The organism is Ruegeria sp. BE10 (assembly GCF_056538905.1).
In genome coordinates this window covers 1-57,671 of the sequence record NZ_JBQFTX010000010.1, presented here as the reverse complement: position 1 = coordinate 57,671, position 57,671 = coordinate 1, and the positions used below count along the sequence as shown (strand labels likewise).

At 55.8% G+C, this 57,671-nt stretch carries 44 protein-coding genes, 1 pseudogene and 1 riboswitch (1 of these 46 running past the window's edge); of the genes and pseudogenes, 16 read left to right on the top strand and 29 right to left on the bottom strand.

The genetic code is table 11. From position 1 onward, the window contains the following. The 4 genes from ACR0M2_RS18585 to ACR0M2_RS18570 all read right to left on the bottom strand — a co-directional run. Positions 1-410 carry the 5' portion of a nucleoside/nucleotide kinase family protein gene (locus tag ACR0M2_RS18585; protein WP_480706509.1) on the bottom strand. The gene continues 79 nt to the left of window position 1, outside the view, so only the first 410 of its 489 coding nucleotides appear in the window; the start codon lies at positions 408-410; its stop codon lies beyond the left edge, outside the window. 179 nt (positions 411-589) lie between these two features. Beyond that, entirely contained in the window at positions 590-1,372 is a 783-nt protein-coding gene (locus ACR0M2_RS18580; protein WP_170351257.1) for an ATP-binding cassette domain-containing protein, read from the bottom strand. Beyond that, complete coding sequence (locus ACR0M2_RS18575) at positions 1,372-2,442, bottom strand: ABC transporter permease (protein WP_480664055.1); 1,071 nt, start codon at positions 2,440-2,442, stop codon at positions 1,372-1,374. The genes ACR0M2_RS18580 and ACR0M2_RS18575 overlap by 1 nt, the downstream gene beginning before the upstream one ends. A 118-nt stretch (positions 2,443-2,560) precedes the next feature. After that, positions 2,561-3,535, bottom strand: coding sequence for a substrate-binding domain-containing protein (locus tag ACR0M2_RS18570; RefSeq protein ID WP_480706657.1), 975 nt, complete (start codon positions 3,533-3,535; stop codon positions 2,561-2,563). Positions 3,536-3,766: 231 nt separating this feature from the next. On the opposite strand from ACR0M2_RS18570, the gene ACR0M2_RS18565 reads away from it, so the two are divergent. Next, entirely contained in the window at positions 3,767-4,966 is a 1,200-nt protein-coding gene (locus tag ACR0M2_RS18565; RefSeq protein ID WP_480664057.1) for an ROK family transcriptional regulator, read from the top strand. Between the two features lie 316 nt (positions 4,967-5,282). On the opposite strand, the gene ACR0M2_RS18560 is transcribed toward ACR0M2_RS18565, so the two are convergent. From ACR0M2_RS18560 to ACR0M2_RS18535, 6 genes are all read right to left on the bottom strand, one after another. Beyond that, positions 5,283-6,428 (bottom strand): ABC transporter permease, encoded by a 1,146-nt coding sequence (locus ACR0M2_RS18560; RefSeq protein ID WP_170379707.1) that lies wholly within the window; start codon positions 6,426-6,428, stop codon positions 5,283-5,285. Continuing rightward, positions 6,425-7,351, bottom strand: a complete 927-nt coding sequence (locus ACR0M2_RS18555; protein WP_480706507.1) for an ABC transporter ATP-binding protein — start codon at positions 7,349-7,351, stop codon at positions 6,425-6,427. Before ACR0M2_RS18555 ends, ACR0M2_RS18560 begins: the two co-directional genes overlap by 4 nt. Beyond that, positions 7,348-8,310, bottom strand: coding sequence for an HlyD family secretion protein (locus tag ACR0M2_RS18550; protein ID WP_480706505.1), 963 nt, complete (start codon positions 8,308-8,310; stop codon positions 7,348-7,350). The genes ACR0M2_RS18555 and ACR0M2_RS18550 overlap by 4 nt, the downstream gene beginning before the upstream one ends. Positions 8,311-8,657: 347 nt before the next feature. Continuing rightward, entirely contained in the window at positions 8,658-9,122 is a 465-nt protein-coding gene (locus ACR0M2_RS18545; RefSeq protein ID WP_480706655.1) for an NAD(P)H-dependent flavin oxidoreductase, read from the bottom strand. A gap of 209 nt (positions 9,123-9,331) precedes the next feature. Further along, positions 9,332-9,958, bottom strand: coding sequence for a dioxygenase family protein (locus ACR0M2_RS18540; RefSeq protein WP_480706504.1), 627 nt, complete (start codon positions 9,956-9,958; stop codon positions 9,332-9,334). Positions 9,959-10,004: 46 nt separating this feature from the next. Further along, a complete protein-coding gene (locus tag ACR0M2_RS18535; protein ID WP_480706502.1) occupies positions 10,005-10,841 on the bottom strand; it encodes a nuclear transport factor 2 family protein in 837 nt (278 codons plus the stop codon). Between the two features lie 216 nt (positions 10,842-11,057). On the opposite strand from ACR0M2_RS18535, the gene ACR0M2_RS18530 reads away from it, so the two are divergent. Next, positions 11,058-11,951, top strand: a complete 894-nt coding sequence (locus ACR0M2_RS18530) for a LysR family transcriptional regulator (protein WP_480659113.1) — start codon at positions 11,058-11,060, stop codon at positions 11,949-11,951. Between the two features lie 185 nt (positions 11,952-12,136). Here the strand turns inward: ACR0M2_RS18530 and ACR0M2_RS18525 are convergent, their stop codons facing one another. Then, entirely contained in the window at positions 12,137-13,012 is an 876-nt protein-coding gene (locus tag ACR0M2_RS18525; protein ID WP_170414829.1) for an aminotransferase class IV, read from the bottom strand. Positions 13,013-13,023: 11 nt separating this feature from the next. Then, entirely contained in the window at positions 13,024-14,499 is a 1,476-nt protein-coding gene (locus ACR0M2_RS18520) for an N-acyl-D-amino-acid deacylase family protein (protein ID WP_480706500.1), read from the bottom strand. A gap of 251 nt (positions 14,500-14,750) precedes the next feature. Between ACR0M2_RS18520 and ACR0M2_RS18515 the strand changes: the two genes are divergently transcribed. Beyond that, positions 14,751-15,251 (top strand): methyltransferase family protein, encoded by a 501-nt coding sequence (locus tag ACR0M2_RS18515; RefSeq protein ID WP_480706498.1) that lies wholly within the window; start codon positions 14,751-14,753, stop codon positions 15,249-15,251. Between the two features lie 134 nt (positions 15,252-15,385). On the opposite strand, the gene ACR0M2_RS18510 is transcribed toward ACR0M2_RS18515, so the two are convergent. From ACR0M2_RS18510 to ACR0M2_RS18500, 3 genes are all read right to left on the bottom strand, one after another. Beyond that, positions 15,386-16,294, bottom strand: coding sequence for a sigma-70 family RNA polymerase sigma factor (locus tag ACR0M2_RS18510; RefSeq protein ID WP_480706496.1), 909 nt, complete (start codon positions 16,292-16,294; stop codon positions 15,386-15,388). After that, positions 16,291-16,752 (bottom strand): carboxymuconolactone decarboxylase family protein, encoded by a 462-nt coding sequence (locus tag ACR0M2_RS18505; RefSeq protein WP_480706494.1) that lies wholly within the window; start codon positions 16,750-16,752, stop codon positions 16,291-16,293. Before ACR0M2_RS18505 ends, ACR0M2_RS18510 begins: the two co-directional genes overlap by 4 nt. A 296-nt stretch (positions 16,753-17,048) precedes the next feature. After that, complete coding sequence (locus tag ACR0M2_RS18500) at positions 17,049-17,834, bottom strand: helix-turn-helix domain-containing protein (protein WP_480706492.1); 786 nt, start codon at positions 17,832-17,834, stop codon at positions 17,049-17,051. A gap of 105 nt (positions 17,835-17,939) precedes the next feature. Here ACR0M2_RS18500 and ACR0M2_RS18495 point away from each other — a divergent pair, with 105 nt between their 5' ends. Next, complete coding sequence (locus ACR0M2_RS18495; RefSeq protein ID WP_170550933.1) at positions 17,940-18,347, top strand: hypothetical protein; 408 nt, start codon at positions 17,940-17,942, stop codon at positions 18,345-18,347. A 78-nt stretch (positions 18,348-18,425) separates the two neighbouring features. Here ACR0M2_RS18495 and ACR0M2_RS18490 read toward each other — a convergent pair whose 3' ends face one another. From ACR0M2_RS18490 to ACR0M2_RS18480, 3 genes are read right to left on the bottom strand one after another with little or no spacing between them, the layout of a single operon-like run. Further along, positions 18,426-18,803 (bottom strand): nuclear transport factor 2 family protein, encoded by a 378-nt coding sequence (locus ACR0M2_RS18490; protein WP_170550930.1) that lies wholly within the window; start codon positions 18,801-18,803, stop codon positions 18,426-18,428. Beyond that, positions 18,787-19,779 carry a DMT family transporter gene (locus tag ACR0M2_RS18485; protein WP_480706490.1) on the bottom strand — a complete coding sequence of 331 codons (993 nt, stop codon included), beginning with the start codon at positions 19,777-19,779 and terminating at the stop codon, positions 18,787-18,789. The genes ACR0M2_RS18490 and ACR0M2_RS18485 overlap by 17 nt, the downstream gene beginning before the upstream one ends. Beyond that, the gene (locus ACR0M2_RS18480; protein ID WP_480706488.1) at positions 19,779-20,729 is read right to left on the bottom strand and encodes a glutathione S-transferase family protein; all 951 of its coding nucleotides are present in this window, start codon (positions 20,727-20,729) and stop codon (positions 19,779-19,781) included. The genes ACR0M2_RS18485 and ACR0M2_RS18480 overlap by 1 nt, the downstream gene beginning before the upstream one ends. 112 nt (positions 20,730-20,841) lie before the next feature. On the opposite strand from ACR0M2_RS18480, the gene ACR0M2_RS18475 reads away from it, so the two are divergent. Both ACR0M2_RS18475 and ACR0M2_RS18470 read left to right on the top strand, forming a co-directional pair. After that, positions 20,842-21,765, top strand: coding sequence for a LysR family transcriptional regulator (locus ACR0M2_RS18475; RefSeq protein WP_480706486.1), 924 nt, complete (start codon positions 20,842-20,844; stop codon positions 21,763-21,765). Positions 21,766-22,131: 366 nt separating this feature from the next. Beyond that, complete coding sequence (locus tag ACR0M2_RS18470; protein ID WP_480706653.1) at positions 22,132-22,887, top strand: SDR family oxidoreductase; 756 nt, start codon at positions 22,132-22,134, stop codon at positions 22,885-22,887. A gap of 281 nt (positions 22,888-23,168) precedes the next feature. Here ACR0M2_RS18470 and ACR0M2_RS18465 read toward each other — a convergent pair whose 3' ends face one another. Beyond that, entirely contained in the window at positions 23,169-23,576 is a 408-nt protein-coding gene (locus ACR0M2_RS18465; protein WP_480706484.1) for a helix-turn-helix domain-containing protein, read from the bottom strand. Positions 23,577-23,756: 180 nt separating this feature from the next. On the opposite strand from ACR0M2_RS18465, the gene ACR0M2_RS18460 reads away from it, so the two are divergent. After that, positions 23,757-24,167 (top strand): hypothetical protein, encoded by a 411-nt coding sequence (locus ACR0M2_RS18460; RefSeq protein ID WP_480706482.1) that lies wholly within the window; start codon positions 23,757-23,759, stop codon positions 24,165-24,167. Positions 24,168-24,484: 317 nt separating this feature from the next. Then, positions 24,485-25,315 carry an inositol monophosphatase family protein gene (locus tag ACR0M2_RS18455; protein ID WP_480706480.1) on the top strand — a complete coding sequence of 277 codons (831 nt, stop codon included), beginning with the start codon at positions 24,485-24,487 and terminating at the stop codon, positions 25,313-25,315. Here ACR0M2_RS18455 and ACR0M2_RS18450 read toward each other — a convergent pair. The 4 genes from ACR0M2_RS18450 to ACR0M2_RS18435 all read right to left on the bottom strand — a co-directional run bounded on the left by ACR0M2_RS18450 (position 25,281) and on the right by ACR0M2_RS18435 (position 30,157). Beyond that, entirely contained in the window at positions 25,281-25,775 is a 495-nt protein-coding gene (locus ACR0M2_RS18450; RefSeq protein WP_480706478.1) for a histidine phosphatase family protein, read from the bottom strand. The two genes, ACR0M2_RS18455 and ACR0M2_RS18450, sit on opposite strands and share 35 nt — an antisense overlap. Before the next feature lie 72 nt (positions 25,776-25,847). Beyond that, entirely contained in the window at positions 25,848-26,918 is a 1,071-nt protein-coding gene (locus ACR0M2_RS18445; protein ID WP_170507832.1) for an ABC transporter ATP-binding protein, read from the bottom strand. After that, a complete protein-coding gene (locus tag ACR0M2_RS18440; protein WP_170352084.1) occupies positions 26,915-29,131 on the bottom strand; it encodes an ABC transporter permease in 2,217 nt (738 codons plus the stop codon). Before ACR0M2_RS18440 ends, ACR0M2_RS18445 begins: the two co-directional genes overlap by 4 nt. Further along, positions 29,132-30,157 carry an ABC transporter substrate-binding protein gene (locus ACR0M2_RS18435; protein ID WP_170352083.1) on the bottom strand — a complete coding sequence of 342 codons (1,026 nt, stop codon included), beginning with the start codon at positions 30,155-30,157 and terminating at the stop codon, positions 29,132-29,134. A 351-nt stretch (positions 30,158-30,508) separates the two neighbouring features. Here ACR0M2_RS18435 and ACR0M2_RS18430 point away from each other — a divergent pair, with 351 nt between their 5' ends. Genes ACR0M2_RS18430 through ACR0M2_RS18405 form a run of 6 tightly spaced genes read left to right on the top strand, consistent with a single transcriptional unit; the run spans position 30,509 to position 35,736 of the window. Further along, positions 30,509-31,318, top strand: a complete 810-nt coding sequence (locus ACR0M2_RS18430; RefSeq protein WP_480706476.1) for a DeoR/GlpR family DNA-binding transcription regulator — start codon at positions 30,509-30,511, stop codon at positions 31,316-31,318. A 59-nt stretch (positions 31,319-31,377) separates the two neighbouring features. Further along, positions 31,378-32,352, top strand: coding sequence for a phosphate/phosphite/phosphonate ABC transporter substrate-binding protein (phnD, locus tag ACR0M2_RS18425; RefSeq protein WP_480706474.1), 975 nt, complete (start codon positions 31,378-31,380; stop codon positions 32,350-32,352). A 60-nt stretch (positions 32,353-32,412) separates the two neighbouring features. After that, the gene (phnC, locus tag ACR0M2_RS18420; RefSeq protein WP_480706472.1) at positions 32,413-33,207 is read left to right on the top strand and encodes a phosphonate ABC transporter ATP-binding protein; all 795 of its coding nucleotides are present in this window, start codon (positions 32,413-32,415) and stop codon (positions 33,205-33,207) included. Further along, the gene (gene phnE, locus ACR0M2_RS18415; protein WP_170352079.1) at positions 33,204-34,019 is read left to right on the top strand and encodes a phosphonate ABC transporter, permease protein PhnE; all 816 of its coding nucleotides are present in this window, start codon (positions 33,204-33,206) and stop codon (positions 34,017-34,019) included. The genes phnC and phnE (ACR0M2_RS18415) overlap by 4 nt, the downstream gene beginning before the upstream one ends. Then, the gene (gene phnE / locus ACR0M2_RS18410; RefSeq protein ID WP_170352078.1) at positions 34,019-34,834 is read left to right on the top strand and encodes a phosphonate ABC transporter, permease protein PhnE; all 816 of its coding nucleotides are present in this window, start codon (positions 34,019-34,021) and stop codon (positions 34,832-34,834) included. The genes phnE (ACR0M2_RS18415) and phnE (ACR0M2_RS18410) overlap by 1 nt, the downstream gene beginning before the upstream one ends. Then, on the top strand, positions 34,798-35,736 hold the full coding sequence (locus ACR0M2_RS18405; RefSeq protein WP_480639121.1) for an HAD-IIA family hydrolase: 939 nt from the start codon (positions 34,798-34,800) through the stop codon (positions 35,734-35,736). Before phnE (ACR0M2_RS18410) ends, ACR0M2_RS18405 begins: the two co-directional genes overlap by 37 nt. A gap of 177 nt (positions 35,737-35,913) precedes the next feature. On the opposite strand, the gene ACR0M2_RS18400 is transcribed toward ACR0M2_RS18405, so the two are convergent. Next, on the bottom strand, positions 35,914-36,549 hold the full coding sequence (locus ACR0M2_RS18400) for a glutathione S-transferase (protein WP_480706470.1): 636 nt from the start codon (positions 36,547-36,549) through the stop codon (positions 35,914-35,916). Between the two features lie 413 nt (positions 36,550-36,962). Here ACR0M2_RS18400 and ACR0M2_RS18395 point away from each other — a divergent pair, with 413 nt between their 5' ends. Then, the gene (locus ACR0M2_RS18395; protein ID WP_480706468.1) at positions 36,963-37,919 is read left to right on the top strand and encodes an isopenicillin N synthase family dioxygenase; all 957 of its coding nucleotides are present in this window, start codon (positions 36,963-36,965) and stop codon (positions 37,917-37,919) included. Positions 37,920-38,135: 216 nt separating this feature from the next. Here the strand turns inward: ACR0M2_RS18395 and ACR0M2_RS18390 are convergent, their stop codons facing one another. Beyond that, positions 38,136-39,257, bottom strand: coding sequence for an aminotransferase class V-fold PLP-dependent enzyme (locus ACR0M2_RS18390; RefSeq protein WP_480706467.1), 1,122 nt, complete (start codon positions 39,255-39,257; stop codon positions 38,136-38,138). Positions 39,258-39,935: 678 nt separating this feature from the next. Further along, a riboswitch (TPP riboswitch) is annotated at positions 39,936-40,055 on the top strand. A gap of 108 nt (positions 40,056-40,163) precedes the next feature. Here ACR0M2_RS18390 and thiC point away from each other — a divergent pair. Beyond that, positions 40,164-41,954, top strand: coding sequence for a phosphomethylpyrimidine synthase ThiC (gene thiC / locus ACR0M2_RS18385; protein WP_480706465.1), 1,791 nt, complete (start codon positions 40,164-40,166; stop codon positions 41,952-41,954). 61 nt (positions 41,955-42,015) lie between these two features. Here the strand turns inward: thiC and ACR0M2_RS18380 are convergent, their stop codons facing one another. The 4 genes and pseudogenes from ACR0M2_RS18380 to ACR0M2_RS18365 form a co-directional block, all read right to left on the bottom strand. Continuing rightward, the gene (locus ACR0M2_RS18380) at positions 42,016-42,495 is read right to left on the bottom strand and encodes an invasion associated locus B family protein (RefSeq protein WP_170352065.1); all 480 of its coding nucleotides are present in this window, start codon (positions 42,493-42,495) and stop codon (positions 42,016-42,018) included. An 18-nt stretch (positions 42,496-42,513) separates the two neighbouring features. Next, positions 42,514-55,833: a hypothetical protein gene (locus ACR0M2_RS18375; RefSeq protein WP_480706463.1), complete on the bottom strand. Its 13,320-nt coding sequence runs from the start codon at positions 55,831-55,833 to the stop codon at positions 42,514-42,516. 261 nt (positions 55,834-56,094) lie between these two features. After that, positions 56,095-56,607: an RNA 2',3'-cyclic phosphodiesterase gene (gene thpR, locus ACR0M2_RS18370; RefSeq protein ID WP_480706462.1), complete on the bottom strand. Its 513-nt coding sequence runs from the start codon at positions 56,605-56,607 to the stop codon at positions 56,095-56,097. A 123-nt stretch (positions 56,608-56,730) separates the two neighbouring features. Next, positions 56,731-57,327 (bottom strand): annotated as a pseudogene (locus tag ACR0M2_RS18365) (response regulator transcription factor). Between the last annotated feature and the right edge of the window lie 344 nt (positions 57,328-57,671).

Below are 57,671 nucleotides of genomic sequence, written 5' to 3'. Positions count from 1 at the left end.
AGTTCAGCATTGGGCAGATCATTCGTTGTGGCGCGTTGCAGCGCGGATTTTGGGTCAAAGCCATGCATAATCCAGCGGCGTTGCAGCCTGCTTTTAAGCTCCTCTAAAGTTGGGCTGACAAATACTGTTGCGGCATAGACATCTGCCAATGTTCTCCACGGGTCGCTATCCATTAGAAGGTAGTTTCCCTCAACGACGATAGTCGGAGTTTCTGGGTGAACAGCAATCGCGCCTGCAATGGCCAGATCCATTTGGCGGTCGAATTTGGGGTGAAAGGACTCATGTCGCGCGGACTGCAGTCCTCTGATTGCCTTGCAAAACCCAATTCCGTCGAAGGTTTCTGGTGTCCCTTTTTTATCCAACAAACTACGCGTCTCAAGTACCCGATTGTCCAGATGATAGCCGTCCATGGGTACCAGCGTGGCTAACGGAACCGCAGAACTCTGATGTGCGTTCAGAGATTGCACAACGTTATCTGCCAGCGTCGACTTACCGGATGCAGGGGGGCCGGCGATTGCGACAATCGTCCGAACCCCAACTTGCCTCCGGGACGAGATCAGGTCGCAAACGCGCATTATGTCCTGCCCGATCACGCGGCGTCCTCTTTCGGGGGCTCTTTGGCACCAGTCATGAAGGCCACGGCATCGGACATTGTGTAGTCCTTGGGATCGATTGTGCAGAGCCTTTTGCCCAACCGGTGCACATGGATGCGATCGGCGACTTCGAAGACATGCGGCATGTTGTGGCTGATAAGTATGATCGGAATGCCACGCGCGCGCACATCCTGGATTAGTTCGAGAACTTTCCGACTCTCTTTCACCCCCAGTGCAGCCGTTGGTTCGTCCATGATGATGAACTTGGTCGCAAAGGCTGCGGCGCGCGCAACGGCAACACCTTGGCGCTGACCGCCTGACAGTGTCTCAACCGCTTGATTGATCGACTGAACGGTCATGAGGCCAAGCTCGGTCAGTTTTTCACGGGCGAACTTTTCCATGGCGGGTCGATCAAGTTGACGCAGATATTGCCCCATGAAGCCCTGTTTGCGGATCTCACGACCCATGAACATATTGTCCGCGATTGACAGAGCGGGCGACATGGCAAGTTGTTGATAGACGATCTCGATCCCCATGTTCCGGGCGTCGATCGGAGAGGTAAAGTTAACCTTCTTGCCTTCGATGAGGATTTCGCCCTCATCCGGGATCGTGGCTCCGCAGATCGCTTTGACGATGGATGATTTTCCGGCGCCGTTGTCCCCAATGACCGCAAGGATTTCTCCCTGACGCAATTCAAAATCGGAATGGTCGATGGCGGTGACGTGCCCATAGCGCTTCACGATTCCGCGGCCTTGGACGATTGGTGTTGTGTCTGACATTAGCCCGAAACCTTTCTAATCCACTGGTCGACTGCGACCGCTGCGATGATGAGGAGACCGATGAGCAGGAAGGTCCACTGCGCATCTGCGCCCAAGAGCCTCAGCCCAAGAGTAAACACGCCAACGATCAGTGCTCCGAACAACGATCCCAGAATGGATCCCCGCCCGCCGAACAGTGAGATGCCACCGATCACAACCGCGGTGATACTTTCGATGTTGGCCAGTTGGCCAGAAGTTGGAGAGACTGAGCCGATGCGGCCGATCAGAGCCCAGCCGGCGAAGGCGCAGATCAGCCCGGAGAGCATATAAACTGACATCAAGGTCTTGTGGACGTTGACACCGGACAGTTCGGCTGCTTCTGGATCGTCGCCCACCGCATAGACATGACGGCCCCAAGCTGTGTGTTTGAGTGCATAGGCCAGCACAAAAATCAAGACGAGCATGAATATGACGCCAACTGTAAAAGTCGCTCCACCGATGCTAAATTTTGTGCCGAAAAACTGAAGGAAGGGGGCGTTTGCCTCTATGTCCTGACTACGAATGGTCTCGTTTGCGGAATACAGGAAGTTGGTTGCCAGAACGATCTGCCACATTCCAAGTGTGACAATAAAAGGGGGGAGTTTAACGCGGCTGACAAGCCAACCGTTGAGGGCTCCGATCATCGTTCCGACAGCCAGACCGCACATAACGGCTAATGGCACAGGAATGCCATATCGGAAGGTGAACTGACCCATGATAACTGAAGAAAAAACCATGATCGCACCGACACTCAGATCGATGCCAGCGGTCAGAATAACAAGGCTCTGTGCTGCTGCCACGATGCCGACGATCTGAACCTGTTGAAGGATCAAGGTCATAGCGAAAGGCGAGAAAAATTTTGAACCCAATAGCAACCCAAACACCAACATCGCTCCGACTAAGACAATAAGTGGCACAAAGGACGGATTGACATGGAGAAGGTGCTGCAACTTCCCCAGTGCGCCGCGCCGGTGATCCTCAAACTCCGCGACGGTTTCCGCCCTGCTTGCTGCGGTTTCAAATTCCGGGGTGCCTTGGTTTGTTTCAGACATATCTCACCCTTTCGTGGCTTGCATTGGGGTCACGAGATCAGTTTACAGGAAGTATCGGATTGCTGGTTAAAGCAATGGAGAGGCGCTCATATGAGCGCCTCGCCAAATGGGCTTGTACTTAGCCCCAGCAGAGTTCCAGGCCCTCTGCGACTGAAATCGATTCAACACCATCGGCGGGTTGATCAGTAATCAGCGCCACACCGGTATCATAGAAGTCTTTTCCAGGTGTGTTTTCAGGCTTCACGCCTTCGTCTGCCCATTTCTTTACGGCTTCTACACCAAGCGAAGCCATCAGCAAGGGGTATTGCTGGCTTGTGGCGCCGATTACACCGGCCTGAACGTTTTGTACGCCGGGACAGCCGCCATCGACTGAAACGATCAGAACATCGTTTTCACGTCCAATGGATTTCAGGGCCTCGTAAGCGCCCGCCGCTGCCGGTTCATTGATCGTATGCACAACGTTGATCGTCGAGTCCTTGGCCAGAAGGTTTTCCATGGCGCGGCGCCCGCCTTCTTCGTTGCCGTCGGTCACGTCACTACCAACCAGCCGCGCGTCCGTTTCGTCGCCAATAACATTGGGATCAGCCAAGTCCACTCCGAATCCTTCAAGGAAGCCCTGATTGCGCAGAACGTCTACTGTTGGCTGGCTGACATTCAGATCAAGCGTCGCGATTTTTGCGTCCGCTGCAGCGTCACCCATTTTGGCCTTTGCCCATTGCCCGATCAACAGTCCGGCCTTGTAGTTATCCGTTGCGAAAGTTGCATCAGCTGAATCGATCGGGCTGAGCGGTGTGTCCAGCGCAATAACCAAAAGTCCTGCATCCCGCGCTTGTTGGACCGCTGGAACAATCGAGCTCGTGTCCGATGCCGTTAGTAGAATTCCCTTTGCACCGTCCAAGATGCAAGTTTCAATGGCCTGAACCTGAGTTTCGTGGTCGCCGTCAATTTTACCAGCAAAGGCTTTCAACGTCATGCCAAGCTCTTCAGCCTTGGCCGTCGCGCCTTCTTTCATCTTTACAAAGAAGGGATTGGTGTCAGTCTTCGTGATTAGGCAGACGGTTTCTCCGGCTGCCTGAGCAGAGGCCGCTGCCATCGTGAGCACAGTCGCAGATGCGGCAATCTTGAATAGATTTCTCATATTTGTCCTCCCAGAAATATTTGTTGCCCCGAGCGGCGTACCAACGAGGCCTACCTTCATCCTCTAATGAAGGTCTCATTCAAGAAACTGTGATTCTGGTCTCTCTGTCAATAAATAAATAAAGTTTATTTATTAATTTGATCGACCGTCTTTCCATAGTAAAACAAGGTGGTTATGTTTTGAGTTATGGAGAAAGACGCGCTGAGAATGCTGACAGGAGGCGTAAGTCAAAGCGGTGTTCGAGACCACAACGAACGTCTGATTTTGACAGTTTTACAACGGCATGGGCCTACGGCGGGTGCCGACGTTGCGCGGTTGACAGGTCTGTCTCCACAGACCGTTTCAATCATTTTGCGCAAGCTCGAAAAAGACCAGATTCTCAAACGCGGAGCCCCGTTGCGAGGAAGAGTTGGGAAGCCCTCGATCCCAATGGAGTTAAATCCGGAAGGCATCTTGTCAGTCGGGATGAAAATAGGGCGACGCAGTGCCGATCTGCTTTTGATCGACTTTACAGGCAAGCCGCGCCGCCAACTTTCCACAACCTATGATTATCCGTTGCCAGAGGCCGTTTTCGGGTTTTTGGATTCTGGCTTGGAAACGCTACTGGCTCACGAACCGCAAAGGCTTCGTGATCGCGTATGCGGGATTGGAATCGGCACACCGTTCGAACTTTGGAAATGGCACGACCTGTCTGGGCTTGCCGCCAAGAAGTTTAGTTCCTGGAAAAACGTTAACTTCTTCTCGGAGGTCGCCAAGTTCAGCGACTTGCCGGTTTTTGTAGTCAACGACGCGACCGCAGCGTGTCACGCGGAGCATCTATATGGTCGTGGGGCTGAGTATCGCGATTATTTTTATTTCTTCATTGGGTCAATGATCGGCGGCGGAGTCGCGTTGAACGGCACCGTGTTTGAGGGCAACCAAGGCAATGCTGGTGCCTTGGGCGCGATGCGCACGACGGGTCCATTGGGTGAAAGCCAGCAACTGATCGACACCGCCTCACTGTTTCTGCTTGAGGACAGGCTGATCGAAGGGGGCGTCGATCCCGCGATTCTCTGGAAGAAGCCGCAGGACTGGACCAGCATCACACGGTATGTCGAGCCGTGGATTGGAGCGACTGCGCAGGAGTTGGCCAAGGCCTCTCTTTCAATTTGTGCCGTCATCGACTTCGAGGCCATTTTCATCGACGGGGCGTTCCCGCCGGACGTAAGAGAAGAGTTGGTGGCAAGGGTTCGACGCTATCTGGTCAACCAGGACAAACGCGGTCTTATCCCTCCGGTCGTGGAAGCCGCAGCAGTCGGAGAAAACGCCCGTGGCATTGGGGCGGCAAGCAGCCCAATTTTTCGCCAGTTCCTACTAAACACCAATGCAGGCCTTTCTGGGATGTAGCAGCAGTTCGTCGTCAAAATTCCTAATCAGAAAAGAGTCGCGGATTTCGGAGGGGGCGGGGGACTCGCCTTTCTGGCCGGGGCCAGCCGTAGGTTTTCATTTCTGGGGTTGGTTTTGGCGGCAGCGATTGCCGTTGCGCCTTTTCCCATGATTTTTATCTTCCTTGGCTAACCGTCGTGTTCCCGAATGGGTGCGCTGCGTTTTTCTGCTGAGCCGATAGTTCTCTTTCGATACCTTCGGCGTGTGCACCGTCCGCTATCGGGAGGCTGCAATGCTGTAACGTCAAAATCGACGAATGTTCGGAACGGGCCGCAATTCAATCCAACTGTTTCTTGAATCTCAGAGTTGCCGCCAACAATCCGAATACTGCAAACCCGATCATCCAGAGAATCCCCCATCGCAACTCATAAAGCGAAGCATCTCGCAGGACCACGCCGCGGATCATGTCCATAAAATGCGTGGCCGGCAGGACTTGTGCGATGGTTTGGACAGGTCGCGGCATGCCGTCGAAGGGGAACATGAACCCGGACATCAGGATCGAGGGCAGCAGGACAAAAATGGTCATCTGCATCGATTGGAGCTGGTTCTGTGCAAGTGTTGAAATGACCAACCCTAGCGACAGGCTGGCAATGATAAAAAGCAGTGTCACCACAAGAAGAACGCCCAACCCACCATTGATCGGGACATCGAACAACATGTGCCCGATGCCAAGGATGATTGCGACCTGCAGCAGTCCCAGGAAGATATAGGGTATGATCTTGCCAATCATCAGCTCGATGGACTTGATCGGTGTGTTGATCAACATCTCCATATTTCCCCGCTCGCGTTCACGGACGATAGCGGCCGAGGTGAACAGGATCATTGTCATGGTTAAGATAACCCCAACCAAACCGGGTACGATGTTCACCGCCGACCGCTGTTCAGGGTTGAAGTAGAGCGTGACTTCAAACGTAGGCACCTGTCGGTTGGGCGGTTGCTTGAGCAACTCGGTCAGTGGCATCGTGCGCAGGGACTTGATCGCGCTGGCGACCATCGTGTCCGAGCCGTCCACGATCCAATGGGCAACAGGCCGACTGCTGGTCTGGTTGGTTGCGTCGGGCAATCCCAATCCGACGGAAGGGCTTCGGGCAAGGCGGTGGCTCACATCCTGAGGAATAATTAAAGCGGCGCGTACGCGAGATTCGGTGATCGCGCGTTCGGCCTCTTGCGGGCTGGTCAACTCCTCGGTGATTGTTACGACCTGCGTGGCCTGAACAATCTGCGCCAGCGTGCGCGAAAGTTCAGTTCGGGATTGATCCACCAGTGCGACGGGCACGTGACGCAGATTTGTGTTTATCGCATAGCCGAACAGCAGCAGTTGGATCAGTGGTATCATGACAACCATGGCAAAGGTCATTCGATCTCGCCTCAGCTGAAGCAGCTCTTTCTTCAAAACGGCTGTGATACGACGCGGCGAGATCATTGTCCCGGCCCCCGCGTTGCGCTGACAAAGACGTCTTCAAGGTTTGGACGTTGACACGTCAGGGACAGGTCCGCAAACGCATCAAGCCGGGCGCGTAGCATTTCAACTGGCCGAGGTTCGGACTTGTCGACCAGCACGCGCAGCCGCGAGCCGACCTGAGCCGTTGAGAGTATTTTGGATTTGCCATCCAGCTCGTGTTTGACTTTTCTCAGGTCCGGCCCTTCCACCTCTACAACATCGGCGTCCAGATCATCCATCAATTGACGGGGGGACCCATCCGCCTTTTTTACGCCGTGCTGCAGGATCGCCAGCCTGTGACAACGCTCTGCCTCGTCCATGAAATGGGTCGACACAATCATCGTCGCACCCTGATCGACCAGATCGAACAGCTGCTCCCAGAACGTGCGGCGGGTTTCGGGATCAACGGCCGACGTTGGTTCGTCGAGAAACAGAAGTTTTGGCTGGTGCATGACGGTTGCTGCCAGCGCCAGTTTCTGCCGTTGTCCGCCGCTCATGCTGCCGCTTAGCTGATGCACGTTCGTTGTCAGGTCATAGGTGTGCAGCAACTCGTCAATCCGGTCCGCGGCTGATTTAGCCGGAATGCCGTAAATTTCAGCCGCGAACCGCAGATTCTCAAGAACGGTCAAATCGCGATAATACGAGAAGATCTGGGTCATATACCCAATCTCGTTCTTCAACGGTTCCGCCGCTTCGGGCATGGACTGCCCCAAAACCGAGATCGTTCCACTGCTGGGGGTCAGCAAGCCGGTCAACATGCGCATGGTAGTGGTCTTGCCACAGCCATTGGGGCCAAGAAACCCGTAGATCTGGCCCGTTCTGATCTCAAGGTCCAGATTGTTGACCGCTGTGTTTTCCCCAAACCGGCGGGTCAGGCCTTTCGTCGATACAACGATGTCGCTCATGGTAAGGGAACCTGCACAGGCACTCCGGCGGGTAAGTCCGGCGATGCGGTTGGCAGGTCAATTTCGGCGAGATAGACAAGCCGCGTACGGTCATCCTTGTTCAGTCCGTAATATGGCGTGAACGACGCATCGTCGCTGATCCAGCGGATCACGCCGTCCAATGGATCGGAGAGTCCGTCAATGCGCACTCTCAGTTTATCGCCGGGCTTTAGTTTGACGCGATGTGGTTCGGGCACATAGACACGCGCATAGGGTGTTTGACCGGTGACCAAAACGGCAACCGGGCTGCCGGATGTTACCCGCTCGCCCAGATTCCAAGGCAGTGAATCCAGTACACCATCGCGGGTCGCAACAACTGTCAGGTCATCCAACACGGTCTGCTCGGCAGCAACCGTGGCTTCTGCTGCACGTACGTTGGCCTCGGCGACAGCAATATCTTCGGGACGGGTGCCGTTTTGCAGCTCTTTCAAAGATTCCTGAGCGCTGGCCAACTCGGCACGCGCAGAATCGCGTAAGGCCAGATCATTTGCCACCTGTGCTTCGGTGACGACCGAGTTTTCGACCAGTCTGGCGTTTCTTTCATAGATGGCTTCGGCGTCAACCAGTCGCGCAACAGCACCTGCGACCTTGGCTTCGGCAATTGCAATCTCTTCTTCCCGCGGTCCGACTTGTAGCTTCAACAGCGTGGCCTGCGCCTTTTGAAGCTCGGCCTGTGCCAGGCTGAGCTTGGCAGTCTGTAATGTTGGATCGAGTTGAACCAGAATATCTCCTGCTTTGACGACAGTTCCTTCGGCGATCGGTAAATCGACAACGATTTCACTGGCCGTCGCAGTCAAAGCCACCCGGTCGCGGGCCAGTACGCCTAGGGCCACGCTCGAGTCTGAACCAGAGCACCGATCCAGAACGGCGGGCAAAACAGCGACCAATATCAAGGGTATGGGAATCGTCAAATTCAGCAAGGCTACCTTCCGGTTTCTGGCCGCTATTCAGGTGGGCCGGTTATTGAATCATACAATCAGGAAATTCGATTTGTATATATCGTCCTGCAGCAGCGTCACTCAAGCAGGCACCCCAGCCAATCTTCGAGGTTTGGATGTTCTGGCGGCAGCATTCGACTTCATTCGGGCCAATGACACCGCTGGGCGTGGCGTGAGCAACGTATTTAAAGCTCACTTTGTCCCGCGTACTGTGTGTTTATACGCATCGATATTTTGCGCACGCAGCGAACGGCGGGTTTTATGGCTGCGACTGCAACACCACGGCATTAGGTTGAATGTCGACTCTGGGCCGAACCCAGTCCCTTTTATCAATTGATTTGAGCAGCCCCTTTCAAGGCCTCAACAACCTGGGTCGGAGGGCACCCGAAGTGAAAGCTAACCATGGCAGGCGTTTCGGAAACGAGGAGCGCAAGCTTGTCGGTGTCAAAGGTTTCTGCCTCAGTATCTGAAGTGTTTATGGGCATCTCCAAACCGAGCCGGCGATAAAACGGCAAAACGAGTGAACGCGCCTGTTCGTCGAGCACAGGATCAAAGGTTGGAGCCTCATGTAGAAAGAAATTGAGGTTGAACGGTTTATCGGTTGCCGCCTTCATCTCAGATATTCTTTGCTCCAGTTCGTTGATCGACATTTCGGCACACCCCAGCGAACCCAGCCCGCCAGCATTGCTTACGGCCGACGCCAGAGGGACCAGCGGTTTTTGAAGGATCATCGGGGCCTGAACGATTGGATATTCGATACCAAGAAGTTCGGTGAATCTCGACTCAGTCTGTATACGGATCTCCTCTGTTTACAGATGAGTATCATGGAGTGGACTTCATCGAAGCGCTTTTCAGTGGCACTATGATTTCGAGAAATCCCGTTTTTCTCTCGCCAGTTGAATATGTTGCGCCGCTTTTGACGTCGACTTCCAGCCCAGTTAAATGAGCCGAGTGTGCCTTATGCCATAGGCGCGCAAATATCTGCCGCTTCTAGCCGGAACCTTCAAACCTGCAGGTTGATTTCAGTTTCGATTCCGGAGTCCGTTTCAACAAAAAACATCGAAACGCATTCAGCTTGTTCGTCTGAAAGGCGTCGGTAAAGGCTATCGCGTTTGTTTTCGGGCTCATCGGCCACATAGAATTGGGTTGTGAGCAGTTCGGTATCGCCATCAAGGACTTTTACGTGGATATGGGGCGTACGGCCCGGATACTTACCGGGCTTGATCGTGCGGAAACTGTAGCGGCCATCCTCGTCGGTGATGTCATGACCAAAACCCTGAAAGCCCCGATCATAGACCACATTGCGGCCGTCTCCTGGATGGAGGTATTTTCCGTTGAGATCGCATTGCCAGATTTCAACCCTGTGTCCTGACCGAGGCGCGCCATTTCTGTCTGTGATGCGACCCCTCAGCGTGATCACTTCACCGCCGGCTTCTTCCACGCGCCCCACGACCTTGACCAGATCGTTGTCCACATCCGGCATCCGCATGGAAGGCGTTGGATAGAATGGCCCTTCGGTGGCGCGAGGCGTCATTTCTGCTGCGTCAGCCCGGCGCAAAAAGAAGACCCCTCCGGTTACAGCGGCAAATCCGGTCAAAAGGTTGCGACGCGTGGATTTACTGGCTTTCATGTCTGGCTCCTCTCGGACTAATTCAGTCAGTATTCGGCCACCTGCCTTATAAGAACATACTGTTCCCGTGGGCGAAGTCCTCGGCAGCCGGAATCTCTTGTACAATATCCCAATGCTCCACGATCTTGCCTTCGTCATCGTGACGCACAATCTCGATCACCGCATTGCCCCAATCGGCATAATCTACCAGCGCCATGGTCAGATCACCGTCAGAGATTGTCTGATGCACAGTAACATTGCCAAGTGTGCCGTCACTATCCTGGAAAAAGCCAAAGATGGGTTCGGTTCCATTCGGAACCCTCGGGTTATGCTGCATATACTCCGCACCGAAGAGTCGCTTCAGAGTTTCGATGTCCCCGGCGATCCCGCGGTCAAAGAACTCGACCGCGTTCATCGTATTGCGCGCTAGATCCATGTTTGAGACGTATTTGTCTACATCTCCGCCACCGTCGATCATGGAATTACCGTTGGCAGTTTCGGATTGGGGAACTTCGGTTTGAGACGTATCCCAATGTTCGATGATCTGGCCGTCCTCAAAACGGAAGATGTCTCCAACGATGGCGGTCTCATCGCCAATAATAACTCGTGCCTGAACGCCGACGAGATCTCCCTGCGCCAGAACACGCGCAATTTCACGCTGCGGTTTCTTGCCGTTTTCTTTCATCCAGATCACGCTTGCCCGGATACCTTCACGCCCATCGGCGATGGACGGTGAATGCTGAATGTAGCGCGGATGATAAAGCTCATCGATCAATTCAACGTTCTGAGCATCAAACATCTCTGTCAGAGCCCGCAGGGCAACCGCCTTGTTCTCTTCTTCGCCCGCAAAGGCAGGAACGCTCATCACAAGCAACGTTGCTGATATTGCAATTAGATTTTTCATGAGTTTCCTCCTAAGCAGCCAGATGGGGGACAACCGTCAGCGTTTTGTAGAAATCCGACAGACCGATGATTTCAGTTGTTTCGGCATGGAGAAGCACGGTCAGCTCGCCTTACGTTAAAACCTTCAATTGTTGCAGAAAACCTAGTGACCACATAACGTCACCTAAAGAGACAGTTTGTGGAATGACTGTCAGTTAAAAGGTGACAATTGAAAAACGTGAATTTCAACAGGATTGGCTACTTTGTCGCCGTGGTAGACGCGGGTACGATCACCGGCGCAGCAAAAGCGTTGAGTATTAGTAAAGCCGTTGTCAGCAAGCAAATTCTGACCCTGGAAGAAGAACTGGGCACGGCCCTTTTGCATCGCAACACGCGCCACATGCACCCAACAGATGCGGGACTGCGGTTTTACGAGCAAGCCAAGGCAGCGCTAAACCAAGCCGAAGAAGCTTATGCAGAGGTCCAGTCTGGTAAAGCGATCCCGGAGGGGCATTTTCGAATAACAGCGCCAGTTGATTACGGCACGCTGCATCTCGCTCCGCTATTGGCGCAGTTTGTTCAGGATAACTCAGGTGTCACGATTGATCTTCACCTCAGCGATGATCGACTTGACCCGGTTGTACACCACTTTGACCTGGGCTTCCGTGTCGGATGGCCGAGTGACTCGTCAAATCAAATGCGCAAAGTCGGGACGTTCGAGGAATGGGTGGTTGCGTCACCCGGATTGGCTCAAAGTGCCACAGAGCCAAATGACCTTGCCGGACTTTCTTTCGTTGCTAACGCCGCGCTCAAAAATGCGACCAAGTGGCGGTTTTCGAAAGGTAGCAAGGTTCAGGACATTACCGTCATCTCGTCTTTCAAACTCAACACATCCCCAGCGATAAGCAGAGCCATCGCCGCTGGCGCGTGTTTCTCGATATTGCCGAATTTTCTTGTCTATGACGATGTGGCCGCGGGCCGACTGGTCCGCCTCCTGCCGGATTGGTCGCTCCGCTCAGGCGGCATCTATGCTTTGACGCCCCCAACAAAGCACAAGCCACTCGCAATACGGACCATCATTGAAGTGATTGCGACTTATCATCAGGCAGGACTTGGTCAAACCTCCGGATAAGTGTCCCCAGTGGTTGCAGACCTAGAGGTGATTGCCTTTAACAGCAGGTTTAGTTGAGTAATCCGCGTGTTCGCGTGCCCATTTTTTTGCAATTGCGGTGAATGCTGGTCTGGAGAAGCCGCACCGCAGCGTTGGAGACAGCGATAAATGTCTCTTATGGGCCGCGAACGCCTAGCTGTTGCTACCTATTGAAGACTGGCGCGGTTGTGTCGGAAGGAGGCGCGCACGGCTTTGAGATATTCGCGGCGCAGCAAGGTTGTAACAGTGCCCGTCTCACCGTCACCTATTTGTCGGCCATCGACTTCGGGCACCGGCTGAACATAGCTGGAAGCGCCAGTGGCAAAAGCTTCATCCGCCCTGAAGACGTCGTCTAGCGTATAGGTGGCATCGACCACTTTCAGCCCCAGGTCGTCGGCAACGCGTAGCATGGTCTGGCGGGTGATCCCTGGCAGAATATCACGGCTGAGGGGGCGGGCGTGGATGCAGCCATTTCTTACGATGAAAAACGACATTGCCCCGCATTCTGTCACTGTGCCATCGGGCGCAATCATCAGCGCCTCATCCGCACCGGCCTTGCGGGCAATTTCTTTCGCTAGAACCTGACCTAACAAGTTGCTGGTCTTGATATCTCGTCGTGCCCAGCGAATATCCGGTGCGCTGGCCAGTCGCAGAGGTTGCGGCGGATCGGCGGCCAGCCCCCCGTGCAGCGGCTGGGTGAAGGCAAAAACGTTGGGTGACAGGCCGCCGGGGTAAAGATAATCGCGATCATGCGCGCCACGGGTGACGTGCAGATAGAGAAACGCTTCCTCCACCCCGTTGCGCGCAATCAGCCCCATCAGCCCATCATATAGCGCACCCTCGCTCATCGGTGGCCGCATTTCCAACTCGGCCAACGACCGGTTCAGACGCTGCATATGGTAATGGAAATCGATGATCTGCCCGTCCAGAATGCCAAAGCCTTCATATACAGCGTCAGCAAACAGCAGCCCCCGATCAAAGATTGGCAATTGCGCTTTTTCCTCGGGCATATATGTCCCGTTCAGCCAGACTGTTCTGCTCATGTTTTTCCCCGTTATTGTTTGTGGTTGTTCAGGAAGCGACCTGCGCGCGTGTGGGTCTGGTGCCCCTGAGAAAGGGTGACCTGCCCGTTTACAAAAACGTAATGAATGCCTTTGGCGGGCTGCTCTGGAGCGTCGAAATCAGCCACATCCGAGATTGTCTCTGCATCAAACAGTACAAGGTCTGCCTTTTTCCCGACTGCAACTTCTCCGCGATCGGTCAGGCCGAACTTTGCTGCGGTCAGGCCGGTCATCTTGTGCACAGCCTGTGCCAGCGAGAACAATTTCAGATCCCGGGTGTAATGCCCTAAGACCCGTGGAAACGTGCCCCAGAGCCGAGGATGCGGTTTTTCGGTGCCAGGCAGCCCATCCGATCCGATCATCGACGCCGGGTGTTGTAGGATCCGCTGTACATCCTCTTCGTCCATGTCGAAATAGATAGCGCCAGCGGGTTTCAACTTTGTACAGGCTTCTTCCCGCGACACGCCCCATTCTGCAGCAATGTCATCAAGCATCCGCCCTCCAACCTCCGGGTGCGGGGCGGACCAGATGACAATCACATCTTTAGCGGCATCAATGAATCGCTCCATCAGAGCAGAAGACGAGGCGGTATAGGGGTAGACATCCATGGCGACCTCTGCTTTCGCGCGGGCTGCGTCAATCATGGCGAGCGTCGTTTTGCTTTTGCCGAAGTTGCGAGAACCTGCGCATTTGTGGTGCGACAGGATCAGGGGAACATCGGCGCGTTGTCCAGTGGTCAGGGCTTCTTTGATGGCTTCGATCACACCGTCACCTTCATCCCGAACATGGGTTGTGTAAACGGTGTTCGGGTGGTGGCGTAGCACCCGTGCCAACATCACAACTTCTCCCCTAGGAGCCGCCATCGCGGCGGGATAGTCCAATCCACTGGAAAGCCCGGCCGCGCCCTCGGACAGCGCCTTATCAAGCAATTCTGCCATTTGGTTGATTTCTGCACTGGTCGCGGCACGCTCCAAATCCGACCCCATTACGGTGGCACGTAGTGATGAATGCCCGGCCAGCAGTCGCACATTGACGGCGGGCGCTTCATCCTTGATCGCGCGTCGATACTCGGTGACGGTTTCAAAGCTGATTGACTGCACGTCCGGAGTGACATTGAACGGGTCTGGCAGATCTTCCTGCACCCTGAATGGAGCGGCGCTGATCCCGCAATTCCCGGCAACAACAGTGGTAACACCCTGTGTCACCTTGAACGGCATATCCGGTGTGCGTAGAAGCGCCCAGTCGTCATGTGTATGTGCGTCAATGAAACCGGGGGCGAGACACTGGCCCGCTGCATCAATTTCTGCCTGCGCATGAATACCGTTCAGCTGCCCTACGCCGACAATTTCGTCTCCTGAGATCGCCACGTCTGCTTTGCAGACCGGACCACCGGTACCGTCAATTACCGAGGCATTGCAGATCAGAAGGTCACATTCTTCCAACGTAGTTCCCTGAAAATTTCCTAGCATGGCGACCCGTCCTGGTTTTCCCAGACTAATGCCAATCTCGCCGTAGCGGTGGTTTCAAATGTACATTTTCTGGTCGCAAATGAGCAAATACCTCTGACAATACACCATCCAACCTCGACAATTTTTGAGAGGTTGTAAGTATTTCTGGTTCTGATCCAAGGATTTACTATAGCCAATCCGACGTCGCACTGGGTCTGGTTGCGAAGAATACGATCGAAAAGCTGTGGTAAGATTCCACTATGTTATGGCGCATGACTAAAGCGGTACTTATCCTTCCGGGTACAGCACTGATCTACATCCCGATTTTGATCCAATGTTTCAGCGACCAATGGCCATTTGGTGCAAATGTGGGAACGCGTCTGCATTGGGCTTTGGCAGCGATGTTGGCTGTCCCCGCGCTTGCCTTGGCCGCGAACACGATGAAACTGTTTGTTCTTGAGGGATACGGAACTCCTGCACCGTGGGATCCACCTCAAAGATTTGTGGTCAGTGGACCTTACCGCTATGTGCGCAACCCCATGCTTTCATCGGTTGCTCTAATGATACTGGCGGAAGCAGTAGCAATGAGCAGCCCATTCCTGTTGGGTTGGGCGATAGTGTTCTTTCTCCTCAACACACTTTACTTCAAATTCGTAGAGGAGCCGGGCCTGGAACGACGCTTTGGCGAGGACTACCTGCGGTACAAGGCGAAGGTGCCGCGATGGGTTCCCATGTTTCGGCCGTATGAGTCCTCAGGCGCGAACGACAATTGAATAGCAGGCTTTCCGCGGCGTGTGAGTTTGCTTATGACTTGATTTCGCTGTTTCCGCGAATGACTGCAACGACGAGCCGCACCGCGGCATCACGACACCTGAGCGCGTGCCCGCTTTGGGCCGATGTAGTCATCCTAGTCAGATAGGCCGCCATTGATGGGAGTGTGTCCGTCGAAAGACAAATGACGAGTCTTTTCTGGATTACGCACGACGTAGATCGCTTTGATCATCCCACTTTCTATCTCCAACGACGTGGTTTGCAAAATGTCCCCCGTTTCGTGGCTGAGGATCGAAGGCAGATTGTTCAGGTGGCAGAATTGCCATTGCTGGGCAGGTTGATCAGTGTATTTACGCGCCAGTCCAGACAATAACCGCATCACTTTGTCTCGGCCCAAAATCGGGTTGAGTGTCGCCAATACTTTGCCGCCGCCATCCGAAACAAATCTTACGTCTTGCGCAAGTAATTTGGCGAGAACGTCAGTGTCGCCGCTTTTGGCGGCCATGAAAAATGCCTTCGCGATGGCTTCGCCTTGTTGCGGCTCAACCTGCGTTCGAGGTTTGTTGCGCTGCACATGTTTCCGAGCTCGGCTAACAAGCTGGCGGCAGGATTCAGGTGTGCGTTCCAATGCCTGTGCCAATTCGTCATATGATTGCTCGAATACATCGTGGAGCAGAAAGGCTGCCCGCTCGAGAGGTGTCAGCCGCTCCAGCGCCAGAAGGAGTGCCACCGAGACGTCACGATCCAGTCGCTCGGTGGCATCATCTGTGATCAGTGGTTCCGGCAACCATTCACCGGGATATGTTTCGCGTCGAGTATGCGCGGCCCGCATGTGATCCAAACATAGCCGCGTGACCGTTCGGATCAGAAACCCAGTCGCGTCCCGCACGCTAGCATGATCAACCTTCTGCCAACGCAAAAATGCATCCTGTACTACATCCTCTGCGTCACTGACGGTGCCCAGCATTCGATAGGCGACCGCGAACAAGCGCGGTCGCAGATCGACAAATGTTTGGTCGTTTTCGAGTGAAGTTATATGACTCATTCGGCCGTGGCCTCCTTGGCGGCAGGATGTGGCGTTGCAAACCCAATAGCAATGCGGTTCCAGGCGTTGATCGTTGTCACTACCAGCGTCAGGGCGATTTTTTCCTGATCTGAAAACTGAGCGGCCATCTCATCATAGGTGTGATCCGGTGCACCATTCTGCTCGATGCGGGTCAGCGTTTCGGCCCAGGCAAGAGCGGCGCGTTCACGCTCGGAATAAAGAGACGACTCTCGCCACGCATTCAGCAAGTGAAGCCTGTCTTCACTCTCGTCCTGCGCACGCGCGTCATGGGTGTGCATTTGAATGCAGAAAGCGCAGCCATTAATCTGCGACACGCGCAACTTTACTAACTCGATGAGACTGTGCTCAAGGCCCGCTGTTTTGAGGCATTCCTCCATGTCGAGCATTGGCTGCATCAGTTGCGGGGCAACGGCGAAATGGTTGAGACGAGATTGCATGAGGTGCTCCTGTATTCGGGTGTATAGAAACAGGACGCGGCAGGCGTGGAGTTTGTGACATGGGTGCGCAACAAATCAGTTTGCATTGCGTGGCAAGGACAGCTGAATCTCAATCGAGTTGCGCAATTTTCACCAGCATTTCGCGAAAGTTTTCTCGAGAGGTTACGCAGGCCGACGAGATCAACCAACAAAGCCGGCAAGTGCAGAGGGAACCGCATGGAAGAGGTAGCAAGTATCGAGACAACTTCAAACTGCTAGGCCAACTAGGCAAATTCCGACCGTTTGGAGACACAAAGTCAGCTTGATATTGGCAGTTGGAGGTCCTGTGGCTGACTGGTAAGTGCCGTCAGCAAGACAGCGCTCTGTTCATCAGACGGGAAGAACAATTCAATTTTTAGATCGTCGAGTGTTTCGTCGGCTACAGTGCTGAACTGCGCTATCGTTCCGAACATCGAAAGGCGATGTCCTGCAAATCGATAGACCGTGGGAATGGATGGTCCCACTATTGCGTCACTTGGTGCATGCGCGTGCGCCGCCAGTTCTCTTATCGCAACCTCCAAATCAGGTATGCCACCTGCCGCTGCACTTTCCGCGCGAAGGCGAAGCATGGTGTAATGCGCCACTTCAGGCCAGTTTTCAACGACCTGTGCCATCGTAGGGCCAGTCAGCAATTCGAGGAGGCTATTGCCTGCAGCCAATCCGAGAGGTGCAAACAGCACCGCAGCGGGACCGTTTAATTCTACAACCCGCCAAAGACGATCAAGCACCAGACCCGGGTAGGGGGCATGTCTTTCCAACGTCCATGTGACAGCGTTCCGAATGGGTTCCATCGCCGCATTGTCAAGCGGCGTCGCCGCATATCTCGGTGCGAAGCCGACGGCCCGCATCATCTGATTTCTGGCGTCAACGGGTACTTCCATAACCTCAGAAAGATGAACGATCATCTCAGGGCTGGGTCGGGAACGTCCGGTCTCCAGAAACGATATGTGTCGCGCACTGACGTCGGCCTCAACAGCTAGATCGAGCTGGCTCATCCGACGGAGCTTGCGCCATTCCTTCAATAGAACTGGGTAAGAAGTCATAAGGTAACCTTAAACAATCAATTGTCAGAGATCACTTACCTCTGAGGTAATTGCTTTGAATACTCCTGACCGCGCATGACAGATCAAGTGAATTAGGAGGAAAACATGACATCACAACAATCTGCCATGCGTTGTTCAGGATGGATTCTGATTGGAGCGGGAGCGCTTTTTGCTTTGGCAGGGTTATCGATACTGCATCCCGTCGCCTACCTTTTCCTTAAGGTTGCCTATTGGCCGATGCAGGAGGTTGCGCCCGACATGGCGATACCGTCGCCATTGCTATTGGCCATCACCGGTGGGCTGACCGTCGGGCTCGGCGGAATGTCATGGGCATTAGGTACATATGTTGCGCCAATTTCCCCGGATGCGGCTGAAAGAGTAACCTGGGTTGCAACATGGTCCTGGTTTTGCACCGATAGCACTTTCTCAATCCTGGTTGGTGCGCCGTTCAATGCGGTGCTTAACCTGACATTTCTGGTCCTACTTCTGGCTTCTTGTCGAAATCGTCGTTGATTGAACTGAATACGGTATGGTGGTTTGTAGCGGCTTTGAGGGAGTCGAAGCCGCTTATCTGTACCACCATCAATCCCTCTAGAGCCCTGAAATATCCACGTAGACTACGTAGTCAGCCACTTTTCCCTCTTGCAGGCCAAGTCGTGTGGCGAAGGGGACTTCATGCTCGCTGCTGTCCTTGCGTGTATAGTGGACCGTGCCGTCGCAAAACACAGTGCTACCACTGGACCAGATGCCGGTTATCGTATGACGCATGGCGGCGATGGTCTGAAAGAAACATTTGTTGGCATGTTCAACAGGCCCGCGCCCGTTGATCGGGTCGAAATTCCCGAGGCGAAATGTAACGTCCTCTGTCAAATAGCTAACGACGTCGCTGGCGTTCATTGCGTCGACGGCCGCATAGAGTCCGGCAACCAGTGGTGCATGGGGCGAATTGTGTTCATTGGCAATCTGCATCTTTGTTCTCCTTGGCGGGTGATTGAAAACTTGTGACGTTCAGCGGCGCTTCGGCCTGCGTTTTGGACGGAAGGCGCAGGAAGTGGGCAAGGCGGATGTGCCCATTGGTTATGGCCAACCCAAGAAACAGCACCGCGAGCGCCGCGACCAATGTGAGGTGTATTGGTTCGTCAAAGGCCAGAGCCCCGAAGCCAATGCCGAAAAGAGTGGCGAAATATCCGACCTGAGCAAATCCGACGCCATCGGTGCACCGCTGGACTTCGAAAGTCAGCACATAGCTGAGTGCGGTGATCAGTCCGATCCCGGTTAACGCGGCAATCGGTCCAGGACCTGGCATCGAACCGGGCGCGATCTGACCACTTACAATGATCGGAAGACCGATCAGCAACAGTTGAAGCCCCAGTGTTCCGGCCGCCAGCGCTATGGGATCAGCACCCTGCGGGTAGGCCCGACTGCGAAAGACATTGCCCATTGCCAGCAGGAGAGGACCCGCCAGCGCAGCGGTGATCCAGCGCGGCGCAACGCCCGACAGGTCAAAGCCGCTATGGGTGGCAAAGCTGATGCCGACCAACCCGATCAGGATTCCGATCAGCCGGTATGAGGGTAACATTTTCTTTTCAACCAAGGCCGTGATCGCGAAAGTGAAAAGCGGCGACAGTGTAACCAGCGCAGAGTAGAAGCCGGTCGAGACGTAGCCTAGTACTGTAAAGCCGATCAATGCGGGACCGCTGATGCCCAAAATCCCCGCCCCCAAGTAGTAGAACAGGTACTTGCGATGCAGTGGCGGGCGGTTACCGGTGATCGCAACGATGGTGAATAGAACAACGCTCGCGACCAGAAGTTGCCAGAACAAAGCTTGCTGTGGCGCGCTACCTGCTATGGCCACATATTTGGACAATGTAAAACTGACCCCAACCAGCGCACCGATCGCGATGATCAGGGCAGTCGGCGGAAGGCCTGTGGCAAAGCGGGGCATCACGCGGCACCCTTTGTCAGATCTGCAATGAAATTCGCCGACTCCGGCCCGATCGGGATGATGCCACTCGGGTTGATGTGGCGGTGGCTGAGAAAATAGTGGGCGCGGATATGCTGCAAATCGATGGTTTCAGCGACGCCCGATATACTTGATACGTCCGTCAGATAACGCGAAAGGGCCGGATAATCCGAGATCCGTTTCCAGTCGATCTTGAAATGAGTCACATAGACAGGATCGAACCGCAGAAGCGTCGGAAAGAGCTTCAGGTCAACCTCTGTCGGCACCGCTCCAGCCAGGTATCGCCGCGTCATCAGCACTGCTTCTACGGTATCCAGCCCTGCATAAAGCTGATGGATCGCCTCGTCATATGCTTCCTGCGTGGTGGCAAAACCGACGCGATAGACACCGTTGCGAATGGGGGCCTGGATCATTTCAGCCAGCCGATCGATCTCAGCGGCGAATTCGGTTGGATAGAGGTCCAGAATGGCCGCGTCGACGAAGGCAGTGTCGATCATCCGCATGATGTCGGCGGATTCGGCGCTGATGATCTGACCGCTTTGCTTGTCTAACAGCACCGGGACCGAAATCGCGCCGGTATAAGAGGGTACAGCGCGTTGGTAGACCTGATAGAGGTAATGATCACGTGGCACACCGGTGGACTCGTCAAAGTCGGATTGGTTGATGACCCAACCGTCCTCAGACATCACCGAGTCCATCCAGGTTATGCTAATTACCTCGCGCAGCCCCTTGAGTGCCAATACCAGGTCGACACCATGACACCATGGGCAGGCCTTGGACAAATAGAGGTGATAGCGGCCAGACGCGGTCGGAAAGTCTGCCTCAGCGTCCGAACTGATCCAGCCACAAAAGGAACTGGGCAACCGGTGAAAGCGCCCGTCGGATTGCGCTGGCTTGTCGCGCAGAATTCCGTTGATGAGCATTTTGGGCATGGCCGTCTCCATCCAACATGTGTTGAGGACGACCTAGTGTGTTTCCAATGGCATGATAATTGGCTATCAAGTTTACATTAGGGTGAGAAAAAGTTGACTATACGAGAGAAACATGATCGAAATCGGCGCTATCCCTGTATTTGTCGCTGTGGCTGAATCCGGTGGTTTTGCTGCAGCTGCGCGGCGATTGGGGATCACTAAATCAGCCGTCAGCAAACGGATTGGGGCACTGGAAGCGCATCTTGGCACCCAACTGTTTCATCGCTCGACGCGCAGCATCTCACTGACCGAAGCCGGTGAAATCTACCTGACGCATGCAATACAGGCGCTTGGATCAGCGCAGGAGGCGGAAGACGCGGTTGCGGCCGTTCAGGGCCACCCGGTCGGACATCTGAAGATCAGTGCGCCCATGTCCTTTGGACGGCTGCATATTGCACCGATGCTCACCGAGTTTCTGACCACTTATCCTGATATCACACTGGACCTGACTATGGATGACCGGGTCGTTGATCTGGTCGATGCAGGGTTGGACATGGCCGTTCGGGCCGGCACCCTGCCTGACTCTGCCATGATCGCGCGTCGGCTGGCGCCTATCCACAGTGTCCTTGTCGCCGCGCCGGATTATCTATTGCGGCGGGGTAATCCACAGCAACCTGAAGACTTACTGACGCACAACTGCCTTCACTATGCCTATTCACGCGATCCGATGGAGTGGGTGCTGCATGGACCACATGGTGAACTGCGGGTACGCACCAAAGGCACTCTGCGTATCAACAATAGCGAGACGCTTTGCGCTGCCTTGCTTGACGGACTTGGTATTGGGCGGTTGCCGACCTTTGTGGCGGGAACTTATTTGGCCACCAGCGATCTTGTCCGGGTTTTGCCGGAGTACGCATTTGCGGAACAGGCGCTTTATGCTGTGTTTCCTGAGCGCCGCCATATGCCAATGAAAGTTCGCGCCTTTGTGGACTTCCTCGCCGAACGGATCGGGAAGGGCAGGCCGTACTGGGATGTCGAAGCGAGGCTTGATGCCTAAAGTTGCCGTCATTGATTATCGCGATCGTTACGCTTGGCGCAAAAAGCGACTTAGAACGCGCGGTAATTGACTTCTATTGCGGTCCAGGAGGCAGCGGCCCGTGAGCCTGATCAAAGAGTGATAGGCGCGTGTTATTGGCCAACACTGATGAGGCCAGAGATCGCACGGGAAGGGGGGATTGGCATCGTTGAGAGCAAAATACCGAATGCTGCGGGACCCGCAAATGACGGTTTCCGTTTGAAGGTTGTCTGCCGACCCGGTTCTTGCTCATTCGATATTCGCCGCCCAACAAGCACAGGAAACGGATCGCTCAGCACGGATGATTTTTCATAACTGACTGGCATGCAGAAACTGAAAGGCATGACCATGGAACTGAAAGACAAAACAATCATCATCAGCGGGGCGAGCAGCGGAATCGGTGCAGCCGCAGCGCTTTTGTTTGCATCAGAAGGGGCAAACGTCGTTTTGGGCGCGCGTAGAGAGGCGCGGCTGAAGTCAATTGTTGAGCAGATAGAGCAAAGCAATGGGCGCGCCGTTTATCTGGCAGGTGATGTTCGCGATGAGGCATTTGCCAAGGGCCTGGTTGACTTGGCAGAACAACGGTTTGGTGGCCTCGATGGCGCATTCAACAATGCAGGCATTGTGGGTGATATGAGTCCAATTCCGGAAATGGAACTAAGCAACTGGCAGTCTGTCCTTGCAACCAACCTTACCAGTGCATTCCTTGCGGCCAATGCCCAGCTTCCCGCTTTGCAAAGACGTGGCCGTGGGTCAATCGTCTTTACGGGAACATTTGTTGGCTTCAGCAACGGCGGCATGCCGGGCATGGCGGCCTATGCTGCATCGAAAGCAGGACTGATAGGATTTACACAGTCGCTGGCATCGGATCATGCGGCGCAAGGCATTCGCGTCAATACAATTCTGCCGGGCGGAACAAAGACAGACATGGCCGGTGATGATCCAACGGCGCATAAATTGATTGCTGGTTTGCACCCCCTTAAACGCATGGCCGAACCGAACGAGATTGCTCAATCTGCTTTGTTCTTGCTGTCGGACCGAGCAAGCTTTGTGACCGGCTCTCCGTTAGCTGTTGATGGTGGCATGGCGACACGCCTGCTTTGAATATCTGCTGTTGGTCGCTTCATGGCCAACGGCAGTTTCGTCCACGTCTCGGTCTTTTGGTTCTTTGAAATGCTACGTGGTCGATCAAAACCAGCTTCAGGGAAATGTGTCGCAGCAATCGACGATGACGTCGAAGTCGGCAATTGGCCGTCCACAACATCGGCTTTTCGGGCGGGCGGATCAAATGCCTGGCCGTCGCATGATTACTCCGAGCCCGTCTGTTCAATTCGTCGAATTGCATTAAAAGACCTGCCTGCTGTTAGTCTACGCAGGCGCTTGGATCACTGGCGAGCGGCGACGGAACGCGACGCAAACTCCATGAGGCGCCTGAACTTTGGGCAATCCATATGGGTCTCTGCCGGACAATCCGCCACGTGACGCAACGCATCGCGTAGCCGGGTGAGACCACGGATTTGTTCATCAAGAGTATCTGCGCGCAGGTGCAATTCAGGGCGTGGCAATTGCGGAGTGCCATCATTGGCGAACATGTCCTTGATCTCAGTAAGTGAGAATCCCGCCATTTTTCCTAAAGAGATCAGAGCAAGCTGCGTCGCGACGCGTATCTCGAATTGCCGTCGAAGCCCATTCCTAGCGGCGGACTGGATCAGCCCGATCTCCTCATAATAGCGCAGTGTTGAGGGGGGGACGCCGCTCCTTTTGGACAGGACGCCAATATCAAGAAGTTTCATGGTTGACCTCAAGTCGACTTGAAGTGGCAGGATAGCTCCTCACTGGCACATGAGACAAGAAAGCTTACGATGACTGATACAGTGCAGGCGCAATCTTCCATTCCCATCCTGATCACTCTCGCTGCAGCGACATTGCGCGACAACCATTATGTGCAGATAGCCTGAAATGAGGTTATCCACTTGGAATTGGCACTTGAAAAGAGCTTGTCGGAGCGATCAAGTACCGAGAAGAAAAGCGAATTCCGAGACTTCACCATGGCGTTCGCCAATGTTCTGATGAGATCAATCCGGCTCGGCCGCGCGCCTATAGACTTCTTTTCTAGTGTCGCGTACCCGGCACAACAAAACCCTCGCAGCATCACCTCAATGGAACGGCCTTACCGCGCTTCTTCGATCGCCGTACGCCGAAAAACTCACGGTTTGATCGCAACCATTCTAAAACGCCGAACAAACCTGTTTTCTATCAAAGGCGTATACGAGAAGCGTTGGGGCAGGGCATCTTTGATGCAAGAACTAAGATCCGAGCTCGAGCCGGAGCAGAACAATGAACTTGATCGGCTACTACTGCGGTTCCCGGCAAAGTGGTTTTGAAAACACAGGGCGGAAAACGGACTTTCGCAGCGAGTGCTAACCAATGGGGGTGCTTGCAAGAAAGCCGCCATTCAAATTGTGAACATTTCAGATTCTAAGCTGTACCATCGTAAGTCGGCTCTTAACCCAAATGCTTACTAAAACTAGCGAATAACTGACTTGCAGGTTGTTTGCGGAGGAGATCATCAACACTAAAACTTTTAGGTTTGCGGCATGGAAATGGCTCTCGAAAACAAACGAATTGACTCTTTGATTGCTTGGCATTCGGTTAGCTTGCAATGTTGCGTGGCAGCTCTTTAATCGGAAAAGGACCTCCCATGTCTCGACTTTCAAAACGCAGAGATTTTGCCATCGAAGTTTGTGAGGAGGCTGGGGCAATTGCCGAAGAGTATTTCGCGGATCGGGGTAATCTTGTCGTTGATCAAAAAGGCGCTCAGGACTGGGTTAGCGAGGCGGATAAGAATGTTGAAACCTTTATTCGTCAGAGGATTGCAGAGGTGTTGCCCAATGATGGAATTTTCGGTGAAGAGCACGGCGCTACTGTTGGTAAGAGCGGTTTTGACTGGGTGATTGACCCAATTGATGGGACAACAAATTTCGTCAACGGCATACCTGCATGGACTATTGTTCTGGCTGGCGTCACGGAAGGGCATACTGAGATCGGTGTGATACGTGATCCAAATGTGGATGAGACCTTTGTAGCGATTCGCGGAGAAGGTGCGACGCTTAACGGATCACCAATGCGCGTCGCGTCAGGGGTGGCGCTGCGGGACGGAACAGTCTCCGTGGGATATTCGAACCGGATTGAGACCCGGCATATTTTACCTATTGTCGAGAATCTAATCGAGTACGGGGCTATGTTTCACAGAAACGCCAGCGGAGCGCTATCATTGGCCTACGTCGCTGCTGGGCGACTCTTGGGATACATGGAAGAACACATGAATGCCTGGGATTGTCTGGCTGGGCAATTGCTGGTCTCGGAAGCGGGTGGCATTGTTGAGGATCAGAACGCCGATGTGATGATCCGCGAAGGTGGGCGCGTAATCGTGGGTACACCAGATGTGTTCGAGACCTTGGTTGAAATCGCAGAGAACGCTTGGAACGACGAGGGGTCTATGCCAACGGAACCCAGCCCGAATAGGGTTTGAGTGTCAATAGATCTGCCTGCCAGAAATGGCCTTGTGAGGGCTGATCGTACTTGCGGTCTATCGAACAATCCGAGAGTGCGCACCACAGCAATGTGCCGACCGCGCCGTGTGTCACGATTGCAATATCTCCGGCGCCATGCATCTGGACAATCTCGGTGACTGTCCGATAAATACGAACCTGCGCCTCGACAGCTGTTTCCCAACCGCGATAGCGCGTTTCCGGTTGAGCAAAGAAAGCATCAGCTGCTGCCTCGAATTCGTCCCGAGGCAAATAACCGGTGCCGCTGCGGTCGTTCTCGCCAAGACCCAAGTGGTAATTTACAGGTAGCGTTCGGGATGCGGCAAGAATCTCGCCTGTTTCGCGGGCCTTTCGCTCGCCACTGGTCCAAATTTGTGTGACTTTCGATAAGACTTCATTGGATGCAAATTCAGCAGCGCGTTTGCGGCCCGTCGCACTCAAGCACCACTCTGTTATCGGAATGACCGGATCGATAGAGACATCGGGGTGTGTTATGATCGTGAGATTCGGCATTTAGTCAGGCAGAAGCACGGGCCCTTTGTCAGCGAAACCCATCATGATTTCAGTGCCGGGTTCTAGCGGTGCATCGACATCATCTTGAACGGCAAAAACCTGACCGAATGCACCTTTCAATGTGTATTCCATCCGAACGCCAACATAGGTCGCCTTGGCCACTGAGGCTGGAATACCTTGATCTGAACCGATCACTAAACGTGAGGGTCGCACGGCGATGGTTGCCGGTCCTTCGGACAGACCGCGGCGTGGCAGCGTGTGGCGGTAGCCTTCGACTTCGATGGTTGCCATATCGCCATCAATATTTACGATTTGGCAGCTCAGAAGGTTTGCCTCACCTATGAAATCGGCGACAAACCGGTCATTCGGTGCATCGTAAAGCTGGCGCGGAGTGCCTATTTGAGCGATCGCTGCGTTACGCATAACAACTATCTCATCCGAGACTGCCAGTGCCTCTTCCTGATCATGGGTAACGTAAACAACTGTTAAGCCAAGGTCTTGCTGAATTGCTCGAATATCTTCACGAACTTGACGGCGAAGCTTGGCGTCGAGGTTGGATAGCGGCTCGTCGAACAACAGCACTTGCGGCTCAAGAACCAGTGCGCGCGCGACGGCGACACGCTGCTGCTGGCCGCCCGATAACTCTGAAGGAAGGCGGTTGTCGAACCCCTGAAGGCCAACCAGCTCCAAACCATGCAAGGCGCGACTGCGGGCCTCGTCCTTCGCAAAGCCCGAGAATGTGAGGCCATACTTCACATTCTCCAACACGCTCATATGAGGGAACAACGCGTATGACTGAAAGACCATAGACACATCACGGTCGGTGGCTGGCAGTTTGGTCACGTCCCGATCACCGATCAGGATCTTGCCCGAACTTGCCATCTCCAACCCTGCAATCATGCGCAGTGTCGTTGTTTTTCCGCAGCCTGACGGGCCAAGCAGCGTAACGAGCTTTCCTGCGTCTACGTGAAGGTTGATGTTATCGACGGCGACCACATCCTTGCCGAAAACTTTCGACACGTTCTCAAACCGTACCGGGGCGGCCTTGGAACCGATTTTGGTGTCGGTCATGGCGATGTCTCCGTTCCGTGCTGGGTGCGTCGACCAATCTGAACCCGGCCAACGAGAAGTTGCAATAAGCCGACCGTCGCGAGCATCACGAAGATCAGCGTCGTCGAATAGGCGATAGCAAGGCCATAGTCGTTATTCTCGACCCGGCCGATGATATAGCTGGTTGCCATGTCATACTCTGCGCTGACCAGAAAGATGACGGCTGAGATTGCCGTCATGGCACGAACAAAACTGTAGACAAGTGCAGCAAGTATCGCAGGGCGCAACAGCGGCAGGATGACATTCCGGAACGTCTGCCACGAGTTTGCGCCAAGGGTCAGCGAGGATTCATCAAGGCTGCGGTCAAGCTGTGACATGCTCGCGATGCCAGCGCGAACACCAACTGGCATATTGCGGAAGATGAAGCTGACAACGAGGATGACACCTGTGCCGGTGATTTCGATTGGCGGAACGTTGAAGGCAAGGATGTAGCTAACGCCAATTACCGTGCCGGGGATGGCGAAGGACAACATTGTTCCAAACTCAAAGGCGTTCTTGCCTGCAAAGCTTTGCCTGGTCAGCAGATAGGCAGTTACTAGCCCAACAGCGGCAGTCAATGGCGCTGCTATGGCCGCGATGGTTATTGTGGTCCAGAAACTGTCCCAAGCGGCTCCGGTCCAGCGTATACCCTCTTCTTCGAAGCGGACTGAGAATGCAGTGATGTAGTGCTTGATCGTTAGCGAATTATCGACTCCCCACAGCTCAACCACACTGCCGTAGATGATCATTGCATAGACAACAATGGTGAACAGCGCCCACCCCAAAGCGATGAGCAGAACGGGAACCGATAGGCCCGTTGGCATTAGAGGATGCACCCCCGCATCACCCTTGCCGGTGACGGTAGTGTAGCTCTTCTTTCCCAGCCAGACACGCTGCGCGTAAAAGGCGGAAAGGGTAAAGAACAGCAGCACCATTGCCAGAACCGCAGCACGGCCCTGATCGTATTGAGCGCCGACAATTGCGAAGAAAATCTCAGTCGACAGCACGTCGAAATTTCCACCCAATACAAGCGGGTTCCCAAAGTCGGCCATGCTTTCGATGAAGCCCAGAAGAAATGCATTTGCAAGACCGGGCCGCATCAGGGGTAGAGAAACCGTTTTGAACGTCTGCCATCTGCTGGCCCGCAGGGTCTGGGCCGCTTCCTCCATCGAAGGTGAAACACCTTCCACCACGCCTATTAGTACGAGAAATGCAATGGGAGTGAACGCGAGTGTCTGCGCGATCAGAATGCCTGGCATTCCGTAAAGCCAGCGTGTCGGTTGTGTGCCAAATAGCTCGGCAAAGAACCGGGTTACAGAACCGGACAAGCCAAAAAGTAGGATAAGCGCCAAGCCGATCACGAATGGCGGGGTGATTATTGGAAGAACAGTCAATGCTCGCAGCGCCCGCTTATAGCGAAAGCCTGAGCGCGTCACGACCAACGCGAAGCACAGACCCAGACCCGTGGTGATGACGCCAACAAGGATGGCTAGGAACAGTGAATTCCACGCAGCACCGCATCGCGCACCTTGTAAACACCCCAATCCCCACAACCGGTCGTCGAAGAACTTCGAGAAGAAAACCGCAATGGAATAAGCGCCGTCTTCGGTGATGAAAGCAGCAAAAAGCATCTTGGCGATGGGGAAAAAGACAAAAGCGGTAACGATGGTAATCACACCGCCAATAGCACTTACGACGAAGACATCACCATTGATAGCACCCCTCGCCGCGATACCTTGAGTGAGCAGGAACAGAAAGCTTGATGCGCAGATCATCGCGCCATAGCCCATTCCGAACTGACGGTCGCCAAGCTCACCAAACAACGCATCCAACCAATCGAAGTTGAAGCCTCTGATACCGATGCTGAACCCCTGAGCGATCAGCCAGCTGAACCCCAGCGCGCCGGACAGTATCAGCATACGGGCGTAAAGCGGATCAGATTTGGTACGCTTCAACACCAAAAGCGGCAGGGCGAGGGCGATAAGGAGCGGAGCGAGCCACAGCTTCTCACCTTGTCCAATCAAAAACGCAGCGGGGGCATAATCCTCATCGAACGGGTAGCCGTCCACGAGCCACCCGAACGACCACAGACCGCCGTCGACCATGTACCAGGGCAGCAGGCAGAAGCCGACCCACCCGGCGATGATCCAGAAGATCAGGACCGGATGGGTCGTTTTTGATGTAGTGTCAGCCATTTACTGCGGCAGAACCGAAACCTCTTCATCCCATTTCTGCAACAGACGCTTCCGTTCGTCTGAGGAGCCATATTTTTTGAAGTCATAGTCGATCAGCTTGATCTGACTCATGTCAGGCGCGCTATCCGAAGTTTCCGCGCCCTTGTTCGATGGCACCTGAAACGCGTTAACCTGAAGAGCAAGGTTTTGAGCTTCGGGCGACAGGGCCCAGTCATAGAACTTCTTCGCTTCTTCTTCGTTACGAGCCCCGTCTATAATCGACATTGACCCAATTTCGTAACCGGTGCCTTCGCATGGCGCGACGACTTTGATCGGGAACCCCGAAACGGCCTGCTTTACGGCGTCATGCATGAAGACGATACCAATCGTGTTCTCGCCACGACCGGCGGCCTTGATCGGCGCCGAGCCGGACTTGGTGTACTGGTTGATATTCGAGTGCAGGCCCTTCATGAACTCAAAGCCTTCATCCTCGCCGAAGATCTGCACCATTGAGGCCAGCGTCGTATAGGCCGTACCCGACGAGTTCGGGTTCGCCATCTGAACGTGTCCTTTGTATTCGGGCTTCAAAAGATCCTTCCAGCAGGCAGGTTCGGGCAGGTTGTTTGCAGCGACAAGGTCGGCATTGTAGCCATACCCAAGCGCGCCTGAATAGATGCCGATCGTCTTGTTGCCAGCACTTTCAGCCTGAGATATCGCCCAATCATGAAGCTGGTCGCGCATTGGGGACATGTACTCCATCGTCAGGCCTTCTTCAGCGGCCTGCAGATGCGGGTCGCCCGTACCACCCCACCAAACGTCACCTTTCGGGTTCGAGCTTTCGGCACGGATTTGCGCAAATGTCTCGCCCGAGGACTTTCGGGTCATGTTAACGTCGATGCCAGTTGCATCTTCGAAGCTACGTGCCATCAGTTGACACCAATCCTCTTGAGCTGAGCAATAGAAAGTCAGCTTATCGGCATGCGCTGCGGACAATGACGCGGTCAAGGCAATCAGTGATCCCACGGCAGTGGATGTCAATTTCTTCATTATTTTTCCTCCCTTAGGGTTTAATTCGTCCGGGTTTCCCGGATCTATTTTGCCCTTCCTCATGCAGCCTTACGAAATTTTTCTTAGAGTGTTTAGGCTTCCTAATTATCTGTCAAAACCTTTGGAAAATGCGTCCGGATACTTTTACAACCACCAACTTCACCAAGAGAAAACCAACGATGCGCCCAGCCTTTCTTTTTGAAATTGATCAGCCTGCGTATATTGCTCTGTCCCTTGAAATCTTTGATGTCATGTGAATTTTCACAACGGAATGAGGATTATGCAACAAAAAATATTGCAAAATGCCCGAAACCCCACAAAATTAAATTCTGAAAATATTCGAGTCGTTGAATGTCCAAAACCAAAACGCGCGGCAAGAAATCTGAAAAGAGTCCGGGTCGGGTAAAAAAATCCGACAGACGCCAGCAAATCCTGCTGGAATTGAAACTGCGCCCGCACGTTCGCATCAACGAGTTGGCACAGCGTTTCAACGTTTCGAATGAGACCGTGCGCCGGGATTTCGAAGCCCTGTCCAATGAAGGCCTGATCGCGCGTGCGCACGGTGGGGCATCAGCCCCAGTGCAAGGGCATTACCCAAGTCTGGAAGAACGGACCAGCGCACAGATCGAAGAGCGCGAGCGGATAGGTATCAGCGCAGCGGGGCTTGTTCAGGACGGCGAAACGGTCATGGTCGATTCCGGCTCGACGACTGTCGAGATGGCACGCGCGCTGGCATTTCTCGATATCCATTGCACGGTGATCACGAATTCAATCCCCGTAGCGATGACCCTTGGCCATGGTACTGCCCAGGTCTTGCTGTGCCCCGGAGAATACCTGGCAGCTGAATCTGCAACGATCGGAACCGAGACACTGGAATTTCTGTCTCGTTTCAACGTTGACAGGTGCATGATCGGTTCTTCGGGTTTCTCAGTAGAAGGCCCGTCAGAGACGGTAAGGGGCTTTGCGGCGATCAAGAGGATGATGCTGACGCGTGCTGCGAAACGCCACCTTCTTATCGATTCCGGGAAATTTGGTCGCAAGGGTCTGGCTCAGGTAGGCGATCTTGCCGAGTTGGATTCCATAGTCACCGACACAAAACCAACCGGGGAACTGCTCAATGTAATAGATGGTGCCGAGGTCGATATTCTCGTCGCCGGTTAAAAACGAAAAGGAATGACTAACAGCGGCTGATATAAGCCGCACATAACTGGGAGGAAAACATGAAGATTGACATCAAACTATTGGTTGGGGCTTCCGCAATTGCGCTATTGTCGCTGTCGGGGGCAGCCTCGGCGCAGGATTGTCCACGCGGTGACCTGGACGAGCGTTTTTGTGACGCCGATGGGGATTTGATCGCGGATATTCCAACAGATGCCTCCGAGCAAATTGATCCAGACACCTTGATTTTTGCATATACACCAGTCGAAGACCCGGCCGTTTACAAAACCGCATGGTCAGACTTTCTTGAGCATTTGAAGGCGGAAACCGGCAAGGACGTCGTCTTTTTTCCGGTTCAGAACAACGCAGCTCAGATCGAAGCGATGCGTTCGGGGCGTCTGCATATTGCGGGCTTCAACACCGGTTCCAACCCACTGGCTGTAAACTGCGCCGGGTTCCGGCCATTCACGATCATGGCTTCGAAAGACGGTAATTTTGGCTATGAGATGGAGATTATTACCTTTCCTGGTTCGGGCATCGAAAAGGTTGAGGACATCAAAGGCAAGCAACTGGCCTTTACGTCCCCCACATCCAACTCAGGTTTCAAAGCGCCATCAGCAATTTTGAAAAGCGACTTTGATCTTCTGCCGGAACGCGATTTCGAACCTGTCTATTCGGGCAAGCATGACAACTCGATCTTGGGCGTGGCCAACAAGGATTACCTGGCGGCTTCGATTGCAAATTCGGTAAAATCACGGATGATCTTGCGTGATGTCATCAACGAAGACGACGTTGTTACGATCTATAAATCGCAAACTTTCCCGACCACAGGATTTGGCACCGTTTACAACCTGAAGCCCGAGCTGCAGGAGAAAATCCGCAATGCTTTCTTCAATTTTGACTGGGAGGGCACGACACTTGAAGCTGAATTCTCGAAGTCGAACGAAGGCCAGTTTCTTGAAATGACCTATCAGGAATTCTGGGATGTCATTCGTAAAATTGACGCAGCAAATGGCGTCTCCTACGCCTGCCAGTGACCCTTGGCCAATACTGCGGGCCCGAAAGGGCCCGTTATTCAACCTAATCTGGGGCATTTTATGCTGCGTCTTAAAAAGCTGACGAAAACATACAAGACCGGAGATCAGGCGCTAAAGGCCATCGATCTTGAAGTGCCCAAAGGACAGGTGCTTGCGTTGATCGGACCCTCGGGCGCGGGCAAATCGACCATGATCCGGTGCATAAATCGGTTGGTTGAACCCACAAGCGGTGGTGTCCTTTTGGATGATGTGGACCTGACCAAACTCGGATCGGGCGCTCTACGTAAAGCGCGCCGCGAAATGGGCATGATCTTTCAGGAATATGCCTTGGTAGAACGCCTCACAGTGATGGAAAACGTATTGTCGGGACGGCTGGGATATGTGGGATTCTGGCGCAGTTTCCTACGGCGATATCCGCAGTCGGACGTTGACGAGGCTTTCCGCCTGCTTGATCGGGTGGGGTTGTTACACATGGCTGACAAACGCGCCGACGAGTTGTCAGGGGGGCAACGCCAAAGGGTCGGCATCTGCCGCGCCTTGATTCAAAACCCAAAATTGCTGCTGGTCGACGAGCCAACAGCATCGCTCGACCCGAAAACCAGCCGTCAGATCATGCGACTTATAACCGAGCTGTGTCAGGAGCGCGGATTGGCGGCGATCATCAATATCCATGACGTGGCACTTGCCCAGATGTTCGTTCCTCGCGTCGTGGGCCTCCGCTTTGGCGAAATCGTCTATGATGGTCTTCCAACAGGCCTTACCCCCGAAAAGCTGACCGAGATTTATGGGGAGGAAGACTGGGAAGCGACCATCGAAAAAGTGGACGAAGATGAAGATGTCGAGGCTGCAGAATGAGCCATCGAGAGTTAGACGACATGCTGGGAAAAGGCTGGCGTAAACCGGCCTTTGTAAAACACCCTTTGCTCCGCTGGGTATTGATCCTGGGCTTTTTCGCCTACCTGATCGCGGCCTTCATGACCATCGATGTTGATTGGGGCCGTGTCTATGAAGGGCTGGATCGGGGGTGGGCATTTGTACTTGCGTTTACCAGCCCGGACTTCGTTTCGCGGTGGTCAGACATTTGGAGCGGTCTTCTGGAGAGTATCATTATGACCGTGGCTGCGTCGGTCGTGGGTATCTTGATCTCGATCCCAATAGGGTTGGGCGCGGCACGAAATATCGCCCCTTTACCAGTCTACATGATTTGCCGGGGCATTGTTGCCATCAGTCGAGCCTTGCAAGAAATCATCGTGGCCATTTTGCTGGTGGCTATCTTCGGTTTTGGTCCGCTGGCCGGATTTCTGACCCTTTCCTTCGCCACCATCGGATTTCTCTCAAAACTTTTGGCCGAAGACATCGAAGCGATGGACAAGGTTCAGGCCGAGGCGATCAAGGCCTCTGGTGCGCGTTGGCCGCAATGGATCAACTATGGCGTTCAGCCGCAGGTTATGCCGCGACTTGTGGGCCTTTCCATGTACCGGATCGACATCAACTTTCGAGAAAGTGCAATTCTTGGTCTGGTCGGTGCCGGCGGGATTGGCGCGACGTTGAACACTGCGTTCGATCGATATGAGTACGACACAGCGGCGGCCATTCTCATCCTGATCATCGGGATCGTCATGGCACTTGAATACCTTTCGGGAATTATCCGCGCGAGGGTTCAGTAGTGCCTGTTCTTGAACAAAACGATACGCAGATCTGGCGCAGACGGACGACGGGTCAAAGTCTTGTTCGCTGGTTTGGCTGGCTTTTGGGTGTGGCTGTCTTTGTTTATTGTTGGCAGTTCATCTCGGAATCGACGACCTGGTTTTTCGTTTGGGATGCCCCCCGCATTGCCAACGATATCTGGACCCGCGCAACGCCTCCCAAATGGGACTACATCACACAGCTGGGCCGCCCGATTTGGGATACGTTGAACATCGCCACCCTAGGTACAATCATCGCCTTGTGCATGGCCGTGCCGGTTGCCTTCTTGGCCGCGCGCAACACCACACCGTCGACATTGTTCATTCGACCCATAGCTTTGTTGATCATTGTCTCGACCCGCTCTATCAACTCGCTGATCTGGGCGCTTCTATTGATCGCAATTATTGGCCCAGGCGTCTTTGCAGGTGTTATTGCAATTGCCATCCGTTCAATCGGGTTCTGCGCAAAGCTTCTGTATGAAGCCATAGAGGAAATTGATCACACTCAGGTCGAAGCGATCACGGCGACCGGTGCGTCGCGCTGGCAGGTCATGGCTTACGGGATTGTTCCACAGATCCTGCCCGCTTTTGCAGGCATTGCCGTTTTTCGTTGGGACATAAATATCCGCGAGTCCACGGTTCTGGGCCTGGTTGGTGCCGGAGGTATTGGATTGCAACTGTCAGCTTCGCTCAACGTTCTGGCTTGGCCACAGGTCAGCCTGATCCTGATTGTAATTCTCGTCGCGGTTTTGATCAGCGAATGGGTCTCGGCAAAAGTTCGAGGGGCGATCATTTGACCGGGTTCTCTGCGCAGGAGGCTTTCGATGCCTATGAAGCTGTACGACATCGCCTTCCGGAAGCCAGACCTACTGAAGTGACATATCGTCAGGTTGAAACGCTTGATGACATAGCTCATGAGTTCGATGTATTCCTCCTCGACGCCTTCGGGGTTCTTAATATAGGTGACACGGCAATCCCGGATACACCGGATCGGGTCAGGTCGCTGAAAGCCGCAGGCAAACGTGTTTTGGTCGTTTCAAATGCTGCTGGGTTTCCTCACACAACTCTGTTGGAAAAATATTCTAGGCTTGGTTATGACTTCGCGCCCCGAGACGTGATCACCAGCCGGGCCACGTTGCTATCAGAAATAAACGGTCAAAGTGGGTTGCATTGGGGCTTGATGGCGACCCCCAGCGCCGGTCTTCGCGATTTGGAAGGGCTGAAACTATCCTACCTCGAGGATGACCCGAAGCCCTACGAAACCGTTGACGGGTTTCTAATGATAGGATCAGCGGTTTGGACTGAATCGCGTCAAGCTATGCTAGAGACTGCCTTGCTTGAACGGCCTCGTCCGGTAATGGTCGGCAACCCTGATATCGTCGCGCCCCGCGAGTACGGGTTTTCAAAAGAGCCCGGTCTTTTCGCGCACCAGCTGGCAGACCGGACAGGTGTTGTTCCTCAGTTCTTTGGAAAGCCTTTCGCCAACATCTATGATCTTGCTTTCCAACGTCTCGGGCACATCGACAGGTCCCGGGTTCTGATGGTTGGCGACAGCCTGCACACCGACATTCTGGGCGCATCCAGCGCTGGCATAGATTCGGCACTCATTTCAGGATATGGATTCTTCGCAGGGCATGATGTTGAAGCAGCGATCAAGAAGGCGGGGATAGTGCCAAACTTTGTAGTAGGCCGGCCTTGAGTTTAGAGCATTCGTTTTCGATAATTATCCCGTTCAAATCGAATGTCCTGCAAGCCCGCATTTCGAACATGCTGACCATGGCAATACTGCGCTGTGCACCAACGGCAGCTTTGCCCCCTCGCGGAAAAGCGCCCCCCGGTCTAAAGTCTGGATTGGGCTGGATGCGACGTGTCGGGCTCAGCCGTTGAACCAAATCGGAGCATCACCTTTTGACCAAGTTATGTATTTTCGCATCACCAGCAAAAATACTTCACTGTCCAGGAATTGATCCAGCCACGCCACTAAATTCGGCCACTCCTGTGCGTCAAACCACGCCCGGTCTATATGCGCAAACTGGCGAACAAACGGTAGAAGCGCCAAATCGGCGAGAGTGGGGCGATCTCCAAAAAGCCAGGCCCTCCCGACTAACCGCTCGTCGAGGTTGAGCAAGTAGCTCGCCGCTTTCCTGCGCTCCTTTTGGACGTCTAAATCCGGATACCGCACGACGTATTTTATGTGATCTAATGCATCCTTGAATGGACCATCATTTGCCGCGATTAGGCCCCAACCTTCTTGAGGCATATCCAAAAGTCGCTGCGGATCATTTTGTTGAAGCGCCCAAATCATGATTTCCAGGCTTTCATCTATTACTTTGTCTGGAAGTCGAAGCGCGGGCACTGTTCCGGACGGGGATGTTTGTAAGAAAGCCTCTGGTTTGTCCTGCAAAAGAATCTCGCGCAGCTCGACTGTGACTCGTGAACTCGCCAATGCGAGACGGGCCCTTATGGCGTATGGGCAGCGACGGAACGACCATAAGATAGGGTATTGAGTCATACGAAGATATATCTCCAATCTACCAGCGTGGTTAAACCTCCCGTCGTTTTCCAACTGGTAATTCTGCTTGAACGCTGTCTGATACTATCGGAAGGGCCATTGCTTCACAAACATCGGCCTCAGTAGCCGTCTGGTTTGGAGATTCGGAACGAGAATATGCGGAATTGAGTACAAGTGACTTGTCTTGTGAAGTTGTAACGCGAAAGTCCCCGAGATCTTAGAAATTGGCCCTGGGCCGGTCGCGGTGGTTATGGATTGATCGAAGAATTAGTCTGTCATAGCTTGCAGCATATGCCCAAGTTTCTCCATCTTGTCGTCTTAGAGCGCCACAGCGCTCATCGCCGAAAACGTTTTGCCGGATAGCTGGTCTTCCATTTGTGACTTAGCCAATAATACAATTTTGGAGACCTCAGATGACTGAATTCACTGAAATCCCGGTGCTTGATCTTGCACCGCTGATCAATGGAGAGGATACGTCCAACCTCGCCTTGGAATTCGCCGAAGCCTATGGAAAAACCGGATTTGGCTATGTTGTTAATCACGGCGTTGATCCTGACTTGCGCGCTGCCGTGTTTGCCGCCTCGACGGAATTTCATGCACTGCCGGAGATCGAAAAACAGGCAATTGCACTAAATAAATGTCATCGTGGCTACATCGCGATCAACACCTCCACGGACGTGAACTCTGACGTGGCCAAGGTGACTAAACCCAATCAGTCCGCATCGTTCATGATGATGCGCGAGGATGCAGAGGTCGACCCTGCCGTCTATCTGTCCGGACCAAATCAATGGCCCGTTCTGGAAGGTTTCCGAGAGGCCTGCGAGGCTTATGCCGACGCGATGACAAAACTGGGTTACAAACTCATGGGTCTTGCCCTTGACGCTATTGGCGCCGCGGATCGTTCGATCCTCAGTGCTTTCCAGACGCCAACGATTTGGCTGCGCCTACTCCACTATCCACCACAACCGCCACAGGCTTTGGGTGATCTTTACGGATCTGCACCCCACAAGGACTTTGGATGTCTGACATTGCTCGCACAGGACAATGTTGGTGGTTTGCAAGTCCAGACGCCTGAGGGTCATTGGGTGGATGCACCGCCTATCGACAATGCCTTGGTGGTCAATGTAGGCGATATGCTGCACCGACTCTCCAACGGAAAGTTGTTGTCCACCCCGCACCGGGTTATCAATGCGACCGGACAACAGCGCTATTCCGTACCGTTCTTCTTCGACCCACATGTCTCTGCTGAAATCGCGCCGCTCCCTGGGACAGGGGCTGCGAGATTCGATCCCCTGAAGTTTGGACAGTTTCTGAGAGGAGAACTGGAAGCAAGCTACGACGCACATCAGGTTGGCCATTCGGATACCTAAAAGCACGCTGCGTTGGCAGTGACATTTCACTGACCGATATGAAACGAACGTCCGTATTGCAGTTGCTGCGACGCAGCTGTGCGGCTTCAGATCAAAATCCTCAATGGGCTGTTTCGGTATATGTGAGTAACGTCTGCCGTCCGGATACTGCGTTCGGTCCGAGGTCCGTATTGAGCCCAATTTGACCAATGCCGCAGGTTGCGTAAATGTCAGCTTTTAGGATTTTTGATATTGGGACACTACTTCTCTTATTCGATCCAGAACTGTGTCGATTTCTTCTTGCGTAAGTTGGACTAGCTCCAACACTATCTCCGACTGGTGGGTTAAATGGTCCATGATCCAGATCGAAGGTTCACCGGCTTTCAAAGCTGCTGCCATTTGTGCCGCATCAGGAAATTCTGACGATTTGGCAATGCAGAGATGCGCTCGATCAAATGGCAGATTTGTAGGATCAGGATTCGCTTTGGCCGTGATACCTTCAATCGTGTTCGCTACTGAGACAAATCGGGCAACCTTTTCCTTTTGTTCTGACGACCAAGCCTCTTTGTTAAGCTGTTGGCGAAGCTTCAAAGCAGTAAGGACACCGAGGAGAGCTTCCTTTGATGCCTTCATGCCGCGCCCTATTCCTTTTTCCTGTGCTCTGACTGCTGAAACCAGATCGGGCTTTCCAAGAACCAAACCTGATGTTGGGCCAGCTAAGTATTTTTGGCCGCTAATGAGAACCACGTCAGCTCCGGTATCCAGCAAGTCTTCAATGCGAAAATCCTGGGCCGCGCCATCAATCACCACTGGCAGATCATGTTCATGGGCCGCAGAGACTGCTTTTCGAAAATCCAGCATTTCGCCTCCAGTAAGTCTGGAGGAAACAAGCACTAAACAACACGCATCCAGTTTTGAACAAGCGTGAGCAAGGTCCTCAATGCCGCAAGCCGAATTGTCGCCCACAAGCTCCGGTTTCGCACCTGCAAGTCGGATAGCTTGCTCAATGGGATGACCGTAATTTACTGCGTGGTTTGCAGGCAAAATGACTCGGCTCTTGAGACCGCTTGCATCGGGAAGCTGTTTAATCGCGCCTGGGGAACTACCGGTCATAGAGGCCGCTACAGCCAATGTAATCGCAGCCGCACTGCAATGTACGACAGTGGCCGCGCTCGCATTGGTCATTTCGGCAATTTCTCGACCCACTGCATCATGGAGATCATCCATAATGAAGTGACGCCCTAAAGCATCGGAAACAGCTTCACAGACTTCTTTTGAGGATCGAGAAACACCAAGAGGTGTAAAAACACCTCTAGCATTGATCACTTCTGAGAGCGTGTTTTGCGTTCCAATCAGCATGTGGCAATTCTAGACTAAGTATCTGCCAATGCATAGGAAGCTGACCTTCAAATCACCGGCAGTAAAGTCCGGATTGTCCGCAAACTGTAAATTCACCCATCTTCTGATTGCGCACGTGCAGCGAATGTCCGCAATGTCGAGCCGCACTGCAGAATGCTGAACGACCGACTAAAGTCCGGTAAGGGCCGGAAGTGATCAGGCAGGGCACTTAGTCGCTCAACATTGTTCAACACAAAACCTTACGCTGTGAAGTTGTCGGTCTGCCAGTTGTGTCCGCTCTCGGAAGTTCCCAATGCGCGTCGCAGTCGACGATCGTATTGCTGCAGTCTGAGACAAGCTTGATAAGTCCAAATCAGCGAAATCCACCAAAATGCATGAGAATCTTAAGTCGTTGAATTATGGGGAAGACGAGTCTCAATAATTCAGTCCCATTATTTACGTACTCCGACAATTCTCCTTCAAAAGAGGCAATCTTCCCATAATACGTCTTATGTTAAATAGCAGCGTTTAACTTATCGTCGATTTGCGGAGTATCTGTCGAATAGGTCGGCCTGCGCATCAGATAGCGACCGTATTTCTGGTGACGTGCTGCACCGAACGGAAGGTCCCGGCTGTTCGAGAAAGTCTGAAACAAATGAATTTTGGTGCTTGTTTGAGCCGTGAACCTCAAGCTAAACCACCTGTACGCAGGGGAGTCCCACCAAGGGGACTGAGAGGCTGACGGGGCAATGCCCGGCGACGCGACCCTTTGAACCTGACCCAGTTGATACTGGCGTAGGAAGCTAGGGCGCGCAGGCCACAAAACCGGGCAAGCGCACTCCGAACAGGGGGCTGTCTGCCTTCTCGTTTCCCAAGCCAAAACTCATCTGGTGTCTTTTTAAGTTGAACTGCTTGAGGAGCACCAACATGAACGTCCCCAACCCCAAAATCACCGCTGGTGAGCTGCCCGCATCGCGCAAGATCTATGTAAACGGCACATTGCACCCGGATGTGCGCGTGCCAATGCGTGAAATTTCGGTCCACCCCACGGCGGGGGAGCCACCCTTGCCCGTGTATGACAGTTCAGGGCCGTATACCGATCCGCAGGTGATGACGGACATTCGGCAAGGTCTGGCGCCGCTGCGTCGCAAGTGGATTGAGGCTCGAGCAGATGTCGAAGAATATGATGGACGTGAGATCAAACCGGAAGACAACGGTTTTGTCGAAGGTGATCGGCTAACGCCCGAGTTCCCTGTGCGCCCGCGCCCTCTGCGCGCCAAGGATGGAAAGGCTGTGACGCAACTGGCCTATGCTCGCGCCGGCATCGTCACCCCGGAAATGGAATTCATCGCCATCCGTGAAAACCAACTGCGCGAGGCTGTCGTTGAACAGCGCGAAGGCAATGATTGGGGTGCAAACATCCCTGATTATGTGACCCCGGAATTCGTGCGGGACGAGGTCGCCGCTGGTCGCGCCATTATCCCTGCGAATATCAACCACCCAGAAAGCGAACCGATGATCATCGGGCGTAATTTCCTGGTCAAGATCAACGCCAATATGGGTACCTCGGCTGTGACCTCTTCGATGGAAGAAGAGGTCGATAAAATGGTCTGGTCGATCCGTTGGGGTGCTGATACCGTCATGGACCTGTCGACCGGCCGCAACATCCACAACACCCGTGAATGGATCATCCGCAACAGCCCGGTGCCGATTGGCACCGTGCCGTTGTATCAAGCGCTGGAAAAGGTCAACGGCATTGCGGAGGACCTGACATGGGAAGTGTTCCGTGACACGCTGATCGAACAGGCCGAACAAGGCGTCGACTATTTCACCATCCACGCAGGCGTGCGCCTGCATATGGTGCCGATGACGGTAAAACGGGTTACCGGTATTGTGTCGCGCGGTGGGTCGATCATGGCCAAGTGGTGCTTGCATCACCACAAGGAAAGCTTCCTCTATGAGCATTTCGACGAAATCTGCGACATCTGCCGGGCCTATGATGTGTCGTTCAGCCTAGGCGACGGTCTGCGCCCCGGCTCTATCGCCGACGCCAATGACGAGGCACAATTTGCCGAGCTTGAGACGCTGGGTGAGCTGACCAAAATCGCGTGGGCCAAGGATTGTCAGGTGATGATCGAAGGCCCCGGACACGTAGCCATGCACAAGATCAAAGAAAACATGGACAAGCAATTGGAGTGTTGCCACGAGGCGCCCTTTTACACGCTTGGCCCCCTGACCACCGATATCGCGCCGGGCTATGACCACATCACCAGCGGCATTGGTGCTGCGATGATTGGCTGGTTTGGTTGTGCGATGCTCTGCTATGTCACGCCTAAAGAACATCTGGGGCTGCCGGACCGGGATGATGTGAAAACTGGGGTTATTACTTATAAGATCGCCGCTCACGCCGCTGATTTGGCCAAAGGTCTGCCGGGCGCGCAACGTCGTGACGATGCGCTGTCCCGCGCCCGGTTCGAGTTCCGCTGGGAAGATCAGTTCAACCTGTCGCTGGACCCGGAAACGGCGCGGGAATTCCACGACCAAACCCTGCCCAAACAAGCGCATAAGGTGGCGCATTTCTGTTCAATGTGCGGGCCGAAATTCTGCTCGATGCGGATCAGCCATGACATTCGAACTGAAGCGCAGAAAGAGGGGATGGAGGCCATGGCCGCCAAATTCCGTGAAGGCGGCGACCTTTACATGCCCGTGAAAGACTAAACACCGCGGCGGAGCCGATCCTTTCGGCTCCGCACGCTCTTGCATTGAAGGGAAACTACTCTCAGGGCAATAGATCGGATACTTTGCTGAACCCAGTCAAATCGAAGCCAAATGAAATTGGCTCTCCGACCCTGTTTTTAGCGTCGATCTGCAATTGATTGCCTGCCCGCATCGCAGACATCCATTCCTGGGAAACTGGCGAACGGGCAAAACAACCTTGTGCCTCGCATGTTAGGAACTCCAGACGGGCGACCTCGGCATCATCCACCTTTGCAACCAGCCCTTCCGAGAACAAAAGACCGAATGGCAGGGTCAGCACGGTCTCAGTCTCGTCCTTACCTGCAGCCTTTATAAATGCGATGGACGTAAGCCTTTGGTTGTTTTCGGTCAAAACGATGCTTTGGGTCATTTCGCAGATCAACTCGGACCCAACGGCCCGATTGCTGCAATTGACCGACCATGGCGGCGCTGCGCCTTCTTGCGCAGCAAGGGGAGTTGCCAATCCCAATGTGACCCCCAAAGCGCTTATCCAAGTTTTCATCCTGCTGTCCCTCATCGATTAGAATTGTAGTCCAAGGCCAAGACCTACCTGCAGGGCCCTGGTTGAGTCTCCGAACAAATGATCGAGGCTCAGATTGACAAAGCTGCTGTCATCCAGCGCAAACAGCCCCAACCGGGCCGAGACCAAGCCATGCGCGTCGCCGACAAAGCTGGTGTTTGAAAACCCACCGTCAGCGGTGCTCGCTCCGTTGAACCCGGCGGTGACCGATACGGTATCATCTGACGAGAGAATGGCACCAACCTGAAAACTCGCGCGGAGCTTCTGCGAGGCACTCAGGGTTTGCTCGGTTCCGATTTCCAGCGAAGGCGTGAACGAATAGATCATCTCGCTATCGTCTTGCAGAACGACCCCCGCCAGGGTTGCATCGCCATTGCTTTCGGTTGCCAGACGCGTGGCATCAACGGCTACCTCAGGGCGCAGATAGGAACTGCCGCCCGCGAACCTGTGGTCATAAGCAAGGCTGAGACGCAGGTTCTGATGGTTCATCTTGTGCTTGATCTCGCTGACACCAACGGTGCTTACGATTTGCCCGTTGGGCAACACACCACTGATCCCGCCCGCGCTGAGCGTATCATAGTCTGACCAACCGGCCGACAGCTGGGCTGCAAACTCCCACGCGCCGGTGTATTTGGTCAGCGAGGCACCCAGATTGAACCGATCACCCGTTGCATTGTAATTCGACCCGTTCCGTAGGCTCATCTCGTCATAGCCTACCGCGAACCCGGCGAATAGCTCATCCCCAACCGGCAGACGGACACCAGCCGACAGGTTGGTGTCGTTGATGTCCAACTCTTCGTACATGCCGGTCTGATCGCGGTCATAAAAAGACCGCCCGCCTGAGAACCAGACACAATTGCGCGGGTCATCCCCGAACTGGTAATCGGTAAACCGTTCGCAATTGTGCAGCGTGTCCGCAAATACCCGGGTGCCATAAAGCGCATCCACGGCATCGGCGGCATAGTCGGCAGTCGACAGGCTTTCGATTGCGGCGATGACATCGGCCTCGGACTGCATGTTGCCGATCAAGGCGAACAGTTGGCCTTGGGCAGCCGATCCCTGCCCGTTCAGAACTTGGTTGATGTAATCCCCGATGGCCGCCTGATTGGCGTTCATGCCGGGGGTCGAATAATCCGGCGTGATCACCAGGTCGATCGAACTGCCGTCAGAGGTGGAGCCGTTCAGGCCGATGGAATAATCCAGCACCACAGTGTCCTCGATCAGCGTGCCCGCATCTGCGGCGGTTCCATCAGGATTGATGATGACAAGCGGCAAGGCCCTTTCCAGCGTATTCAGCAGTGGCACCAGCGTACCGCCCATGGTGGCATTACCGGTGGCATTAACCAGGTCGCTGTTGCCACCCGATGCCCCAGAGGTCAGGAAATACACGTCGAAGGTTGACGTTGCCGTTGCTCCAAAGGCCAGGCTTCCGGTCAGGTTCAATGTTTGGCTGACATTGCCGCTGAAGGTAAAGTCACTGGCCGCAACCGTCGCCGTCAAATCTCCGTCCAGACCCAGATTGGCCCCCAGTACAAAATCACCGTTCACCTGCATGAAGCCGTCAGCACCCAGATTGACCGTATCCAACGCATAGAAGTCCGCGCCGTCTTCGACGGTAAAGCCGTTAGTGCCTGCGCCAAGATCCATGTTGCCAAGGGCCGTACCCGCAAGCGAGATTTGTTCGTTGCCGTCGCCCCCATTCACCAATTGATCGTTGCCGGCGATCAACAGGGTATCTTTTGACAGGGTCAGCACATTGTCGGTACCGCCGTCCACAACGATTGATGCGACTGACCCCGCGTCGCCAGTGCCGCCCATGACGACGCCGTCAAAGCCAAGTGTGATCGCGTCTGCGCCATCGCGCCCCTCGGATTGTGCCAAGACGCCGATGCCGCCCTCGCCCACCGACAGGATGTTACCATCAAGCGTCATGTCGATGGCGCCACCAGAGCCCGCACCACCGGCAGCCCCGCGATAGACCGAGTCCACCATGCCACCGCCGCCGCCAAGCGACTGCGCCACAACACCAATCGCATTTTCGCCCGTCGTGACGATGTTGCCGGATTGCGAGAATCCGATATCGCCGCCATCACCGCCATTTGCAGCAGACAGGTTTACCGTGATCCGGCTGGCCTCCATATCGGTTGAAACGAGACCGCCGCCGCCACCGATACTTTGGATGACGAACCCGTGCGATCCAGTTCCACTGGTAGTCATGTCCCCGATATTTGCAAAGCCGACATCACCACCGTCACCGGTTGAATCGTCTTGCGCGCCCAGCGTTACATCCGCACGCCCCAGACCCGAGATGATAACTTCGCCCCCACCGGCACCGATACTCTGAACGCTTTGGCCAAAGGATCGGTCACCACTTGTGAACACGTTGCCGTCCAGCAAAAGGTCGATATCGCCGCCATCGTTGTTGAAGCTGGGATCAGAGCCCAGGATCACAGACGCGGCCTTTTCGATCCCGGCTTCGCCATCCGTATTGCTGTTCAGCACAAGCTTACCGCCGCCGCCGCCGATGGATTGTGCCGCTCCGGCGGACGAGAACGCGCCATCGGTGCCAACATCACCGGTCCGGCTTCCGTCCACGTCTCCGCCACCAGCGTCGTCCGTGTCAATCGCACCCAGACGTGCGGTGATGTCGATAGCGTCACCGTCTTGTACATCCACCGTAGTCGCGGATGTACCGCCGCCGCCACCAACACTCTGCAGCATCAGGCCGGTCGAGCGATCGCTTGTGGTGGCAATGTTACCGTTATGGGCCTGTGTGATCTGGTTGCCCGCCATACCCGACACGTCATCGCCACCAAGGGCGATATCGCTGCTGACGACCGAGCCGGTCGCGCCAGCGGTCGTGGTGGTGAAATCGACAGAGGCATCAGTATTGCCACCGCCGCCATTCACCGATTGGACAAAGACCGCTTCGCTGCCCACGCCATTGACCAGAATATCTCCGGTCGAATTGACAGTTACAGTGCCCACCGAACCGGTGGATCCCTCCCGAGCCCCCAGCGCCTGCGAGATTGTGTAATCCAGCACCGAGACCAGCGGGGATGACACCGAATAACCCGCGTTGCCGCCGCCGCCGCCAACGGATTGGGCATAGATGCCAAACCCGTTTTCGGCATTCACAACAATTGTGCCAGTGTGGTTGACCGTGACGTCTCCTCCATCAGAACCCGATCCGCCTGATCCGCCAATGGCGATCTTCGAATAGGATTTGCCCGTCATTGTGTTCTTAAGGTCGTTCACGTCCATCGCAACGGCCAGACCGCCATTGCCGCCGCCGCCACCGACAGATTGTGCAAAGATGCCGTAGGCGCCTGTGCCATCCACTTGAACGTCTCCGGTGTTGGTGACGACCACGTTGCCGGCAACATTGCCGCTGCCGCCCGACCCGCCGATATTCAGCTGCGCGGTCGGAGAGCTGCTGTCCCCCGTCTTTAGCCGCAATGTCCCCGTGATTGAGCTGCCGCCATTGCCACCGCCGCCGCCGACGGATTGGGCAAAGATACCATGCGCACCCGCACCCGTTGTCACGATCGTACCGGCATTGGTCACCGCGACATTGCCGCCCGTGCCACCCGTACCGCCTGATCCGCCCAGACCAAATTGCAGCGCCCGCCGCGTAGTGGCCTCGGCCCCGCCATAGCGCCCGTCAACCGAGATGGTCGAGCCGCCATTACCGCCACCTCCACCGATGGACTGGGCAAAGATCCCGTGACTTTCCGTACCATCGGTCAGGATCGTGGCATCGGTTTCGTTTACTACGGTTACCGTGCTGCCCGCGCCGCCAGTGCCACCAGTTCCGCCGATCAGAATGGCGTTTGTCGTTGATCCTTCCGAGGATCGACCCAAGATGATGTTGCGCACCTGTTGCGCGTCGCCTCCGCCACCGCCAACGGATTGCGCATAAATACCGATAGACTTGTCACCTGTTGTTGCGATGACATCGCGGTTAGTGACCGACACTGCCGCAGACATCGCACCGGTGCCGCCATTGCCGCCAATCGAAATTGTCGCTGTGTTGCCGATCTCTTTGCGCAGGTTGATGATGCGGTTTTCCACCAGGCCACCCATGCCGCCTCCGCCGCCGACGGATTGCGCATAGATGCCGTGCGCCATCGTGCCCGCCGTGGTGATCATGCCGTCATTCACAACGGTCACAATGTCCGACGTCATGCCGTCCCCGCCAGTGCCTCCGATGTTGATCGAGGCTGCCGTCCCCACGGTTGATGGGTTAACGAAGGATTTGATCGTATCAAGGTTTCCCTGACCTGCCTGCACCATGCCGCCGGTGCCACCTGCACCGCCGACCGATTGCGCCAGCAACCCGATTGAGCGTTGCCCTAACGTTGCGATCCGTGCGGTACTGGTGACATCGACCGTGCCACCTACGCCGCCAGAGCCGCCGGTGCCACCGATGGACAGTGATGCCGAAATGCCGCCGCCGGCCGAGTTGCTGGCCTTGCCGCCATTACCGCCACCGCCGCCCACGGATTGCGCGAAAACCGCATGGGCATCGTCGCCCTGGGTGACCACGATGCCCGCGACCACAGAGGTCACGTTACCTGCCGCACCACCAGTGCCGCCCGCCAAACCAACCGACACGCTGGCCTTGTTACCCTTGCTGTCGCCGGTCTTTGGCGTGCCAATGCTGACCGAGGTTGACGAAGAATTGCCGCCGCCGTTGCCAATAGATTGGGCAAAGAACCCGTAAGATCGGTCGCCCGCAGTGCTGATGATACCGTCCGAGCTGGCATAAACATCGCCGCCACTGCCGCCGGTGCCACCGGTTCGGCCGATCTGAATGTTGACGTTGCCTCCATCCACCGAGGTCGAGGCCGAGTTATAGCCCGCGTTGCCGCCACCGCCACCAACGGATTGAGCGAACAGCCCATGGGAATCCGCACCGAGCGTTGTGATGTCGCCGGTATTGCGCACGTCGACTGTCCCACCGATGCCGCCCTGACCTGTCCCGCCGCCAACGGCCAGGCCAAAACCCTTGTTGGTTTGGTCCGAGGCAAGTTCATAGGCAAAGGCCAGGTTCAGGGCTGCGTTACCGCCGCCGCCGCCAATCGATTGGCCGAATACCCCATGGCTACTGTCTTGTTTCGTGAGAATATCGCCGTAGTGGTCAATATCGACCGTCCCACCATCCCCAGCGGTTCCGGCATCGCCGCCAATGGCAACCACAGCCGACATGCCGGTTTTGTTGCCAGAAGAATCCGCTGGATTCACTTTGCCTTCAAGCTCATCCAGCACGTTGTTGTAATTGGCAATTACCGAGTCATCCACACCCGTGTTGGTTGGTGTCTTGCGGTCGGTTGAATCGCCCGTGCCGCCGTTGCTCTGACTGCCGTTGGTCTTGCTGATACCCACAACCGCGTTGACCCCGGCGTCACCGCCACCGCCGCCAATGCTGGACGCCTCGATCCCGTGCGCGCCGACACCGTCTGTCGTGATGGTGCCTGCTGCCGCTAGGGCGGTTCCACTCATGACGGTCACGTCCCCAGCGTCACCACCGCCGCCACCAAAGCCGCCGATGCCCATGGCAATGGGTGAACTGTCCTTGGTGCCGACAAAGGTCGCGTTGATCCCGCCAGTACCGCCACCGCCGCCGATGCTTTGGGCAAAGATGCCACGCGCGTGATAGCCATTGGTCGATATATTGCCGGTTTGCGTAACAACGACGTTGCCCGCATCTGCGCCGGTGCCGCCATGACCGCCCAGACCACCAACGATGCTCAGGTCGGTTTTGCCGTCGGAATTGTTGGAATCGCCATAGTTCAGCTGCCCGGTCACATTCAGCGCGCCGTTACCGCCGCCGCCCGCGATGGACTGGGCCAGAACGCCGTGCTTCCAATTGCCCGCAACGGCAACCGATCCGGCATGATCCACGGTCACATCGCCCGAGACATTGCCATTGCCGCCGAAACCACCGACACCAAATGTGACCGAGGGGATCTTGCCATCCTTGCTCAGCGCAATCCCGCCCGACACGTTCAGGCCGCCATTTCCACCGCCGCCGCCGATGGATTGCGCCATCAAACCGGCCGAGCCATCGGTATCCGGCTTTTCTTCGTTGAAGACCCCCATGTCGATGAACAGACGCTCCAACCCATAGGTCGAGGCCAGCTCTTCGGTCTGATCCACGATGGTATCGCCCAGGAAATCGCGCAACTTGTCTTCAAAAGTTGTGGTGTCAGGGATCGAAATATCGTCCGGGTCCGTCGTGACCGTGATATCCGCCTGCGACGTGACTGTGACATCGCCCGCCTGACCACCGTTTCCTGCGAACCCCCCAACACCCACGATCAGCGAGCTGTCGGACACGATCCCGCCCGACACGTTCAAACCGCCATTGCCACCGCCACCGCCAACGGATTGCGCCAGCAGACCGGATTGGCCGGTGCCATGCGCCATGATCGTGCTGCCGGAGCCAATGTTTACGTCGACGTTCCCGGCATTGCCGCCACCCCCGCCAAAGCCGCCGACCCCGACAACGACTGCATAGGATTTGCTGCTATCCGTTTGCCCCGCCCCTGGTTTGCCGCTGATCGCGATTCCGCCAGAGACATTGGTGCCGCCATGACCACCGCCGCCGCCCAGCGATTGCGCGATAATTCCGCTGGCGCCTTTGCTTTCATCTACGGCGAAAGTGCCGTCGGATTGCAGCACCATCGGCACCGCCTGCACGTTGCCGGTGTAATCCAGGTCGACATCACTTGCGTCGCCGCCTGATCCACCAAATCCACCCACGCCCGCTGCAACGGAAAAGATCGTGTCAGACCCCGACGGTTTGGTCAGCGCCAATGAGCCCGAGATATTCACACCGCCGGTGCCGCCACCGCCGCCAAGGCTTTGGGCGAAGATACCATGCGCCCCGTCGCCTGCGGTCACTACGTCGCTTTGAACGTCCAGCGTTACCGTACCGGCATCACCGCCACCGCCACCAAAGCCACCAAGGCCCAATGCGACCGCTGCACCGGATTTGCCCGTCAGGTTCACCGCGCCCGAAACATTCAGACCGCCATTACCGCCGCCGCCACCAACGGATTGCGCCATCACACCGATGCTGTCGACGCCCGTCGTGACCACCGAAGTTGTGCCACTACTGTCCGTACTGGAACGCAGGGTGCTGATAACGTCGCCAGCATTGCCAGCCCCGCCGCCAAAGCCGCCCACGCCCAGGCTGACGGAACCGCCGTTTTGCTGGGTGATACCCAGCGTGGCCGAGATGTTCGTGCCGCCATTGCCACCACCGCCGCCAAGGCTTTGTGTCAGAATGGCCGTGCTGCGATCGCCAGCGGTCAGAACCCCGCCTGTAACAGTCGATTGAACCAGCGCACCGGCATCCGCGCCGCCACCGCCGAACCCGCCGACGCCAATGCCTACGGCCGCATTGGTCGAGCGGGACAAGGACAAGGCCGCCGAGATGTTGGTGCCGCCGTTACCACCGCCCCCGCCAAGGCTTTGTGTCAGAATACCGACTGAGTCATCGCCAGCCGTGGTGACATTGCCGGTGACTTGCTGGGTGACGTTGTCCGCTGTGCCGCCGTCTCCGCCGAAACCGCCAACGCCGATCCCAAGACCGCCCGAGAAATTGCTGGCTAGAGAAATCGCGCCGGAAATATTCGTGGCCCCATTACCACCGCCACCGCCCAAACTTTGCGCCATGACGCCAGCCGAGCGCGCGCCCGAGGTGCTGACATTGCCAACAAAGGTGTTGTCGACCACGCCGCTGGTGCCTCCGCTGCCGCCGAAACCACCAACACCGATCCCCGCCGCGCCGGAACCTGTCCGCGCAATGCTAAGCGCGCCCGAGATGTTGACACCGCCATTGCCACCGCCGCCACCGACGGATTGCACCAGAACACCAGTTGCGTTTTCGCCGCCCGTGGTGACATCACCGGTGACCGAGCCGGTGGCTGAACTTGCATTGCCGCCATCCCCGCCAGACCCGCCAATGCCAACGCCAACAGCACCGCCGCCAGTACCCGAAAGGTTCACGGCAGCCGAAACATTCAGTCCTCCGTTACCGCCGCCGCCTGCTGCGGATTGCACCAGAACGCCGCCTGAATTGTCACCAGCCGTGGTGACGTTTCCAACAACCGTCCCGCTCGCCGTGTTGGCGTTGCCACCATCGCCACCGCTGCCGCCAAGCCCGACCGAGGCACCACCGCTGCCGGTTCCGGCAACCGTGACTGTGGCGGAGACATTCATACCGCCATTGCCACCGCCACCGCCAAGGCTTTGGACGATGACGCCGCCGGACTCGCTCCCTTGGGTCGATACATCGCCGGTTAGCGAGGCTTCGGCGGTGCCGCCGTCACCGCCCGTACCGGACGCGCCGCCGAGACCCACCGAGGCACCGCCCGATCCCGTGCCTGCCGCAGCAACCGCAACCGAGACGTTCAGGCCCCCATTACCGCCGCCGCCGCCGACGGACTGCGCTAGCAATCCTGTCGAAGTGTCACCCAACGTAACCAGATTGCCCGTGACATTTGCCGTAACAGCCGAGGCATCGCCGCCACCTGTCCCGCGGCCACCCAGACCTACAGCCGCCGCGCCGGAGCCTGTACCTGCACCGCCCACGGATGCCGAGACATTGAACCCGCCATTGCCGCCGCCGCCGCCAATGGATTGCGCAACAACTGCGCTGGACTGCGCGCCTTCGGTCTGAACATTATTTGCGACGGTCAGGCCCACGATGCCACCCGTGCCACCGCTGCCACCCGATCCGCCCAGGCCAACGCTGATCGCTCCTGACCCGGTGCCTGCGCCCGCCAAAGCTGGCGATACATTAAAACCACCGTTGCCACCGCCGCCGCCGACAGATTGTGCCAGAATACCAACCGAGGCGTCGCCCTTGGTGACCACATTTGCCGTTGTGCTGGCGGTTACCTGGCTACCGTCACCCCCGCCCGCACCAGAACCGCCCAGCCCAACCGAGACTGAGCCCGCGCCCGTGCCTGCACCCGAAACAGTGGGGGACACGTTGAACCCACCATTGCCGCCGCCACCGCCGATGGACTGCGCGACGAATCCGCTTGAGGCAAACCCGTCTGTCAGAATGGTTCCGTTCGAGGTCAAGGTGACGTCGCCGCCCTGCCCGCCGGTATCACCCGACCCGCCAAGCCCGACGCTGACCGCGCCGCTGGCCGTGCCCGCGCCCGACAGGACCGGAGCAACATTGAACCCGCCATTGCCGCCGCCACCGCCAATCGATTGCGCCACAACGCCCGAGGACTGGTCACCGCGTGTTTCCACTGCATTGTTGGATGTGGCGATGACGGTGTTGCCATCTCCGCCCCCTGCGCCGTCGCCGCCAAGGCCAACGGATAATCCGCCCCCCGCTGTGCCCGATCCCTGAACCGCCGCACTGACGTTAAAGCCGCCGTTGCCGCCGCCGCCGCCAATCGATTGCGCCAGAAAGGCTGTGGCTGAATCGCCCTGCGTCAGGATCGTTCCGTTTGAGGTCAACGTGACTGCACCACCATCACCGCCACCATCGCCCGTGCCACCCAGCCCAACACTAACCGCGCCAGAGCCGACACCCGCGCCTGCGCCAGTACCAGAGACATTGAAGCCCCCATTGCCGCCACCGCCGCCAATGGATTGTGCAACAACGCCAGACGACCGGTCTCCGGCGGTCACAATAGAATTCGTCGTGGTCAGGTTGACCGTTCCACCCACCGCGCCACTTCCGCCATCGCCGCCCAGCCCAACGCTGACAGCGCCGCTGCCAACCCCTGCACCGGCCAGCGAAGCGCTGACGTTGAACCCGCCGTTGCCACCGCCGCCGCCGACGGACTGTGCCAGAACAGCAGTCGAATCCGCTCCGCCTGTGCTGACGGTGCCGGTGACTGTGCCAGTGACCGATTTCCCGATCCCGCCGCCTGAGCCACCGCCGCCAAGGCCAACAGTGACAGCACCGCCACCCGCGCCAGCCCCCGCGATCCCGGCCGTGACGTTGAACCCGCCATTACCGCCGCCGCCGCCAATGGATTGGAACACAACACCACTTGAATTGTCGGACAGAGTTGTGACGTTCCCAGCAACCTGAGCCTCGACCACGCCGCCGTCGCCGCCGATCGCACCGTTTCCGCCCAGCCCGACGCCGATTGACCCGGCACCAGCACCCGCAGCGGCGACTCCTGCGGTGACGTTAAAGCCACCATTGCCACCGCCACCACCAATGGATTGAACCACTACACCTGTGGACCGCAAGCCTTCGGTTCGAACGTCCCCATTGACGCGAACGACCGTGACAGTTCCGCCAACGCCACCACTGCCGCCGTCACCGCCAAGGCCCACACCGATGGTTCCGGCACCGGCACCGCCGGCGGCCAGACCCGCCGCGACGCTGAAACCACCATTGCCGCCGCCGCCACCGATGGATTGCACAACCACAGCACCGGAATCGTCTCCGCGTGTGGTGACATTGGCGTCGACAGTGGCCGTTACGTTCCCCCCTGCCCCGCCACCGCCGGATTTACCACCAAGACCAACGCTGACCGACCCCGCCGCAGCGCCGCCGATATCGGCGCTCGCACCGATGGCATAGCCGCCATTGCCGCCACCGCCACCGACGGATTGCGCCACAACGCCGCTGGAAAACGCGCCGCTGGTCTCAATCGACGTGCCGCCTGCAACCAGAGTCACATCACCTCCGGTTCCGGCACCGCCACCATCACCGCCGACGCCGACATTGATGCCAATCGCAGCAACACCACTGGCACTGACCCCGGCGGCGATGCTGCCGCCGCCATTGCCACCGCCGCCGCCGACGGATTGCGCGATGATCGCGCTGGAGTTCGTGCCCGTCGTGGTAACGTCCGCATTGGTATAGACTTGAACGGTCCCACCATTGCCAGCGCTGCCCGCCTGCCCGCCGATCCCGACGGAAACATTGCCGGAAAACAGTGCCGAAGCACCGCCGGTTGCTGCAACCGCCAGACCACCATTGCCGCCACCGCCACCAACGGATTGGAAAAGCATCCCGGTCGAACGATTTCCTGTGGTGACAACTGTGCCCTCGAACCCTGCGACCGTCGCAACCCCGCTGCCATTGAACTGGCCGACCGTTACGTCTCCGCCCTTGCCACCCGTGCCGCCATTACCGCCGACACCAACTGCCAAAGATCCAGATACCGGGCCGCCGGACACCGCAACCGAGACAGCATAGCCACCGTTGCCGCCGCCACCGCCAACCGATTGCAGCATGACACCGACGGAATCTTCTCCTCCGGTTTGCACCGAAGCTGAGCCGCTTCCGCTTAGCGTGACGTCGCCACCGTCACCACCATTACCTGCCGATCCGCCGACCGAAACTGATGCCGCACCAAAGGCCCCGACGGCCACCGAAACAGCACCGCCGCCATTACCGCCACCGCCACCTACGGATTGGGCAAACACACCTGACGAGCGGTCGCCAGAGGTTTGGATCGCCGAAGGCTGGCTACCGTCGGTGTTGGACAGGGACACATCAACGTCCCCGCCGGTGCCACCGGCACCGCCATCACCACCGATGGCCACGCCGACAAATGCACCAACAGACCCGGACGAGCCACCATTGCCGCCACCGCCGCCGATGGATTGGGCCAGAATGCCCATCGCGTCGTCTCCGGTCGTGGTAATGATGCCGTCGTTCACGATCGTCACGGTCGAACCGCTGCCACCGCCATTACCATTGCCGCCGACCGAAACCATGCCGCCAGACGATCCGCCGTCCCCGCCGCCACCGCCGATGGATTGCGCGATGATGCCGCGCGCGCCGTCGCCGCCCGTTACGATGCTCCCGTAATTGCTGACGCTGACTGCTGCGCCTGTGCCACCCCGCGACCCGGTGCCACCAATGGCTACCAAACCATAGGAATTCGCGCCCGTACCACCGCTGCCACCGATGGACTGAGCCATAACCCCGTCAGAGCCTTCGCCTGACGTCAGAATGCTGCCGCTGCCCTGGACTGTGACGGTCACAGTGTCTCCGCTACCGCCGTTTGATCCGACCCCGCCCAGAGACAATGCAACCAGCCCCCCTGCAGTGCCCCCCGAACCGCCACCGCCGCCAATGGATTGGGCGACGATTCCGCGCGCGAAATCCCCTTGCGTCTCAATCGCCCCGCCATGCGAGACCGAAACCGCGCCGCCATTGCCGCCATTATCTGCGCCACCGATCAATGAAACCAGCAAGTTGCCACTGGTCCCGGCCGAGCCACCGGACCCGCCGATGGACTGGGCATAAATCCCGTTGGCGTAATCTCCTGTCGTCAAAATGCTGCCGCTTGATGTTGTGTTGACTGTGACCGTGCCACCACTGCCACCATAGCCGCCGTCACCTGATGCGCCGACCAACCCCCATTGCGAGCCACCATTGCCACCATTGTTCGATACACTCAGAGCATAGATGCCATCGGCCGAGTCTCCGGTCGTTGAAATCGACCCGCTCTGGTTGACTGTGACATTGCCCCCATCGGCTGAATGCCCGCCGGTACCACCGCCCGGTGCCGCGAAACCGCTGCCGCCATTACCCGCTTCACCGCTACGGCTAAATGCAAATATGCCGTCGTTATCGGAGCCTGATGTTTGGATTGTGCTGCTGGAGTTTTGCGTTGCGGTGACTGTGCCACCTTTGCCGCCATCACCGCCGTCGCGTCCGTCCCAGAAACTCAGATACGAGTCGCCCCCGTTGCCGCCGTCGCCCCCGACGCTGCCGATCTCCCAGCCGACGTTGCTGGTGGCGTTGACATCGCTGGACAGAGATTTTGTCTGCGTTGGGCCATCATCACCATCACCGCCCGATCTTGGCGGAACGACCAAGGCGCCGTCCCGTCCGTTGCTGCCATTCTGTCCGTATACAACTTGATTTACTCCGTTGGGCCCAGAGACATTCACTGGCGGTGTGACGGTACCCGGAGTGCCCGAGCTGTTGAAGTTGCTGTTGTACTGGGACAGCGTCAATTGCGTCGACAGGCTGGATGTACCGGTCGCCCCGGAATTGCTGATCTGCGCCGTTGTTCCGCTAATGGAGACAATATCAAATGCAAGCGGTGGATTGTCCGAATTATAGATTGTGTCGCCCGCACTTTTAACGAGAAAAACATATCCGTCAGCCGTTTCCACAAAAGCGGTTGTACCCGCTGTTGGCGTCGAGGCCGGATCCACAATTAGCGCGCTTACGGTCGTATCCAGACCAGTCACAGGGTTGGTGACTGTGTCGCCAACTTTGGAAGCGGCTGTTGGCGCAGCAAGCAATGGGTTTGAAATCAAAACAAAAAACGAAATCGCGAGCAGCAGATTTGATTTCATTGTCACCCTCGAACCTCGCAACCGACATAGTCAGAACACATGGCAATCGGGTACAGTTCCGAAAAACAGTTGCCTGCAATTCGGCATTTCCCCATCACCATTTCGGGCAGAATACGCGCAAGCTAAAGGAGATTAGTTTCCTAAAATTCACCTATTAACAGTTTCGTGAACCGTATTGCCTAAATGCAACATTCTTAATGCGCCAATAGGCTGTCACACGGTTTGAACAGGTAAACCACCTAAGGTGAGACAGCAGCCCTATTAAAACGTGAAATGTGCCAAGGCGACATGACGGGCGCCTTCCGGACGAAGAGTGGATTCGTATAGGGTAAAGCCGGTCACAAGCATCTCTGGCAACGTATTCACCGTCCAATCGTGGGGAATGTGAGTCGCCTGATGACGTTCGTGTTTAAGCCGCGCGATCGTTACATGTGGGCGAAAACGTCGGCGGGGCAACACAATTCCGGCACGCCGTGTTGCGATCTGTATCTTGCGATGCAGCGCAACAAGTAGCGCGCTGTCCTTAACCCCAATTGCCAATGCACGCCCGAAACACTCGATGCCCAAAAACGTGATGTGAAAAGGTGCAGAGGAAAGCGCCAAAAGCTCGTCATGCAAAGCCACCAATACCTGTTCGGGCTGATCATCCAGAAATGCCAGCGTCAGATGCAGGTTCTCAGGTGGCACCGGTCTGCCCGCGGGTAACGCGCGTTGTAGCGGCGCAAGAGCCACCTTCGCCTCATGGTTGAGTGATGTAGCGACGAAGGAGCGCAATTGACCCTCTTGCTGTGTCTATTGTTGAACGCAGGTAAAGTTAACCGTTCATGCCCGCGATGTCAGGTCTTTGCGCGATCTGCATGAAAGCCCGGAATTGATGAATGACTGGCCCGAGCCGACTTAATCTCGGGCGATCCGGGATAAATAGAACTGGGTAATGGCTTGTGTCCTGTTTTTCACCTTAAGTTTTTCATAGATATTCGACAGGTGAAAATTGACGGTGTTAGTCGAAATCTGCAGCTCTTTTGACAAATCCCGGTGCGACATTCCTTGTGCCAATGCCTCGAGAATGGCGCGCTCTTTGCGGGACAAGCTTTGAATCGGGTCCTGCTGCATTTTTCGTACGTCGATAAGCGGAAATACCATCTTACCTGCCGCCACATTGGCACAGGTTTCCAGCAGGCCTTCGACCTCGCCGGACCGGGCGGCAAACCCTGCGGCCCTGGCCTGCATCGTCAGACGCGGTCTATCACCCGTCGCATCGCTATAGACCACAAGCCGCGGGGCGTTGGCCTGTTCGCGCAGCACTTCGATCAGTTTGGCTGCCCCCAGCACAGGCAGATTCCAGGCGATCACGCCGACCTAAACGGGAATCCGCATAACAGTCCCAAGAAACCCTTCTGCCGTGGCAGATGTCGCCACCAGCGAGAATCGGGGGTCGCGTTCGGAAACTTCGGACATGGCGGGCAGGACCAGCGGATTGCTATCCACCAGCATGACATCAATCGGTACTCCTGGGGCATCAACCATCTGTTTCTACCTTATTTTTGCTAAATACCACCCGGTTGGGTAGGTAGAAATTTGGTATACTGCGGTATTTTTGCCAATATGGGTAGGTTTCTTCCCATACCTTTAGCCATCCTAAAGCAGTAGTAAGTTACGTTGTGTCGTAAGACAAGGCCGCGTTTTCTATTCGGCAATGAAACACGACGGGCCGCAGCGCCCGGTCAACAGCCGAGAGTGTCAGACGATGACTTTTCAGATTTATCCCACGCTTGAGATCCCCGAGACACTGGCTGCTGGTCCGGGGCCTGGCAATACCGATGCTCGTGTTTTGCAGG

What these genes read in the sequence shown, in the direction of transcription:
- ACR0M2_RS18580 (WP_170351257.1), bottom strand. Translation starts at nt 1,372, where the DNA reads ATGTCAGACACAACACCAATCGTCCAAGGCCGCGGAATCGTGAAGCGC.
- ACR0M2_RS18575 (WP_480664055.1), bottom strand. Translation starts at nt 2,442, where the DNA reads ATGTCTGAAACAAACCAAGGCACCCCGGAATTTGAAACCGCAGCAAGC.
- ACR0M2_RS18570 (WP_480706657.1), bottom strand. Translation starts at nt 3,535, where the DNA reads ATGGCAGCGGCCTCTGCTCAGGCAGCCGGAGAAACCGTCTGCCTAATC.
- ACR0M2_RS18565 (WP_480664057.1), top strand. Translation starts at nt 3,767, where the DNA reads ATGGAGAAAGACGCGCTGAGAATGCTGACAGGAGGCGTAAGTCAAAGC.
- ACR0M2_RS18560 (WP_170379707.1), bottom strand. Translation starts at nt 6,428, where the DNA reads ATGATCTCGCCGCGTCGTATCACAGCCGTTTTGAAGAAAGAGCTGCTT.
- ACR0M2_RS18555 (WP_480706507.1), bottom strand. Translation starts at nt 7,351, where the DNA reads ATGAGCGACATCGTTGTATCGACGAAAGGCCTGACCCGCCGGTTTGGG.
- ACR0M2_RS18540 (WP_480706504.1), bottom strand. Translation starts at nt 9,958, where the DNA reads ATGAAAGCCAGTAAATCCACGCGTCGCAACCTTTTGACCGGATTTGCC.
- ACR0M2_RS18535 (WP_480706502.1), bottom strand. Translation starts at nt 10,841, where the DNA reads ATGAAAAATCTAATTGCAATATCAGCAACGTTGCTTGTGATGAGCGTT.
- ACR0M2_RS18525 (WP_170414829.1), bottom strand. Translation starts at nt 13,012, where the DNA reads ATGAGCAGAACAGTCTGGCTGAACGGGACATATATGCCCGAGGAAAAA.
- ACR0M2_RS18520 (WP_480706500.1), bottom strand. Translation starts at nt 14,499, where the DNA reads ATGCTAGGAAATTTTCAGGGAACTACGTTGGAAGAATGTGACCTTCTG.
- ACR0M2_RS18515 (WP_480706498.1), top strand. Translation starts at nt 14,751, where the DNA reads ATGACTAAAGCGGTACTTATCCTTCCGGGTACAGCACTGATCTACATC.
- ACR0M2_RS18510 (WP_480706496.1), bottom strand. Translation starts at nt 16,294, where the DNA reads ATGAGTCATATAACTTCACTCGAAAACGACCAAACATTTGTCGATCTG.
- ACR0M2_RS18505 (WP_480706494.1), bottom strand. Translation starts at nt 16,752, where the DNA reads ATGCAATCTCGTCTCAACCATTTCGCCGTTGCCCCGCAACTGATGCAG.
- ACR0M2_RS18500 (WP_480706492.1), bottom strand. Translation starts at nt 17,834, where the DNA reads ATGACTTCTTACCCAGTTCTATTGAAGGAATGGCGCAAGCTCCGTCGG.
- ACR0M2_RS18495 (WP_170550933.1), top strand. Translation starts at nt 17,940, where the DNA reads ATGACATCACAACAATCTGCCATGCGTTGTTCAGGATGGATTCTGATT.
- ACR0M2_RS18490 (WP_170550930.1), bottom strand. Translation starts at nt 18,803, where the DNA reads ATGCAGATTGCCAATGAACACAATTCGCCCCATGCACCACTGGTTGCC.
- ACR0M2_RS18485 (WP_480706490.1), bottom strand. Translation starts at nt 19,779, where the DNA reads ATGCCCCGCTTTGCCACAGGCCTTCCGCCGACTGCCCTGATCATCGCG.
- ACR0M2_RS18480 (WP_480706488.1), bottom strand. Translation starts at nt 20,729, where the DNA reads ATGCCCAAAATGCTCATCAACGGAATTCTGCGCGACAAGCCAGCGCAA.
- ACR0M2_RS18475 (WP_480706486.1), top strand. Translation starts at nt 20,842, where the DNA reads ATGATCGAAATCGGCGCTATCCCTGTATTTGTCGCTGTGGCTGAATCC.
- ACR0M2_RS18470 (WP_480706653.1), top strand. Translation starts at nt 22,132, where the DNA reads ATGGAACTGAAAGACAAAACAATCATCATCAGCGGGGCGAGCAGCGGA.
- ACR0M2_RS18465 (WP_480706484.1), bottom strand. Translation starts at nt 23,576, where the DNA reads ATGAAACTTCTTGATATTGGCGTCCTGTCCAAAAGGAGCGGCGTCCCC.
- ACR0M2_RS18455 (WP_480706480.1), top strand. Translation starts at nt 24,485, where the DNA reads ATGTCTCGACTTTCAAAACGCAGAGATTTTGCCATCGAAGTTTGTGAG.
- ACR0M2_RS18445 (WP_170507832.1), bottom strand. Translation starts at nt 26,918, where the DNA reads ATGACCGACACCAAAATCGGTTCCAAGGCCGCCCCGGTACGGTTTGAG.
- ACR0M2_RS18440 (WP_170352084.1), bottom strand. Translation starts at nt 29,131, where the DNA reads ATGGCTGACACTACATCAAAAACGACCCATCCGGTCCTGATCTTCTGG.
- ACR0M2_RS18435 (WP_170352083.1), bottom strand. Translation starts at nt 30,157, where the DNA reads ATGAAGAAATTGACATCCACTGCCGTGGGATCACTGATTGCCTTGACC.
- ACR0M2_RS18430 (WP_480706476.1), top strand. Translation starts at nt 30,509, where the DNA reads ATGTCCAAAACCAAAACGCGCGGCAAGAAATCTGAAAAGAGTCCGGGT.
- phnD (WP_480706474.1), top strand. Translation starts at nt 31,378, where the DNA reads ATGAAGATTGACATCAAACTATTGGTTGGGGCTTCCGCAATTGCGCTA.
- phnC (WP_480706472.1), top strand. Translation starts at nt 32,413, where the DNA reads ATGCTGCGTCTTAAAAAGCTGACGAAAACATACAAGACCGGAGATCAG.
- phnE (WP_170352079.1), top strand. Translation starts at nt 33,204, where the DNA reads ATGAGCCATCGAGAGTTAGACGACATGCTGGGAAAAGGCTGGCGTAAA.
- ACR0M2_RS18405 (WP_480639121.1), top strand. Translation starts at nt 34,798, where the DNA reads ATGGGTCTCGGCAAAAGTTCGAGGGGCGATCATTTGACCGGGTTCTCT.
- ACR0M2_RS18400 (WP_480706470.1), bottom strand. Translation starts at nt 36,549, where the DNA reads ATGACTCAATACCCTATCTTATGGTCGTTCCGTCGCTGCCCATACGCC.
- ACR0M2_RS18395 (WP_480706468.1), top strand. Translation starts at nt 36,963, where the DNA reads ATGACTGAATTCACTGAAATCCCGGTGCTTGATCTTGCACCGCTGATC.
- ACR0M2_RS18390 (WP_480706467.1), bottom strand. Translation starts at nt 39,257, where the DNA reads ATGCTGATTGGAACGCAAAACACGCTCTCAGAAGTGATCAATGCTAGA.
- thiC (WP_480706465.1), top strand. Translation starts at nt 40,164, where the DNA reads ATGAACGTCCCCAACCCCAAAATCACCGCTGGTGAGCTGCCCGCATCG.
- ACR0M2_RS18380 (WP_170352065.1), bottom strand. Translation starts at nt 42,495, where the DNA reads ATGAAAACTTGGATAAGCGCTTTGGGGGTCACATTGGGATTGGCAACT.
- ACR0M2_RS18375 (WP_480706463.1), bottom strand. Translation starts at nt 55,833, where the DNA reads ATGAAATCAAATCTGCTGCTCGCGATTTCGTTTTTTGTTTTGATTTCA.